At 64.2% G+C, this 54,525-nt stretch carries 60 protein-coding genes and 1 riboswitch (2 of these 61 running past the window's edge); of the genes, 47 read left to right on the top strand and 13 right to left on the bottom strand.

What is annotated here, in order from left to right; genetic code table 11:
• The 23 genes from rplP to dsbD all read left to right on the top strand — a co-directional run.
• On the top strand, window positions 1–7 hold the 3' portion of the coding sequence (rplP, locus tag BTH42_RS21925; protein WP_008923342.1) for a 50S ribosomal protein L16. 410 nt of this gene lie to the left of the window's left edge; the window shows 7 of its 417 coding nt (coding positions 411–417); its start codon lies off the left edge, out of view; its stop codon occupies window positions 5–7.
• A 10-nt stretch (window positions 8–17) separates the two neighbouring features.
• A complete protein-coding gene (gene rpmC / locus BTH42_RS21920; RefSeq protein WP_007180130.1) occupies window positions 18–212 on the top strand; it encodes a 50S ribosomal protein L29 in 195 nt (64 codons plus the stop codon).
• A complete protein-coding gene (gene rpsQ / locus BTH42_RS21915) occupies window positions 209–481 on the top strand; it encodes a 30S ribosomal protein S17 (protein ID WP_075303265.1) in 273 nt (90 codons plus the stop codon). Before rpmC ends, rpsQ begins: the two co-directional genes overlap by 4 nt.
• Before the next feature lie 290 nt (window positions 482–771).
• Window positions 772–1,140: a 50S ribosomal protein L14 gene (rplN, locus tag BTH42_RS21910; protein ID WP_006052212.1), complete on the top strand. Its 369-nt coding sequence runs from the start codon at window positions 772–774 to the stop codon at window positions 1,138–1,140.
• Between the two features lie 9 nt (window positions 1,141–1,149).
• Window positions 1,150–1,458 carry a 50S ribosomal protein L24 gene (gene rplX / locus BTH42_RS21905; protein WP_075303264.1) on the top strand — a complete coding sequence of 103 codons (309 nt, stop codon included), beginning with the start codon at window positions 1,150–1,152 and terminating at the stop codon, window positions 1,456–1,458.
• Between the two features lie 16 nt (window positions 1,459–1,474).
• Window positions 1,475–2,014: a 50S ribosomal protein L5 gene (gene rplE / locus BTH42_RS21900; RefSeq protein WP_008923339.1), complete on the top strand. Its 540-nt coding sequence runs from the start codon at window positions 1,475–1,477 to the stop codon at window positions 2,012–2,014.
• A 7-nt stretch (window positions 2,015–2,021) separates the two neighbouring features.
• Window positions 2,022–2,327: a 30S ribosomal protein S14 gene (gene rpsN / locus BTH42_RS21895; RefSeq protein WP_006052215.1), complete on the top strand. Its 306-nt coding sequence runs from the start codon at window positions 2,022–2,024 to the stop codon at window positions 2,325–2,327.
• 14 nt (window positions 2,328–2,341) lie between these two features.
• Window positions 2,342–2,737 carry a 30S ribosomal protein S8 gene (rpsH, locus tag BTH42_RS21890; RefSeq protein WP_006052216.1) on the top strand — a complete coding sequence of 132 codons (396 nt, stop codon included), beginning with the start codon at window positions 2,342–2,344 and terminating at the stop codon, window positions 2,735–2,737.
• Between the two features lie 18 nt (window positions 2,738–2,755).
• Window positions 2,756–3,286: a 50S ribosomal protein L6 gene (gene rplF, locus BTH42_RS21885; protein WP_075303263.1), complete on the top strand. Its 531-nt coding sequence runs from the start codon at window positions 2,756–2,758 to the stop codon at window positions 3,284–3,286.
• A 12-nt stretch (window positions 3,287–3,298) separates the two neighbouring features.
• Window positions 3,299–3,664: a 50S ribosomal protein L18 gene (rplR, locus tag BTH42_RS21880; protein ID WP_008923336.1), complete on the top strand. Its 366-nt coding sequence runs from the start codon at window positions 3,299–3,301 to the stop codon at window positions 3,662–3,664.
• Window positions 3,665–3,678: 14 nt separating this feature from the next.
• On the top strand, window positions 3,679–4,197 hold the full coding sequence (gene rpsE / locus BTH42_RS21875) for a 30S ribosomal protein S5 (RefSeq protein WP_075303262.1): 519 nt from the start codon (window positions 3,679–3,681) through the stop codon (window positions 4,195–4,197).
• An 11-nt stretch (window positions 4,198–4,208) separates the two neighbouring features.
• The gene (gene rpmD / locus BTH42_RS21870; protein ID WP_075303287.1) at window positions 4,209–4,391 is read left to right on the top strand and encodes a 50S ribosomal protein L30; all 183 of its coding nucleotides are present in this window, start codon (window positions 4,209–4,211) and stop codon (window positions 4,389–4,391) included.
• Between the two features lie 29 nt (window positions 4,392–4,420).
• Entirely contained in the window at window positions 4,421–4,855 is a 435-nt protein-coding gene (rplO, locus tag BTH42_RS21865) for a 50S ribosomal protein L15 (RefSeq protein ID WP_075303261.1), read from the top strand.
• Window positions 4,856–4,901: 46 nt separating this feature from the next.
• Window positions 4,902–6,248: a preprotein translocase subunit SecY gene (gene secY, locus BTH42_RS21860; protein ID WP_075303260.1), complete on the top strand. Its 1,347-nt coding sequence runs from the start codon at window positions 4,902–4,904 to the stop codon at window positions 6,246–6,248.
• Window positions 6,249–6,256: 8 nt separating this feature from the next.
• The gene (gene infA / locus BTH42_RS21855; protein ID WP_004521905.1) at window positions 6,257–6,475 is read left to right on the top strand and encodes a translation initiation factor IF-1; all 219 of its coding nucleotides are present in this window, start codon (window positions 6,257–6,259) and stop codon (window positions 6,473–6,475) included.
• A gap of 20 nt (window positions 6,476–6,495) precedes the next feature.
• The gene (gene rpmJ, locus BTH42_RS21850; RefSeq protein ID WP_004199844.1) at window positions 6,496–6,612 is read left to right on the top strand and encodes a 50S ribosomal protein L36; all 117 of its coding nucleotides are present in this window, start codon (window positions 6,496–6,498) and stop codon (window positions 6,610–6,612) included.
• A 41-nt stretch (window positions 6,613–6,653) separates the two neighbouring features.
• Window positions 6,654–7,019: a 30S ribosomal protein S13 gene (rpsM, locus tag BTH42_RS21845; protein WP_013589830.1), complete on the top strand. Its 366-nt coding sequence runs from the start codon at window positions 6,654–6,656 to the stop codon at window positions 7,017–7,019.
• A 28-nt stretch (window positions 7,020–7,047) separates the two neighbouring features.
• Window positions 7,048–7,452, top strand: coding sequence for a 30S ribosomal protein S11 (gene rpsK / locus BTH42_RS21840; RefSeq protein WP_006052224.1), 405 nt, complete (start codon window positions 7,048–7,050; stop codon window positions 7,450–7,452).
• A 149-nt stretch (window positions 7,453–7,601) separates the two neighbouring features.
• On the top strand, window positions 7,602–8,225 hold the full coding sequence (gene rpsD, locus BTH42_RS21835; RefSeq protein WP_075303259.1) for a 30S ribosomal protein S4: 624 nt from the start codon (window positions 7,602–7,604) through the stop codon (window positions 8,223–8,225).
• Window positions 8,226–8,348: 123 nt separating this feature from the next.
• Window positions 8,349–9,326 carry a DNA-directed RNA polymerase subunit alpha gene (gene rpoA, locus BTH42_RS21830; RefSeq protein WP_075303258.1) on the top strand — a complete coding sequence of 326 codons (978 nt, stop codon included), beginning with the start codon at window positions 8,349–8,351 and terminating at the stop codon, window positions 9,324–9,326.
• A gap of 170 nt (window positions 9,327–9,496) precedes the next feature.
• A complete protein-coding gene (rplQ, locus tag BTH42_RS21825; RefSeq protein ID WP_075303257.1) occupies window positions 9,497–9,889 on the top strand; it encodes a 50S ribosomal protein L17 in 393 nt (130 codons plus the stop codon).
• A 183-nt stretch (window positions 9,890–10,072) separates the two neighbouring features.
• Window positions 10,073–10,405 carry a divalent-cation tolerance protein CutA gene (cutA, locus tag BTH42_RS21820; protein ID WP_075303256.1) on the top strand — a complete coding sequence of 111 codons (333 nt, stop codon included), beginning with the start codon at window positions 10,073–10,075 and terminating at the stop codon, window positions 10,403–10,405.
• On the top strand, window positions 10,398–12,275 hold the full coding sequence (dsbD, locus tag BTH42_RS21815) for a protein-disulfide reductase DsbD (protein ID WP_075303255.1): 1,878 nt from the start codon (window positions 10,398–10,400) through the stop codon (window positions 12,273–12,275). The genes cutA and dsbD overlap by 8 nt, the downstream gene beginning before the upstream one ends.
• Before the next feature lie 139 nt (window positions 12,276–12,414).
• Here dsbD and hemB read toward each other — a convergent pair whose 3' ends face one another.
• Window positions 12,415–13,413 (bottom strand): porphobilinogen synthase, encoded by a 999-nt coding sequence (hemB, locus tag BTH42_RS21810; RefSeq protein ID WP_075303254.1) that lies wholly within the window; start codon window positions 13,411–13,413, stop codon window positions 12,415–12,417.
• Between the two features lie 304 nt (window positions 13,414–13,717).
• Complete coding sequence (gene yihA / locus BTH42_RS21805) at window positions 13,718–14,368, bottom strand: ribosome biogenesis GTP-binding protein YihA/YsxC (protein ID WP_075303253.1); 651 nt, start codon at window positions 14,366–14,368, stop codon at window positions 13,718–13,720.
• Between the two features lie 220 nt (window positions 14,369–14,588).
• Here yihA and BTH42_RS21800 point away from each other — a divergent pair, with 220 nt between their 5' ends.
• The 5 genes from BTH42_RS21800 (at window position 14,589) to msrQ (ending at window position 20,756) form a co-directional block, all read left to right on the top strand.
• On the top strand, window positions 14,589–15,242 hold the full coding sequence (locus BTH42_RS21800; protein WP_075303252.1) for a cytochrome c: 654 nt from the start codon (window positions 14,589–14,591) through the stop codon (window positions 15,240–15,242).
• Between the two features lie 144 nt (window positions 15,243–15,386).
• Complete coding sequence (locus tag BTH42_RS21795; protein ID WP_075303251.1) at window positions 15,387–17,579, top strand: cytochrome c biogenesis protein ResB; 2,193 nt, start codon at window positions 15,387–15,389, stop codon at window positions 17,577–17,579.
• A 4-nt stretch (window positions 17,580–17,583) separates the two neighbouring features.
• A complete protein-coding gene (gene ccsB, locus BTH42_RS21790) occupies window positions 17,584–18,792 on the top strand; it encodes a c-type cytochrome biogenesis protein CcsB (RefSeq protein WP_075303250.1) in 1,209 nt (402 codons plus the stop codon).
• A 214-nt stretch (window positions 18,793–19,006) separates the two neighbouring features.
• Entirely contained in the window at window positions 19,007–20,002 is a 996-nt protein-coding gene (gene msrP / locus BTH42_RS21785) for a protein-methionine-sulfoxide reductase catalytic subunit MsrP (protein ID WP_075303249.1), read from the top strand.
• Between the two features lie 10 nt (window positions 20,003–20,012).
• On the top strand, window positions 20,013–20,756 hold the full coding sequence (gene msrQ / locus BTH42_RS21780; protein ID WP_075303248.1) for a protein-methionine-sulfoxide reductase heme-binding subunit MsrQ: 744 nt from the start codon (window positions 20,013–20,015) through the stop codon (window positions 20,754–20,756).
• Between the two features lie 143 nt (window positions 20,757–20,899).
• Here the strand turns inward: msrQ and lysA are convergent, their stop codons facing one another.
• Both lysA and BTH42_RS21770 read right to left on the bottom strand, forming a co-directional pair.
• Entirely contained in the window at window positions 20,900–22,162 is a 1,263-nt protein-coding gene (lysA, locus tag BTH42_RS21775) for a diaminopimelate decarboxylase (protein WP_075303247.1), read from the bottom strand.
• A 9-nt stretch (window positions 22,163–22,171) separates the two neighbouring features.
• Window positions 22,172–22,495 (bottom strand): lipoprotein, encoded by a 324-nt coding sequence (locus tag BTH42_RS21770; protein WP_075303246.1) that lies wholly within the window; start codon window positions 22,493–22,495, stop codon window positions 22,172–22,174.
• A 35-nt stretch (window positions 22,496–22,530) separates the two neighbouring features.
• On the opposite strand from BTH42_RS21770, the gene cyaY reads away from it, so the two are divergent.
• Window positions 22,531–22,851 carry an iron donor protein CyaY gene (cyaY, locus tag BTH42_RS21765; RefSeq protein WP_075303245.1) on the top strand — a complete coding sequence of 107 codons (321 nt, stop codon included), beginning with the start codon at window positions 22,531–22,533 and terminating at the stop codon, window positions 22,849–22,851.
• A gap of 131 nt (window positions 22,852–22,982) precedes the next feature.
• Here cyaY and BTH42_RS21760 read toward each other — a convergent pair whose 3' ends face one another.
• Window positions 22,983–25,373, bottom strand: coding sequence for a penicillin-binding protein 1A (locus tag BTH42_RS21760; protein WP_075303244.1), 2,391 nt, complete (start codon window positions 25,371–25,373; stop codon window positions 22,983–22,985).
• A gap of 259 nt (window positions 25,374–25,632) precedes the next feature.
• On the opposite strand from BTH42_RS21760, the gene pilM reads away from it, so the two are divergent.
• The 7 genes from pilM (at window position 25,633) to BTH42_RS21725 (ending at window position 33,152) form a co-directional block, all read left to right on the top strand.
• Window positions 25,633–26,628, top strand: a complete 996-nt coding sequence (pilM, locus tag BTH42_RS21755; protein WP_075303243.1) for a type IV pilus biogenesis protein PilM — start codon at window positions 25,633–25,635, stop codon at window positions 26,626–26,628.
• A 41-nt stretch (window positions 26,629–26,669) separates the two neighbouring features.
• On the top strand, window positions 26,670–27,377 hold the full coding sequence (locus BTH42_RS21750; protein ID WP_178392214.1) for a fimbrial assembly protein: 708 nt from the start codon (window positions 26,670–26,672) through the stop codon (window positions 27,375–27,377).
• Window positions 27,374–28,312 carry a hypothetical protein gene (locus BTH42_RS21745; RefSeq protein WP_075303241.1) on the top strand — a complete coding sequence of 313 codons (939 nt, stop codon included), beginning with the start codon at window positions 27,374–27,376 and terminating at the stop codon, window positions 28,310–28,312. The genes BTH42_RS21750 and BTH42_RS21745 overlap by 4 nt, the downstream gene beginning before the upstream one ends.
• Window positions 28,309–30,057, top strand: a complete 1,749-nt coding sequence (locus tag BTH42_RS21740; RefSeq protein ID WP_143752151.1) for a type IV pilus secretin PilQ — start codon at window positions 28,309–28,311, stop codon at window positions 30,055–30,057. Before BTH42_RS21745 ends, BTH42_RS21740 begins: the two co-directional genes overlap by 4 nt.
• A 115-nt stretch (window positions 30,058–30,172) precedes the next feature.
• Window positions 30,173–30,724 (top strand): shikimate kinase, encoded by a 552-nt coding sequence (locus tag BTH42_RS21735; RefSeq protein ID WP_075303240.1) that lies wholly within the window; start codon window positions 30,173–30,175, stop codon window positions 30,722–30,724.
• The gene (gene aroB, locus BTH42_RS21730; RefSeq protein WP_075303239.1) at window positions 30,724–31,809 is read left to right on the top strand and encodes a 3-dehydroquinate synthase; all 1,086 of its coding nucleotides are present in this window, start codon (window positions 30,724–30,726) and stop codon (window positions 31,807–31,809) included. Before BTH42_RS21735 ends, aroB begins: the two co-directional genes overlap by 1 nt.
• A 74-nt stretch (window positions 31,810–31,883) precedes the next feature.
• Entirely contained in the window at window positions 31,884–33,152 is a 1,269-nt protein-coding gene (locus BTH42_RS21725; RefSeq protein ID WP_372237277.1) for a deoxyguanosinetriphosphate triphosphohydrolase, read from the top strand.
• Window positions 33,153–33,262: 110 nt separating this feature from the next.
• Here BTH42_RS21725 and BTH42_RS21720 read toward each other — a convergent pair whose 3' ends face one another.
• Both BTH42_RS21720 and BTH42_RS21715 read right to left on the bottom strand, forming a co-directional pair.
• Window positions 33,263–33,646 carry a YqjD family protein gene (locus BTH42_RS21720; RefSeq protein ID WP_075303284.1) on the bottom strand — a complete coding sequence of 128 codons (384 nt, stop codon included), beginning with the start codon at window positions 33,644–33,646 and terminating at the stop codon, window positions 33,263–33,265.
• A 356-nt stretch (window positions 33,647–34,002) separates the two neighbouring features.
• The gene (locus BTH42_RS21715) at window positions 34,003–34,728 is read right to left on the bottom strand and encodes an OmpW family protein (protein ID WP_075303238.1); all 726 of its coding nucleotides are present in this window, start codon (window positions 34,726–34,728) and stop codon (window positions 34,003–34,005) included.
• Between the two features lie 188 nt (window positions 34,729–34,916).
• Between BTH42_RS21715 and BTH42_RS21710 the strand changes: the two genes are divergently transcribed.
• The 4 genes from BTH42_RS21710 to BTH42_RS21695 all read left to right on the top strand — a co-directional run bounded on the left by BTH42_RS21710 (window position 34,917) and on the right by BTH42_RS21695 (window position 43,514).
• The gene (locus BTH42_RS21710) at window positions 34,917–35,624 is read left to right on the top strand and encodes a transposase (RefSeq protein ID WP_075303237.1); all 708 of its coding nucleotides are present in this window, start codon (window positions 34,917–34,919) and stop codon (window positions 35,622–35,624) included.
• 315 nt (window positions 35,625–35,939) lie between these two features.
• The gene (locus BTH42_RS21705) at window positions 35,940–40,643 is read left to right on the top strand and encodes a glutamate synthase-related protein (RefSeq protein WP_075303236.1); all 4,704 of its coding nucleotides are present in this window, start codon (window positions 35,940–35,942) and stop codon (window positions 40,641–40,643) included.
• 108 nt (window positions 40,644–40,751) lie between these two features.
• Window positions 40,752–42,221, top strand: coding sequence for a glutamate synthase subunit beta (locus BTH42_RS21700; RefSeq protein ID WP_075303235.1), 1,470 nt, complete (start codon window positions 40,752–40,754; stop codon window positions 42,219–42,221).
• Window positions 42,222–42,545: 324 nt separating this feature from the next.
• The gene (locus BTH42_RS21695) at window positions 42,546–43,514 is read left to right on the top strand and encodes a tyrosine-protein phosphatase (RefSeq protein ID WP_075303234.1); all 969 of its coding nucleotides are present in this window, start codon (window positions 42,546–42,548) and stop codon (window positions 43,512–43,514) included.
• Between the two features lie 254 nt (window positions 43,515–43,768).
• Here BTH42_RS21695 and BTH42_RS21690 read toward each other — a convergent pair whose 3' ends face one another.
• On the bottom strand, window positions 43,769–45,100 hold the full coding sequence (locus BTH42_RS21690; protein ID WP_075303233.1) for an ATP-binding protein: 1,332 nt from the start codon (window positions 45,098–45,100) through the stop codon (window positions 43,769–43,771).
• Entirely contained in the window at window positions 45,097–45,840 is a 744-nt protein-coding gene (locus BTH42_RS21685; RefSeq protein ID WP_075303232.1) for a response regulator, read from the bottom strand. The genes BTH42_RS21690 and BTH42_RS21685 overlap by 4 nt, the downstream gene beginning before the upstream one ends.
• A gap of 497 nt (window positions 45,841–46,337) precedes the next feature.
• Between BTH42_RS21685 and BTH42_RS21680 the strand changes: the two genes are divergently transcribed.
• The 4 genes from BTH42_RS21680 to BTH42_RS21665 all read left to right on the top strand — a co-directional run bounded on the left by BTH42_RS21680 (window position 46,338) and on the right by BTH42_RS21665 (window position 48,284).
• On the top strand, window positions 46,338–46,541 hold the full coding sequence (locus BTH42_RS21680; protein ID WP_075303231.1) for a hypothetical protein: 204 nt from the start codon (window positions 46,338–46,340) through the stop codon (window positions 46,539–46,541).
• A 15-nt stretch (window positions 46,542–46,556) separates the two neighbouring features.
• Window positions 46,557–46,754 carry a DUF6726 family protein gene (locus tag BTH42_RS21675; RefSeq protein ID WP_075303230.1) on the top strand — a complete coding sequence of 66 codons (198 nt, stop codon included), beginning with the start codon at window positions 46,557–46,559 and terminating at the stop codon, window positions 46,752–46,754.
• A 3-nt stretch (window positions 46,755–46,757) separates the two neighbouring features.
• Window positions 46,758–47,486, top strand: coding sequence for a hypothetical protein (locus BTH42_RS21670; protein ID WP_075303229.1), 729 nt, complete (start codon window positions 46,758–46,760; stop codon window positions 47,484–47,486).
• 114 nt (window positions 47,487–47,600) lie between these two features.
• Window positions 47,601–48,284: a flagellar basal body L-ring protein FlgH gene (locus tag BTH42_RS21665; RefSeq protein WP_075303228.1), complete on the top strand. Its 684-nt coding sequence runs from the start codon at window positions 47,601–47,603 to the stop codon at window positions 48,282–48,284.
• A gap of 3 nt (window positions 48,285–48,287) precedes the next feature.
• Here BTH42_RS21665 and BTH42_RS21660 read toward each other — a convergent pair whose 3' ends face one another.
• The 4 genes from BTH42_RS21660 to BTH42_RS21645 form a co-directional block, all read right to left on the bottom strand.
• Entirely contained in the window at window positions 48,288–49,031 is a 744-nt protein-coding gene (locus tag BTH42_RS21660; protein WP_075303227.1) for a response regulator, read from the bottom strand.
• Between the two features lie 97 nt (window positions 49,032–49,128).
• On the bottom strand, window positions 49,129–49,818 hold the full coding sequence (locus tag BTH42_RS21655; protein ID WP_075303283.1) for a hypothetical protein: 690 nt from the start codon (window positions 49,816–49,818) through the stop codon (window positions 49,129–49,131).
• Window positions 49,819–49,881: 63 nt separating this feature from the next.
• Complete coding sequence (locus BTH42_RS21650) at window positions 49,882–50,346, bottom strand: hypothetical protein (RefSeq protein WP_075303226.1); 465 nt, start codon at window positions 50,344–50,346, stop codon at window positions 49,882–49,884.
• Window positions 50,347–50,639: 293 nt separating this feature from the next.
• On the bottom strand, window positions 50,640–52,391 hold the full coding sequence (locus tag BTH42_RS21645; RefSeq protein WP_075303225.1) for an ABC transporter ATP-binding protein/permease: 1,752 nt from the start codon (window positions 52,389–52,391) through the stop codon (window positions 50,640–50,642).
• Between BTH42_RS21645 and BTH42_RS21640 the strand changes: the two genes are divergently transcribed.
• The 3 genes from BTH42_RS21640 to thiS form a co-directional block, all read left to right on the top strand.
• On the top strand, window positions 52,390–52,626 hold the full coding sequence (locus tag BTH42_RS21640; RefSeq protein WP_075303224.1) for a hypothetical protein: 237 nt from the start codon (window positions 52,390–52,392) through the stop codon (window positions 52,624–52,626). The two genes, BTH42_RS21645 and BTH42_RS21640, sit on opposite strands and share 2 nt — an antisense overlap.
• Window positions 52,627–52,925: 299 nt before the next feature.
• Window positions 52,926–53,048, top strand: a riboswitch (TPP riboswitch).
• Window positions 53,049–53,279: 231 nt separating this feature from the next.
• Window positions 53,280–54,410, top strand: a complete 1,131-nt coding sequence (locus BTH42_RS21635; RefSeq protein ID WP_075303223.1) for an FAD-dependent oxidoreductase — start codon at window positions 53,280–53,282, stop codon at window positions 54,408–54,410.
• Between the two features lie 49 nt (window positions 54,411–54,459).
• Window positions 54,460–54,525 carry the 5' portion of a sulfur carrier protein ThiS gene (thiS, locus tag BTH42_RS21630; RefSeq protein WP_075303282.1) on the top strand. The gene runs 132 nt beyond the window's last position, so the window shows 66 of its 198 coding nt (coding positions 1–66); its start codon is at window positions 54,460–54,462; its stop codon lies beyond the right edge, outside the window.

The following is a 54,525-nucleotide window of genomic DNA, read 5'->3' as shown; positions in this document are numbered from 1 at the left end:
CGCCTAAGGAGCAAATGATGAAGGCTTCCGAACTTCACCAGAAAGACCAGGCCGCGCTCAACAAGGAGCTGTCGGACCTGCTGAAGGCGCAATTCGGCCTGCGCATGCAACTCGCGACCCAGCAGCTCACGAACACGAGCCAGCTGAAGAAGGTCCGTCGCGACATCGCACGTGTGCGGACCGTCCTGACTGAGAAGGCGAACCAGAAATGAACGATAGCGTAAAAACCTCGCTCAAGCGGACGCTGGTCGGCAAGGTCGTCAGCAACAAGATGGACAAGACGGTTACCGTGCTGGTCGAGCACCGCGTCAAGCACCCGATCTACGGCAAGTACGTTGTGCGTTCGAAGAAGTACCACGCGCACGACGATGCGAACACGTACAACGAGGGCGACCTCGTTGAAATCCAGGAAACTCGTCCGATTTCGAAGACGAAAGCTTGGGTTGTGGCTCGCCTGATCGAGGCCGCTCGCGTCATCTAAGGTCGCGAAGTAGTAGAAGTAGTTGAAATCGCAGTAGATTTCGCTTGCAAGACCGAGATTATTTGTTATAATCTCGGTCTTCCCTCTTTATGGGAGCCCCGTCGCGGGCGAAGTTGGTGGGGGAAGCGGTTCGGGCGCCAGCCTGTACCGAAGGATTCACCGGATTGCGATGGCGGGTTTCGTTTGCCGTCGCTGCTGTTCTAACCCAAGCAGCCGATCGGCTGACGGGACCAAGACTGACCGGGAAGCACCATGGTGGTGTGACCGGATTAAGTTGGGAAAGATAAACCATGATCCAGACCGAAACTCGGCTTGAAGTAGCCGACAACACGGGTGCACGCGAAGTCATGTGCATCAAGGTGCTCGGCGGCTCGAAGCGTCGTTATGCCAGCATTGGCGACATCATCAAGGTGACTGTCAAAGAGGCAACGCCGCGCGGGCGCGTGAAGAAAGGCGAAATCTACAACGCCGTGGTGGTTCGCACTGCCAAGGGTGTGCGCCGTCAGGACGGCTCGCTGATCAAGTTCGACGGCAATGCAGCTGTGCTGCTCAATGCCAAGCTCGAACCGATCGGCACCCGTATTTTCGGGCCTGTCACGCGCGAGTTGCGTAGCGAACGATTCATGAAGATCGTTTCGCTGGCGCCAGAAGTGCTGTAAGGAGTCGCGATGAACAAGATTCGCAAGGGTGACGAAGTTGTCGTCATCACCGGCAAAGATAAGGGCAAGCGTGGTGTCGTGCTGGCCGTCCATGGCGAAACGGTGACTGTCGAGGGCATCAACCTCGTCAAGAAACACGTCAAGCCGAACCCGATGAAGGGTACGACGGGCGGCGTGGAAGCCAAGACGATGCCGCTGCAAATTTCGAACGTCGCATTGGTCGACGCGAATGGCAAGCCATCGCGTGTAGGCATCAAGGTCGAAGGAGACAAGAAAGTCCGTTTCCTTAAGACGACCGGTGCCGTGCTGAGCGCCTGACGCTGCGGAGTAAAAAATGGCTCGTTTGCAAGAGTTTTACAAAGAAAAGGTTGTACCCGGCCTCATCGAGAAGTTCGGTTACAAGTCCGTGATGGAAGTGCCGCGCATCACCAAGATCACCCTGAACATGGGTCTTGGCGAAGCGGTTGCTGACAAGAAGATCATCGAAAACGCCGTTGGCGATCTGACGAAGATCGCAGGTCAGAAGCCGGTGATCACGAAGGCACGCAAGGCAATTGCTGGCTTCAAGATCCGTCAAGGCTATCCGATCGGTGCAATGGTCACCCTGCGTGGCCAGGCTATGTACGAATTCCTCGACCGTTTCGTGACGGTTGCGCTCCCGCGGGTGCGTGACTTCCGTGGCGTTTCGGGCAAGGCGTTCGACGGTCGCGGCAACTACAACATCGGTGTGAAAGAGCAGATCATTTTCCCCGAAATCGATTACGACAAGATCGACGCACTGCGTGGGCTGAATATCAGCATCACGACGACTGCGAAGACCGACGACGAAGCAAAGGCTCTGCTCGCCAGCTTCAAGTTCCCGTTCAGAAACTGAGGTTACCGTGGCTAAACTGGCACTGATCGAACGTGAAAAGAAGCGTGCTCGCCTCGCTGCTAAGTACGCTCCCAAGCGTGCTGAACTGAAGGCGATCATTGGTGATATGAGCAAGTCGGACGAAGAGCACTACGCCGCACGTCTGGAACTGCAACAACTGCCGCGTAACTCCAATCCGACCCGTAAGCGCAACCGTTGCGCAATTACCGGTCGTCCGCGCGGTACGTTCCGTAAATTCGGGCTGGCGCGTAACAAGATTCGTGAAATCGCGTTCCGCGGCGAGATCCCTGGCCTGACCAAGGCGAGCTGGTAATAGGAGAAACATAAATGAGCATGAGTGATCCTATCGCCGATATGCTGACTCGCATCCGCAATGCGCAGATGGTTGAGAAAGTTTCGGTGACTATGCCCTCGTCGAAAGTCAAGGTTGCGATTGCGCAGGTCCTGAAGGACGAAGGTTATATCGACGATTTCGCAGTGAAGTCTGAAGGTGCGAAGTCGGAATTGAACATCGTGTTGAAGTATTACGCTGGCCGTCCGGTTATCGAGCGCATCGAACGCGTCTCGAAGCCTGGTCTGCGTGTGTACCGCGGCCGTAACGACATTCCCGTGGTCATGAATGGCCTCGGCGTGGCAATCGTGTCGACGCCGAAGGGCGTGATGACCGACCGCAAGGCACGTGCAACGGGCGTTGGCGGCGAAGTCATCTGCTACGTCGCTTAAGGCCGAAAGGAGAGAAACATGTCTCGAGTAGGTAAAAGCCCGATCGCGCTGCAGGGCGCGGAAGTGGCCCTGAGCGGCGACAGCATCACGGTCAAGGGCCCGCTGGGTACGATTTCGCAGGCTGCTAACAGCCTCGTGAAAGTGGTGAACGACAACGGCACGCTGAAGTTTGAGCCGGTCGACGAAAGCCGCGAAGCGAATGCGATGTCGGGCACGATGCGCGCACTGGTTGCGAACATGGTGCACGGCGTGACGAAGGGTTTCGAGCGCAAGCTGACGCTGGTTGGCGTCGGTTACCGCGCACAGGCGCAAGGCGACAAGTTGAACCTGTCGCTGGGTTTCTCGCACCCGGTGGTGCACCAGATGCCGGAAGGCGTTAAGGCTGAAACCCCGTCGCAAACCGAAATTCTGATCAAGGGGATCAACAAGCAACAAGTCGGCCAAGTCGCGGCAGAAGTGCGCGGCTACCGTCCGCCGGAGCCCTACAAGGGCAAGGGCGTGCGTTACGCTGATGAGGTTGTGATCCTCAAAGAAACGAAGAAGAAGTAAGGGTGCGCAATCATGGATAAGACTCAATCTCGCCTGCGCCGCGCTCGTCAGACGCGTATCAAGATCGCTGAATTGCAGGTCGCGCGTCTCGCCGTGCATCGCACGAACACGCACATCTATGCGCAAGTGTTCTCGCCGTGCGGCACCAAGGTGCTGGCCAGCGCGTCGACGCTCGAAGCCGAAGTGCGTGCTCAACTGGCTGATCAATCGGGCAAGGGCGGCAACGTCGCTGCTGCGACCCTGATCGGCAAGCGCATTGCAGAAAAGGCTAAGGCTGCCGGCATCGAATCCGTCGCCTTCGACCGTTCGGGTTTCCGTTACCACGGCCGCGTGAAAGCGCTGGCTGATGCGGCGCGCGAAGCCGGACTCAAGTTCTAAGGGAAGAATTCGTCATGGCAAAGATGCAAGCTAAAGTTCAGGCTGACGAACGCGACGACGGCCTTCGTGAAAAGATGATCGCGGTCAACCGCGTGACCAAGGTCGTGAAGGGTGGCCGTATTCTCGGCTTCGCTGCACTGACCGTGGTCGGCGACGGTGATGGCCGCGTCGGTATGGGCAAGGGCAAGGCGAAGGAAGTGCCGGTTGCTGTCCAGAAGGCAATGGAGCAGGCTCGCCGCAACATGTTCAAGGTGCCGCTGAAGAACGGTACCCTGCAACACGAAGTGCACGGTAAGCACGGCGCATCCACGGTCCTCCTCGCTCCGGCGAAGGACGGTACCGGCGTGATCGCTGGCGGCCCGATGCGCGCAGTGTTCGACGTGATGGGCGTGCAGAACGTCGTGGCCAAGAGCCACGGTTCGACGAACCCGTACAACCTCGTTCGTGCGACGCTCGACGGCCTGCGCAAGCAGTCCACGCCGGCCGACATCGCTGCGAAGCGCGGCAAGTCCGTCGAAGAAATTCTGGGCTAAAGGTGGACACCATGTCTGATAAAACTGTCAAGATCCAGCTCGTCAAGAGCCTGATCGGCACCCGTGAATCGCACCGTGCAACGGTGCGTGGCCTGGGCCTGCGCCGACTCAACTCGGTTAGCGAGTTGCAGGACACGCCGGCTGTGCGCGGCATGATCAACAAGGTTTCGTACCTCGTTAAGGTCATCGGCTAAGCGGCTGACCAGGACTCAAGGAGTTGATAATGGAATTGAATAACCTGAAGCCGGCTGAAGGCGCGAAGCACGCAAAGCGTCGCGTTGGTCGCGGCATCGGCTCCGGCCTCGGCAAGACCGCTGGCCGTGGTCACAAGGGTCAGAAGTCGCGTTCGGGCGGCTTTCACAAGGTTGGCTTCGAAGGCGGTCAAATGCCGCTGCAACGTCGCCTGCCGAAGCGCGGCTTCACCTCGCTGACGAAGGAATTCGTCGGTGAAGTGCGTCTGTCGGATCTCGAGAAGCTGCCGGTCGACGAAATCGATCTGCTGGCTCTCAAGCAAGCCGGCCTGGTCGGCGAGCTGATCCGTAGCGCCAAGATCATCGCGACGGGCGAGCTCAAGCGCAAGGTCGTTGTGAAGGGTCTGGGTGCGACGAAGGGTGCACGCGCTGCTATCGAAGCAGCCGGTGGCTCTTTTGCCGAGTAACGCGCAAGTTATTTGCCGTCACTAGCATTTGCATCGGAGAAGGTACTTGGCTAACAGCCCGAGTCTCGCAAAACCCGGTCGCGGCGCGGCGAAGTTTGGCGATCTGCGTCGGCGTGCAGTGTTCCTGCTGCTGGCGCTGGTCGTCTACCGCATCGGCGCGCATATTCCGGTGCCGGGCATCGACCCGGACCAACTGGCAAAGTTGTTCCAAAGCCAGTCGGGCGGCATCCTTGGCATGTTCAACATGTTCTCGGGTGGCGCACTTTCGCGGTTCACGATTTTCGCGCTGGGCATCATGCCCTACATTTCGGCGTCGATCATCATGCAGTTGCTGGCGATCGTCTCGCCGCAACTCGAGGCGCTGAAGAAGGAAGGGCAGGCAGGTCAGCGGAAGATTACGCAGTACACGCGGATCTTCACGGTCGTGCTGGCGACGTTCCAGGCGTTCGGCATTGCCGTCGCGCTTGAGAATCAGCCGGGCCTTGTGATCGATCCGGGGATGGTATTCCGTTTGACGACGGTCGTGACGCTGGTGACCGGCACGATGTTCCTGATGTGGCTGGGTGAGCAGATCACGGAGCGCGGGCTCGGTAACGGTATCTCGATCATCATTTTCGGTGGTATTGCGGCGGGTTTCCCGAACGCAATCGGTGGTCTCTTTGAACTGGTGCGAACTGGCTCGATGAGCATCATCTCGGCGATTATTGTCGTCGCGCTGATTGCTGCTGTGACGTATCTGGTGGTGTTCATCGAACGCGGCCAGCGCAAGATTCTTGTGAACTACGCAAAGCGGCAGGTGGGCAACAAGATTTACGGCGGCCAGTCTTCGCATTTGCCGCTGAAGCTGAACATGTCGGGCGTGATTCCGCCGATCTTCGCATCGTCGATCATTCTCTTCCCGGCAACCATCCTGAACTGGTTTAGTTCGGGGTCGCGTACCAGCTGGTTCGCAGACACGTTGCACAACGTGGCCGAAGCCCTGAAGCCCGGTCAACCCGTGTACGTGTTGCTGTACGCGTTGGCGATCGTCTTCTTCTGCTTTTTCTACACCGCACTGGTGTTCAACAGCAGGGAAACGGCCGACAACCTGAAAAAGAGCGGCGCTTTCGTCCCTGGCATCCGCCCGGGCGATCAGACGGCGCGATATATTGACCGCATTCTCACGCGTCTGACGCTGGCCGGTGCGATCTACATCGTGTTCGTTTGCCTGCTGCCCGAATTTCTGGTGCTGCGCTGGAACGTGCCGTTTTATTTTGGTGGAACGTCGCTGCTGATCATTGTCGTCGTCACAATGGATTTCATGGCGCAGGTGCAGTCGTACGTTATGTCGCAACAGTATGAATCGCTGCTGAAGAAAGCTAATTTCAAAGGCGGCGGCGTCCCGATGCGCTGAAAGGACTTATGGCCAAAGACGATGTGATCCAGATGCAGGGCGAAGTAATTGAGAACCTGCCAAATGCTACCTTCAGGGTGAAGCTGGAAAACGGCCATGTCGTATTGGGACACATATCCGGCAAGATGCGGATGCACTACATCCGGATCCTGCCGGGCGACAAGGTGACGGTTGAATTGACGCCTTACGATCTGTCGCGTGCGCGGATCGTGTTCCGGGCGAAGTGATTTGAAAAAAGGGTAATATCATGAAAGTGATGGCATCGGTTAAGCGCATTTGCCGCAATTGCAAGATCATCAAGCGCAAGGGCGTTGTGCGCGTGATTTGCAGCTCTGATCCGCGCCACAAACAGCGTCAAGGCTGAACGCCGCGCTTTTGCTTGCGCTTTTTGTTTGAGGAAAAACAATGGCTCGTATCGCAGGGGTTAACATCCCGAATCACCAGCATACCGAAATCGGCCTGACGGCTATTTACGGTGTCGGCCGCACGCGCTCGCGCGACATTTGCGTCGCTGCTGGTGTGGCATTTTCGAAGAAGGTCAAAGACCTGACCGACGCAGACCTCGAAAAGCTGCGTGAAGAAGTCGGCAAGTTCATCGTTGAAGGCGATCTGCGCCGTGAAACGACGATGAACATTAAGCGCCTGATGGATCTCGGCTGCTATCGCGGCGTGCGGCATCGTAAGGGTCTGCCCCTGCGCGGCCAGCGCACGCGTACGAATGCTCGTACGCGCAAGGGTCCGCGTCGTGCAGCGCAGTCGCTGAAGAAGTAAGCGGAACTGACAGTTACAGGAAAACGTAATGGCTAAGGCTTCGAACAACTCCGCGGCGCAACGCGTTCGCAAGAAGGTCAAGAAGAACGTCGCCGAGGGCGTGGTTCACGTTCACGCGTCGTTCAACAACACCATCATCACGATCACCGACCGTCAAGGCAACGCGCTTGCTTGGGCAACGTCGGGTGGCCAGGGCTTCAAGGGTTCGCGTAAATCGACCCCGTTTGCAGCTCAGGTCGCAGCCGAATCGGCTGGCCGCGTGGCGATGGAATACGGCGTGAAGAACCTCGAAGTGCGGATCAAGGGCCCCGGTCCTGGCCGCGAATCGGCGGTGCGCGCGCTGCATGGTCTTGGCATCAAGATCACCGCGATCTCCGACGTGACGCCGGTCCCGCATAACGGCTGCCGTCCGCCGAAGCGTCGTCGTATCTAAGACGCCGGGTTTTTGCGAGCGCCTGTTGCCGCTTTGCGCGGCGGCAGGCTTCGCTCGTTATTGAATTGACTAAGCCCACCGTTCGACCCAAAGGGTTCGGACTAGCGCGAGTGTATGCATTCGCGTGATCAATCACAGAAGGAATTAACGTGGCACGTTATATCGGCCCTAAGGCCAAGCTGTCCCGCCGTGAAGGCACCGACCTGTTCCTGAAGAGCGCACGCCGCTCGCTCGCTGACAAGTGCAAGCTCGACAGCAAGCCGGGTCAGCACGGTCGCACTTCGGGCGCTCGTACGTCGGACTACGGTACGCAGCTGCGCGAAAAGCAAAAAGTTAAGCGTATCTACGGCGTGCTCGAGCGTCAGTTCCGCCGCTACTTCGCTGAAGCAGACCGCCTGAAGGGCAACACGGGTGAAAACCTGCTGCAACTGCTCGAGTCGCGTCTGGACAACGTCGTGTATCGCATGGGCTTCGGCTCGACGCGCGCTGAAGCACGTCAGCTCGTGAGCCACAAGGCGATCATGGTGAACGGCGTCGTGTCGAACATCCCGTCGATGCAAGTGAAGGCTGGCGACATCGTTGCCGTGCGCGAACAGAAGCGCAAGCAGGCTCGTATCGTCGAAGCCCTGTCGCTCGCTGAACAAGGCGGCATGCCGAGCTGGGTCGCGGTCGACGCGAAGAAGTTCGAAGGTACCTTTAAGCAGAAGCCGGAACGCAGCGACATCGCTGGCGATATCAACGAAAGCCTGATCGTCGAATTGTATTCGCGGTAATCGGATTGACGGCCGGGGCACCCGTTTGCGTTGAGCAAGGGGGCGTCTCGGCTGTTTTCTTTCAGGTTGTTACCGGTCAGCCTTATCGGTGTAACGAGCCGAGGGTATTGAAAAGGAAAACCTATGCAAACCAGTTTGTTGAAGCCCAAGATCATTGCAGTTGAATCGCTTGGCGAGAGCCACGCGAAAGTGGTCATGGAACCGTTTGAACGCGGTTACGGCCACACCTTGGGTAACGCGCTTCGGCGCGTGCTGCTGTCGTCGATGGTTGGCTATGCGCCGACCGAAGTGACGATCGCAGGCGTCGTGCACGAGTATTCGACGCTCGACGGTGTGCAAGAGGATGTGGTCAACCTGCTGTTGAACCTGAAGGGTGTCGTCTTCAAGCTGCATAACCGTGACGAAGTGACGGTTACGCTGCGCAAGGACGGCGAAGGCGTGGTCACCGCCGGCGATATCGAACTCGCACATGATTGCGAAGTCATCAACCCGGATCACGTGATTGCGCATCTGTCGAAGGGCGGCAAGCTCGACGTGCAGATCAAGGTCGAAAAGGGCCGCGGCTATGTGCCGGGCAACGTGCGTCGTTATGGCGAAGAGTCGGCCAAGATCATCGGCCGTATCGTGCTGGACGCGTCGTTCTCGCCGGTTCGTCGCGTGAGCTACGCGGTCGAAAGCGCTCGTGTCGAGCAGCGTACCGACCTCGACAAGCTCGTGATGAACATCGAAACCAACGGTGTGATTTCGCCGGAAGAGGCGATCCGTCAATCGGCGCGTATTCTGGTCGATCAGCTGTCGGTTTTCGCAGCACTGGAAGGCACGGAAGCAGCGGCAGAAGCACCGTCGCGCGCACCGCAGATCGATCCGATCCTTCTGCGTCCGGTGGACGATCTCGAACTGACGGTCCGTTCCGCGAACTGCCTGAAGGCCGAGAACATCTACTACATCGGCGACCTGATCCAGCGCACGGAAAACGAGCTGCTGAAGACGCCGAATCTGGGCCGCAAGTCGCTGAACGAAATCAAGGAAGTTCTGGCGTCGCGTGGTCTGACGCTCGGCATGAAGCTCGAAAACTGGCCGCCGGCTGGTCTCGACAAGTAATTCGGGTGTAACGCACCGTCGTATCGGCGTACTGTGTACTGGCAAAGACGCGGATTTTCCTTTAAAATCCGCGTCTTGTCTTTTTTCACTACCGGCCCGTGCGCTCCCTGCCCGTCAGGAACGAGCGCGATAGAAGAGCTGGACCAAAACTTTGAACCGAAGGAATTAACATGCGTCACCGTCATGGTCTGCGGAAACTGAACCGCACGAGCAGCCACCGTCTGGCAATGCTCCGTAACATGTCCAACTCGCTGATCGAGCACGAAGTCATCAAGACCACGCTGCCGAAGGCGAAAGAACTCCGTAAAGTCGTCGAGCCGCTGATCACGCTCGGCAAGAAGCCGTCGCTGGCAAACCGTCGTCTGGCGTTCAACCGCCTGCGCGATCGTGACTCGGTCACGAAGCTGTTCGACGTGCTCGGCCCGCGCTTCGCAAACCGTCCGGGTGGCTACCTGCGCATCCTGAAGTTCGGTTTCCGCGTCGGCGACAACGCACCGATGGCACTGGTCGAACTGCTCGACCGTCCGGAAGTTGAAGAAACGGAAGTGCAAGAAGCTGAATAAGCTTTTTAGCTTCGAGAAAAAGCCAGGCGCATCGCCTGGCTTTTTTGTTTTTGGGGCCGGTAATCCGCTCGAGGAAAATTGCATGAGCCCCGGAGCCAGATGCGACGCGGTGGGGCGCTCTGCGGCCCGACAGGGGCAGGTGATACGATATCGGCATCTGAATCGTGCGGCGCCGGAGCTTGTGTGAGTGTGAATGTGACCTTGATGCTGACGACGGTGCCGGATGCGGCCGTCGCACAGAAGCTCGGCGCCGAAGCGCTGGCTGCCAGGCTCTGCGCGTGTGTCACGCAGTTGGGCAGCGTGCAGTCGAGCTATCACTGGCAGGGCTCGGTCGAAACGGCTCAGGAAATCCAGCTGCTGTTCAAGACCAGCACCGCTCGCGCGCTCGAACTCGAGCAGTTCATTCACGCGCACCATCCCTACGACACGCCGGAAATCCTCTCATGGCAAGCGACGGCGTCCGCCGCGTACGGCCAGTGGATCACAGCTGAAACCCAACGTCCCCTCCATGTTTAACGGTCTCGACCGGCGAGCGCGCGCTGCGCTGCGCACCGTATTCTTTCTGTTCGGCTGCGTGATCCTCGCGCAATTCGGCACGCTTGCGCGTGCCGCGGACGACTTCCTCGACCCGAGCGTCGCGTTCAAATTCAGCGCGTCCGAGAAGCCGGGCGAAGTCGTCGTCACGTACAAGATCGCCGACGGCTACTACATGTATCGCGAGCGCTTTGCGTTCGCGACCCGCAACGGCACGGCGACGCTCGGCGAGCCGCAGTTGCCGGCCGGTCACGTGAAATTCGACCAGACGTTCAACAAGAACGTCGAGACGTACCGCAACGAGCTGACGATCCGTGTGCCGGTCAAGCAGGCGGGCGCGCCGTTCGATCTCGCGGTGACGTCGCAGGGGTGTGCTGATGCGGGCATCTGCTACCCGCCGATGGAGCGCGTGTATCACGTGAGCGGCGCCGCGCTACAGGCGGCGGGCAACGCGGCGGCGGGCGCGGTCACCCAGCCATCCGCTGCCATTGACGACGAACCCTGGTACGAACGCGCAACCAGCGCCGACTACGCACAGTCGCTGCTCCAGCGCGGCGGCTTCTTCGCGATCGTTGGGTTGTATTTCGTCGCTGGCGCGATTCTCAGCCTGCTGCCGTGTTCGTATCCGATGATTCCGATTCTGTCGGCGATCATCATCGGCGAAGGGGCGACGGTCACGCGTGGGCGCGGTTTCGCGTTGTCGGTTGCGTATGTGATCGGGATGGCGCTCGTGTACACGGTACTCGGCGTCGCCGCCGCGCTGGTCGGCCAAAGTCTCGGCGCGTGGTTGCAGAACCCGTGGGTGCTCGGCGCGTTCGGCGTGCTGCTGACGATTTTTGCGCTGCTGCTGATCGCCGGCGTCGATATCGAGATGCCCGCGCGTTGGCGCGATCGCGTGTCGAGCGCATCGACGGGACGTTCCGGCGGCAAGTTCACAGCGGTCGCGGTGATGGGCGCACTGTCCGCACTCGTGGTCGGCGCCTGCATGACCGCGCCGCTGTTCGCGGTGCTCGCGTTCATCGCGCACACCGGCAATGCGGTGCTCGGCGGGGCGGCGCTGTTCTCGATGGGCATCGGGCTTGGCGTGCCGTTGCTGATCATCGGCCTCGGCGCGGGGACGCTGCTGCCGCGCGCGGGCAAGTGGATGGACGGCGTGAAGGTGTTCTTCGGCGTGGTACTGCTCGCGGCGGCGCTGTGGATCGTCTGGCCGGTGCTGGGCGCGGCCGCGACGATGCTGCTCAGTGCGCTGTGGCTGCTGATCGCCGCGGTGGCGCTCGGCCTCTTTTCCGCGGCGGTTGCCGGCGCTTCGATCTGGCGCCGCTTCAGCCGGGCGCTCGGCGTGGTCATGGCGGTGTGGGCGGCCGCGTTGCTGGTCGGCCTCGCCGCGGGATCGTCGGATCCGCTGCGACCGCTCGCCGTGCTCGCCGCACGCGGTGGTAACGGGGCATCGCTTGCTAATGCCACCGGCGCGGCCGGAGCGGCAGCGCAGAGCGATCTGACGTTCGCGCCGGTACGTTCGTCGGCCCAACTCGACCAGGCCGTCAAAACGGCTGCACAGCCCGCGATGCTCGATTTTTATGCGGACTGGTGCGTGAGCTGCAAGGAAATGGAGAAATTCACCTTCAGCGATCCGCGCGTGCAGGCGAAGCTGAAGCAGATGAATCTGCTGCGCGCCGACGTGACAGCGAACAATCCCGACGATCAGGCCCTGCTCAAGCGCTTCAATCTGTTCGGGCCGCCGGGCATTATTTTCTTCGATCACGGCGGCAGGGAAGTGCTGCGGGTGGTCGGCTACGAATCCGTGGATAAATTCCTGCGCACGCTGGATCGTGCGAGCGCCTCAGGGGTGTAGTCTAGCCGCGCCGAGCGGCGACGCAGCGCGCTCGGCGGCCACGTGGCCAAAAGAAGGGCGCAATAAAAAACGGAGGCAGACCAATAGGTCCACCTCCGTTTTTGTTTCGACAGCCACGCGCGATGATCCGCGCCCCGTCTTACTTCTGGTCGCGCAGAATCCGCGCCGCATCGAGCGCGAAATAGGTCAGCACGCCGTCGGCGCCGGCACGCTTGAACGCGAGCAGCGATTCCATCATCACCTTGTCGTGATCGAGCCAGCCGTTCTGTGCGGCAGCCTTCAGCATCGCGTATTCACCGCTCACCTGGTACACGTAGGTCGGGAACTGGAACTCGTCCTTCACGCGCCGCACGATGTCCAGATACGGCATGCCCGGCTTGACCATCACCATGTCCGCGCCTTCGTTGATGTCCGCTTCCACTTCGCGCAGCGCTTCGTTCGAATTGGCCGGGTCCATCTGATAGGTCATCTTGTTGCTCTTGCCGAGGTTCGTCGCGGAACCGACGGCATCGCGGAACGGGCCGTAGAACGCCGAAGCGAACTTCGCCGCGTAAGCCATGATGCGCGTATGGATGTGGTTCTCGCTTTCGAGCATCCCGCGAATCGAGCCGATGCGGCCGTCCATCATGTCCGACGGCGCGACGATGTCGACGCCCGCTTCAGCCTGCGCGCGCGCCTGGGCGACGAGGATCTCGACGGTTTCGTCGTTCATCACGTAACCGGCTTCGTCGAGCACGCCGTCCTGGCCGTGGCTCGTGTACGGATCGAGCGCGACGTCGGTGAGCACGCCGAGATCGGGGAAGTGCTTCTTCAGTTCGCGCACCGCGCGCGGGATCAGGCCGGCGGGGTTGGTCGCCTCGCGGCCATCGGGCGTTTTCAGCGACGGCTCGATCGCGGGGAACAGCGACAGCACCGGCACGCCCAATTCGACGCACTGCTCGGCGACGCCCATCAGCAGATCGACCGACACGCGCTCGACGCCCGGCATCGACGGCACGGCTTGCCGCACATTCGCGCCTTCGACGATGAACACGGGGTAAATCAGGTCGTTGGTGGTGAGGAGGTTTTCGCGCATCAGACGACGCGAGAAGTCGTCACGGCGCATACGGCGCGGACGGTAGTGCGGGTAGAAGCTCATATCGAATCGAAGATCGTGGATGTGAGGAGTGGACAAATAACGCCTGGCTCCGCTCCCGGAAACTTTTCGAGACAATGGTATATCATACCGATCGAGCAAGGCGCCTGGCGCTGACCTCCCCGCTTCTCCTCCCTGAGCGGGTGCCTGTCGTTTTTTCGATTAGGCTGTTTGACCCGCCGTTCAAGCGGCGGGTTTTTTTATGGGCGGCCGAAACAGCGCGCTTTCACGCGGGTTTCGCGCGCGCTTCCACGCTTTCAAGCGAATCGAATAATTCCGGCGTGGAGGAAATTCCGCCGGCAGCGCACTAGCTCTGGTCTGCCGCGCCCGCCGCTTCGGGAATCAGCCAGCTTTCGATCAGCGCATGCGCTTCGTCGAGTCCGACGCGCTTGAGCGCCGAGAACAGCTGCGCGGTCAGTTCGCCGCGATAGCCGGCGGCCCGGTATTCGGCGAGACCCTTCTGCGCGGCGCGCAGCGAGTTCACGCTTTCCTGCCGCGTCAACTTGTCGCACTTCGTGAGCAGCGTGTGGATCGGCTTGCCGGTCGGCGCGAACCACTCGATCATGCGCCGGTCCAGCTCGGTCAACGGACGGCGCGAGTCCATCATCAGGATCATGCCGCGCAATTGCGAGCGCGATTGCAGATAGGTGGAGAGCAACGCTTCCCAGTGCGCCTTCGCCGCACCCGGCACTTCCGCGTAGCCGTAGCCGGGCAGGTCGACCAGATAGGCGGTCGGATCGTCCGCCTTGCCGACCGAAAAATAATTGATGTGCTGGGTGCGCCCCGGCGTCTTACTCGCGAACGCAAGCCGCTTCTGATTGCAGAGCAGATTGATCGCGGTCGACTTGCCGGCGTTCGAGCGCCCTGCGAAGGCGATCTCGGGCTGCGCGGTGGCGGGCAGGTCGCGCAGATGGTTGACGGTGGTGAAGAAACGGGATTCGTGGAGCAGGAAGGGCATGATGGAGGCCAGATTGGAGACGCCGCAAAGTCCGGAACGGCAACGGGGTCAAGCCCGACTGGCGTCTTAGCGATTAGCGAGTTATTGTACAATACGATGGTTTACTGAAAACCTGAGGAGCCCGCCCCACGTGCCTTGGCGGCTCCTGGCGGTCACTTGGTCGCCGTCGTCGTATTTTGCAAAACCTCTAAAATCCCACAAGACGAGACAGGGTGTGCGAATGAATCGACTGAGCAAGACTCTGATGGTGCTTCATGTAGCGGCAGGTCTTTCAGGTTTGGCAATTCAGGCACGAGCAGCAGAACCGGCAAAGCCGGACATCAATCGGGGACAGGCAATCGCGGTTCAGGTATGCGCGTCATGCCACGGCGCGGACGGCAACAGTGCCGGGGGCGCCTATCCGAAGCTGGCGGGCCAACACCCCGAGTATCTCGTCAAGCAGCTCCGAGATTTCAAGACGCAGCCGGGGGCCAAGCAGCCCGCGCGCAACAACGCGATCATGGCGGGCATGGCCGCCGCGCTCTCCGACCAGGACATGATCAACGTCGCGGCCTATTTCTCGACGCAAACGCCGAAGCCGGGCTATGCGCATAACAAGGCCACCGTCGCAGTCGGTCAGCAGATTTATCGCGGCGGCATTGCGGATCGCGGCGTGCCGGCCTGCGCGAGCTGCCACGGGCCCACGGGCCAAGGCATTCCGATCCAGTATCCGCGCCTGTCGGGACAGTGGGCCGAATATTCGGTCGCGCAGCTGGCCGCGTTCACCCAGGGTCCGGGCGCGCGTAATAACAACGACGCGATGCATGCGATAGCATCACGTCTGTCGGACAACGAGATCAAGGCGGTTGCGGATTACATCGCGGGTCTGCGTTAAGTGGACTGCCCTGAGCGGGCTGCGGTAAGCGGTCCGCGCGCGCAATTCAACCGGCCTCGCAAGGCCGGGAAAAACAAGAAAAGGGTGAGGGCGTCGTGCCTACGACAGCCCTTCACCCTTTTTTGCTGTTCAGTCGGAGTTTGAATGAGCGTCACCACGTCGGGTCTGCAGTCGAAGTCGGGCAATCGCGTCATGCGCAGCATCATCGAGCTCCTGAGCTCGATGCGTTTCGCGATCGCGCTGCTCGTGATTCTGTCGATCGCCAGCATTATCGGCACCGTCCTCACGCAGGACGATCCCTATCCCAACTACGTCAACCAGTTCGGTCCGTTCTGGGCGGACATCTTCCGCGCGCTGAGCCTGTACACGGTGTACAGCTCGTGGTGGTTCATGCTGATCCTCGGCTTCCTGATGGTGTCGGTGTCGCTGTGCGTGATCCGCAATGCGCCGAAGATGCTCGCCGACGCGAAAAGCTGGAAGGACAAGGTCCGCGAAGGCAGCCTGCGCGCGTTTCATCACAAGGGCGAGTTCGCGGTGCACGGCACCCGCGCGCAGAGCGCGGCGGTGCTCGGCAAGCTGTCGGCGAAGCTCGGCTACAAGTTCGTCACGCGCGAGTCGGAAGGCGCGACGCTGATCGCCGCGAAGCGCGGCGCGCTGACCAGGTTCGGCTATATCTCCGCGCACCTCGCGATCGTCGTGATCTGTCTGGGCGGTCTGCTCGACAGCAATCTGCCGATCAAGCTGCAGATGTGGCTGTTCGACAAGTCGCCGATCAACGCGAACACGATGATCAGCGAGATTCCGCCCGAACACCGGCTGTCGGAATCGAACCCGACGTTCCGCGGCTACGCGTGGGTGCCGGAAGGCCAGCACGTGTCGACTGCGATCCTGAACCAGCCGAACGGCTCGCTGATCCAGGACCTGCCGTTTTCGATCGAGCTGAACAAGTTCATCGTCGATTACTACTCGACCGGGATGCCGAAGCTGTTCGCCAGCGACATCGTCGTGATCGATCACAAGACCGGCGCGCGCGTGCCGGCGCGCATCGAGGTCAACAAGCCGTTCGAATACGAAGGCGTGTCGATCTATCAGTCGAGCTTCCAGGACGGCGGCTCGCAGATGCAGATGACCGCGTACCCGATGACCGGCGCGAGTGCGAAGACCGCGCCGTTCGGCGGCACGATCGGCGGCAATGCGCCGTTGAACACGGCCACGCCGCTCGGCGACGGCCAGACCGTCGAATTCACCGACTTCCGCGCGATCAACGTCGAAAACATCTCGAACGCCAACGGCCAGAACGATGCGCGCGGAGTCGCCGCGCACCGCTCGCTGAAGGAAGCGTTCGACGAGCGTCTGGGCTCCGGCGCGAAGACCTCGAAGCCGCTCGATCTGCACAACGTCGGCCCGTCGGTGCAGTACAAGATTCGCGGCAAGGACGGCCAGGCGCGCGAGTACAACAACTACATGCTGCCGGTCGACGTGAACGGCGAGAAGATGTTCCTCGCCGGCATGCGCGCGAATCCGAACGACCCGTTCCGCTATCTGCGCATCCCCGCCGACAGCGGCGGCACGCTGAACGAATGGATGCACCTGCGCGCAACGCTCGAAGACCCGGCGATGCGCGCCACCGCCGCGCGCCAGTTCGCGCAGCGCTCGGTGCCCGGCTCGAACCCGGAACTGCAGCAGCATCTGGAAGAAAGCGCATCGCGCGTACTGACCCTGTTCTCGGGCGCCGACGCCAGCATGAAGATGCCGAACGGCGAGACGCTCGGCGGCTTCCAGGCGATCGCCGGCTTTATCGACCGGTCGGTGCCCAAGGGCGAGCAGGAGAAGGCCGCCGGCTTGCTGCTGCGCATGCTGGAAGGTGTGACCTGGGATCTGTGGCAACTGTCGCGCCAGCAGCTCGGCGAGCCCGCCGCGGCGGCCAACGCGGAATCGAGCCGCTTTATCCAGAGTTCGCTGAATGCGATATCCGACAGCTTTCTGTATGGATCGCCGGTCTATTTGCAGCTTGACTCCTTCAGGCAGGTGCAAGCTTCGGTATTTCAGTTGACGCGCGCGCCGGGCAAAAAAGTCGTGTATCTTGGCAGCCTGCTTCTCGTATTGGGCATCTTCTCGATGTTCTACGTGCGCGAACGCCGGCTGTGGTTCTGGCTCAAGGACACGGACCACGGCACCAGCGTTGTGATGGCGATGTCGAGCGCACGCAAGACGCTCGACTTCGAAAAAGAGTTCGTCCAGACGCGCGACGCCGTGGGCACCGCGCTCGGCGCGAAACTCATCGAAGCAGCCGACGCCGCCGCGCCGCACGCAAGCTCACAGGATTCGACCCGGTAAGATCATGGACTTGACTCAGGTTTCCTCATCCTCTTCCGCCAAGCGCGCCGACAAGGCGTTCGCGGGCGCTCTGCCCGAACTCGCGCAATACGACGACCGGCCGTTTCTGAAACGGCTCGGCATCTTCGACTGGCTGTTTGCGCTGCTGCTCGTCGCGGGCGCCGGGTTTGCGCTGTCGCGCTATCACCCGTTCATGAATTACTACGACAAGCTGGTGCTGGTGTGCTCGGTGCCGGTGTTCGTCGTGCTCGGCTGGCGCTGGAAGCCGGTGCGGCCGCTGATGATCGGGATCGCCGCGCTGTCGCTGCTGGCCATTCAGATCTACCAGGGCGACCTGAGCCGCGCGGATACCGCGTTCTTCCTCAAATACTTCCTGTCGAGCCAGTCCGCGATCCTGTGGATGAGCGCGCTCTTCGTGTTCGCGACCGTGTTCTACTGGATCGGGTTGTTGTCGCGCTCGCCGACCGGCGCCGCGATCGGCTCGAAGATGACGTGGGTCGCGGTGCTGATGGGCTTCGTCGGGCTGATGGTGCGCTGGTACGAGTCGTACCTGATCGGCGCGGACGTCGGCCATATTCCAATCTCGAATCTGTATGAAGTATTCGTGCTGTTCAGCCTGATCACCGCGCTGTTCTATCTGTATTACGAACAGCACTACAACACGCGCGCGCTCGGCGCGTTCGTGCTGCTGGTGATCAGCGCGGCGGTCGGCTTCCTGATGTGGTACTCGGTGGCGCGCGACGCGCAGCAGATCCAGCCGCTCGTGCCGGCGCTGCAAAGCTGGTGGATGAAGATCCACGTGCCGGCGAACTTCATCGGTTATGGCAGCTTCGCGCTGTCGGCGATGGTCGCGGTCGCGTATCTGGCGAAGGAGCGTGGCGTGCTCGGCGATCGACTGCCGGCGCTCGAAGTGCTGGACGACGTGATGTACAAATCGATCGCGGTCGGCTTCGCGTTTTTCACGATCGCGACGATTCTCGGCGCGCTGTGGGCCGCGGAAGCATGGGGCGGCTACTGGAGCTGGGACCCGAAGGAAACGTGGGCGCTGATCGTGTGGCTGAACTACGCCGCGTGGCTGCATATGCGTCTGATGAAGGGCCTGCGCGGCGCGGTCGCCGCATGGTGGGCGCTGACCGGCCTGCTGGTCACGACCTTCGCGTTCCTCGGCGTGAACATGTTCCTGTCGGGCCTGCATAGCTACGGCAAGCTGTAAGCGCTGCCGCGTCGTATCGGCAAAAGTCGACCAAGAACCGCCGCGTGCTTTGCACCGGCGGTTTTTTTACGGCCAAAGGAATATTCGTTGCGTGCCCGTGTTCACCAGTCGAGCACCCACGTATTGATCCGTGGACGACAGATGTCTGCGAACGGACGATCATCAGACAGGCCCGCGAGCCGCAGCGAGCGGCGGGCCGGCAAGGAGCAGCACGATGTGGATCAAGCGAAGCGACAGAATTCAACTGACCGGCGATGACATCGCGCGCAGCGAAATCACGCCGCAACACGTATTCGAGAACCGCCGGCGCATTCTCCAGGCAGCTGGCGCGATGGCGCTCGGCAGTCTGATCGGCGTGAGCGGCGAGGCGCTCGCCGCGTACTCGTCGCCGGACCCGAAGGCGCAGAAGCTGGCGGCGAAGACCAACGCGAAGTTCGTCGCGCTCGACAAGGTGACGCCGTTCAAGGACATCACGACGTACAACAACTTCTACGAGTTCGGCACCGACAAATCCGACCCCGCGCAAAACGCCGGCTCGTTGCGCCCAAGGCCGTGGAAGGTCAGCGTCGAGGGCGCGATCAAGAATCCGAAGGTGTACGACCTCGACGAGTTGCTGAAGCTCGCGCCGCTCGAGGAGCGGGTGTACCGGCTGCGTTGCGTCGAAGGATGGTCGATGGTGATTCCGTGGGTCGGCGTGCCGCTCGCGGAGCTGATCAAGCGCGTGGAGCCGACCGGCAACGCGAAGTACGTGCAGTTCATCACGCTGGCCGATCAGTCGCAGATGCCCGGACTGTCGACGCCGGTGCTCGACTGGCCTTACTCGGAAGGTCTGCGGATGGACGAGGCGATGAACCCGCTGACGCTGCTGACAATGGGCGTCTACGGCCAGGTGCTGCCGAACCAGAACGGCGCGCCGGTGCGCATCGTGGTGCCGTGGAAGTACGGCTTCAAGAGCGCGAAGTCGCTGGTGAAGATCCGCTTCGTCGAAAAGCAGCCGCCGACCAGCTGGAACACCTATGCTGCGAACGAGTACGGCTTCTATTCGAATGTGAATCCTAACGTCGATCATCCGCGCTGGAGCCAGGCGACCGAGCGGCGCATCGGTGAAGACGGCTTTTTCACGCCGAAGCGCAAGACGCTGATGTTCAACGGCTATGGCGATCAGGTCGCATCGCTGTATCAGGGCATGGACCTGAAGAAGAACTTCTGAGGCTCAGATGATGGCTTCCGACACCCAACCCGTGACCCCACCTGCCACCCGCGGCGAACCGCTGGCGAACCGCGGCGCGGCGCGTGCGCGCGGTGCGTCCACAGCGTCCGCGGAGTCCGCAGGGACCGCGCAACGGGCCGGCGGCGCGCGCTGGGTCGTGCCGGCGAAAGTCGTGGTGTTTGTCGTGGCGCTGTATCCGCTCGCGCGTCTCGTGCTGTTCGGCGTGACCGACCGGCTCGGCGTAAATCCGATCGAGTTCATCACGCGCTCGACCGGCCTGTGGACGCTGGTGTTTCTGTGCATCACGCTGGCGGTCACGCCGTTGCGGCGGCTGACCGGCGTCGCCGCGTTCGTGCGGTTCCGGCGCATGCTCGGGCTCTACGCGTTCTTCTACGCGACGCTGCACTTCACCACGTATCTGTGGTTCGACAAGTGGTTCGATCTCGCGGCGATCCTGAAGGACATCGGCAAGCGGCCGTTCATCACCGTCGGTTTCGCCGCGTTCGTGCTACTGATCGCGCTCGCCGTGACCTCGCCGCGCGCGATGGTGCGCAAGCTCGGGCGACGCTGGCAGACGCTGCATCGCGCGATCTATCCGATCGGCGCGCTCGCGATCCTGCATTTCTGGTGGATGAAGGCCGGCAAGCACGATCTGCTGCTGCCGAAGATTTACGGCGCGATCATGATCGCGCTGCTCGGCTGGCGTTTGGTGGTGTGGTTGCGCGGGCGAGCGGCGAGGGCGCAGCGGAGGTGAGCGTGACGGTGGTGCTAATCACGCTTTAAAGGGCCTCAAAACAGCAGGCCCCAAAAGCAAAAGGCGATGTCGCAATGACATCGCCTTTTTTCATCGCAAGCGGTGTGAGGCGCTCGGCCGCGACGCTCTCACCGATACGACGTTTACGCCGGCAAAATCGTTTCGCCCGCAAACAACTGCTGGATCTCCTCACGCGCACGAACTACATGCGCCTGTGTACCATCCACCATCACTTCGGCCGCACGTCCGCGAGTGTTGTAGTTCGAGCTCATCACGAAGCCGTACGCGCCGGCCGAGCGGATCGCCAGCAGGTCGCCCGGTTCGACCGCGAGCAGCCGTTCGCGGCCGAGCCAGTCGCCGCTTTCGCAGACCGGGCCGACCACGTCGTACACGTGCGCGGGTACGTCGCGCTTCACGACCGGCTCGATCGCGTGATACGCGTCGTACATTGCGGGGCGCGCGAGATCGGTCATGGCCGCGTCGACGATCGCGAAGTTCTTTTCCGCGCCTGGCTTCAGGAATTCGACCTGCGTGAGCAGCACGCCGGCATTGCCGACCAGCGAGCGGCCCGGCTCGAAATACACCTCACGATGACCGTGACCGCGTGCTTCGATGCGATCGAGCACGGTGCGCACGAATGCGCCGATTTCCGGCGGCGTTTCGTCGTCGTAAGTGATGCCGAGGCCGCCGCCGACGTCGATATGGCGAATCGAGATGCCGTCCTGCTCGATCTGCTCGACGAGTTCGAGCACCTTGTCGATCGCGTCGAGATACGGCGCGACTTCGGTGATCTGCGAGCCGATATGGCAGTCGATCCCGACCACTTCGAGATGCGCCATCGCCGCGGCCGCCTGGTAGGTCGCGCGCGCGTCTTCGAACGCGACGCCGAACTTGTTCGACTTAAGCCCGGTGGAGATGTACGGATGCGTTTTCGCGTCGACGTCCGGATTCACGCGCAGCGACACCGGCGCCTTCTTGCCCATTTCGCCGGCGACCGCATTCAGGCGGTCGAGCTCGGGAATCGATTCGACGTTGAAGCATTTGACGCCGGCTGCGAGCGCGTCGCGCATTTCGCCCGCCTGCTTGCCGACCCCGGAAAACACGGTGTTTTCCGCTTTGCCGCCGGCCGCGAGCACGCGCGCGAGCTCACCGCCCGAGACGATGTCGAAGCCCGCGCCGAGACGCGCGAACACGTTCAGCACCGCGAGGTTGCTGTTGGCCTTCACGGCCACGTGCACGCTCGCGCGACGGCCCGCGCAGGCGCCCGCGTAGGCGTTCCATGCGGCGGTCAGCGCGGCGCGCGAATAGACGTACAGCGGCGTGCCGAACTGCTCGGCGAGGGAAACGGCGGACACGCCTTCGGCGTGCAATACGCCGTCGACGTAGTCAAATGCGGATCGAGTCATGCGGAAGTCTTATTGAACAGAAGGGGCAGCAGAGGCGGGCAGCGGTGCCGACGGGCCGGAAGCGGGCGGCGTGGCGAGTTGTTCGTCGGGCGCGAGCGATAGCGGCGTGCCGGAGGTGTCCGGGATCGAGCTGGTGTCGTCGGCCGGTTGGGTCTGCTCCGGCGGCGGAGTTTGCGTGCGATGCGCCGGCGGAGCGGGCATCGGCGGTACTGTCGGCAGATAAAGCGAACCGCGTTGGCCGCAGCCGGTGAGCGCGCAACCTGCGAAAATGGCTAGAACCGCTACAATCGCGCGGCCGGGCGCCGCCGCTCGCATCCGAGTTACGACTCGCATGACTGTCCCTGAATGAATAATCGATGGAGTTTAGCATGTCCGATAGTGATTACCTGACCCGTGCGGAAGCCGTGCTGGCCGCCATCGAGAGCGCGGTCGACGACATCGACGCCGACATCGAACTCGAGCGCAGCGGCAACGTTCTGACGCTCGAATTCGAGAACCGCACGAAGATCATCGTCAATCTGCAGCCGCCGATGAAAGAGATCTGGATCGCCGCGAAAGCCGGCGGTTTTCACTACCGTTTCAACGACGGCGAATGGCGCGACACGCGCAGCGGCAACGAGTTTTTCACCGCGCTGACGCAATATGCGACCGAGCAGGCGGGCGAGCCGGTGCGCTTCGAGGCGCCGTGAGCGAGCCAACGGTGCTCGCGTAATTCAATTCGCCGCACTCCAGAATAAAAAAACCGCCGCGGGTTTTAATCGCGGCGGTTTTTTCTTTTCCGCGCATCTGCGCAGAGCTCTGCTGAAACGCTAACGCGGCCTCAATGCCCGCGGAACAGATTCATGATGTCCTGCTTCTCCTGCTCGCCGACTTGCGCGGGTGCGGCCGATGCGGCTTCGGCATCCAGCGCCGCCTGACTGACGCCGACCGTCGAAACGAAACCGTGCCCCGGCGTGAAACCGTCGAGATACAGTTCGGAGCCGAGCTCGACCACGCCGTCCGGTCTCTGCATCTTGTACTCGGGCACGTTCTTCAGCGCGCGTCCCATGTACTCGATCCACACCGGCAGCGAGAGTCCGCCGCCGGTTTCCTTGTCGCCGAGGCTGCGCGGATTGTCGTAGCCGATCCACGCGATCGCCGTGAGCGTGTGCTGGTAGCCGGCGAACCATGCGTCGCGCGAATCGTTGGTGGTGCCGGTCTTGCCGGCGAGGTCGGTGCGCTTGAGCGAATTCGACTTCGCGCCGGTGCCGTGCTGCGCGACGCTCTGCAGCAGGCTGTTCATCACGTACGCGTTGCGCGGGTCGATCGCGAGCGGCGCGTTTTGCCCGGCCACCAGCGGCTGCACCCGTGACACGACGATGCCGCGCTGATCGGTGACCTCGGCGATCAGATACGGATTGATCCGGTAGCCGCCGTTCGCGAACACCGAGAACGCGCCCGCCATCTGCAACGGCGTGACGAGACCGGCGCCGAGGGCCATCGGCAGATAGGCGGGGTGGCGCTCCGCGTCGAAGCCGAAGCGGGTGATGTACTGCTGCGCGTACCTGGTGCCGATCTGGTTGAGGATGCGGATCGACACGAGGTTCTTCGACTTCTGCAGCGCGGTGCGCATCGTCATCGGACCGTCGAAGCCGCCGCCGTAGTTCTTCGGTTCCCACGCCTGGCCGCCGGTTTCTGCGGCGCTGAAAAAGAGCGGCGCGTCGTTGATCACGGTCGCCGGTCCGAGGCCCTTGTCGAGCGACGCCGAATAGATGAACGGCTTGAAGCTCGAACCCGGCTGACGCCATGCCTGGGTCACGTGATTGAACTTGTTCTTGTTGAAGTCGAAGCCGCCGACCAGCGCGCGGATCGCGCCGTCCTGCGGGACCACCGAAATGAACGCGCCTTCCACCTGCGGCAATTGCGTGATCGACCAGTCGCCGTTGTCGTTCTTTACGAGCCGCACGATCGCGCCGGGCCGGATGCGCTGATTCGGCTGCGCGCGCGTGCCGAGCGCGAACTGCGCATAGCGCAGGCCGTCGCCCTGGATCGTCGCGACGTTGCCGTCGATGAACATCGCCTGCACCTGCTTCGGGCTCGCCTCGGTGACGACGGCCGCGATGATCTCGCCGTTGTCCGGGTGCTCGAGCAGCGCGTCGTCGATTGCCTGCTCGCGCTCGTCGGCGTCGGCCGGCAGATTGATGAACGCCTCCGGCCCGCGATAGCCGTGGCGCCGCTCGTAATCCATCAGGCCGCGGCGCAGCGCGCGATAGGCGACGTCCTGGTCGGCCGAATCGATCGTGGTCACGACGTTCAGACCGAGCGTGTAGGCCTCTTCGTGATACTGCGCGTACATCATCTGCCGCACCATTTCCGCGACGTACTCCGCGTGCACGCTGTATTCCTTGCCGAGGCCCTTGACGACGAGCGGCTGGCGGCGCGCATCGTCGTATTGCTCGGCGCTGATGTAGTGCAGCTCGTACATGCGTTGCAGGATGTACTCCTGACGCACCTTCGCGCGCTTCGGATTGACGACCGGGTTGTACGCGGACGGCGCCTTCGGCAGACCAGCGAGCATCGCCGATTCGGCCAGCGTCAGATCCTTCAGATCCTTGCCGAAGTACACCCGCGCTGCGCTCGCGAAGCCGTACGCGCGCTGCCCCAGATAGATCTGGTTCATGTACACCTCGAGGATCTGATCCTTGCTCAGCTTCGACTCGATCTTGTACGCGAGCAGCATCTCGTAAATCTTGCGGGTGTAGGTCTTCTCGCTGGACAGGAAGAAGTTGCGCGCGACCTGCATCGTGATCGTGCTCGCACCTTGCGTGGCGTGGCCGTTGGCCAGCGCGACGAAGCCGGCGCGCGCGATGCCGGTCAGATCGACGCCGCCGTGATCGTAGAAGCGCGCGTCCTCGATCGCGAGAATCGCCTTCTTCAGGCTGCCGGGCACGTCCTGGATGTGCACGATGTCGCGCCGCTCTTCGCCGAATTCGCCGATCAGCACGTGGTCGGCCGTGTAGATGCGCAGCGGCACCTTGGGGCGGTAGTCGGTCAGCGCGTCGAGCGACGGCAGGTTCGGCGTGGCGACCACCAGCGCGTAGCCGAGCAGCAGCGCCACGCACACGATGCCCGCCACGATCAGCCCGAGCAGACCAATGAGGAGCTTCTGCCACAACGGGCGTTTGCGCTTTTTCGGCGCGGGCGGCGGGGACGTAGGAGACGTAGCTTGCATAAGAACACCGGAAAAACAGTCCCGCGATTATAGCCGCCCCGTTTGCAAGCTTTCGTCGTGCTTACGAATCGCGCGTGGCGGGCGGCGCGGCAGCGGCTTTGTTGTAGACCTCACTGTAGTCCGTTTGCTGTCGCGCGGGGGCGGCTCGACAGCCGTGCTGGCCATTCGGCCGAATGTCGCCCGCAGGCGGGTCTGGCCACAATGATCGCTCGTCACTCGCGTTCGAATGGTTCGTCGCGCGAGTTGAAGGGAGGGTGTGATGACCTATACGAATTCGTGGCTTCAGACAGTGCGGGCGGGCTGGCAGCGCTTCGCCGCCGGTATCGATATTGGTTCGCACAGCGTGCGTCTGGTGGTGTTGAGCCAGCGCTCGCGTGCGCGGGGCGCGCTGCGTCTCGAATACATGAGCACGGTGCCGCTGGCGCCCGGCGCGATGGCCGGGAGCGAGATCACCGACCGGCCGGCGGTCGCGCGCGCGTTGCGCGATGCGTTCGCCGGCCTGCCGCAGGTGTGCGCGGCGCAAGCGCTGCGCTGTGCGATGGCGATGCCCGCGACGGCGACGCTGACGACCCGCGTGCCGCTTGCGCGCCTCGTCGCGCAGAGTCACTGCGAAGACGCGGATGGCGGTCCCGCGCTCGCCGGCCTCGCGCCGGCGGTGATGAGCGAGGCGGAGCGTCTGATCGGGCTCGAGCGGCATGCGCTGGCGGTCGACTGGTTCGTCGACGACAGCGCGTCGCCGGCGGGATCGGTGACGATTGCCGCGACCGCGCGTCAGCATCTCGAAGCGCGGATCGAATGCGCGGCGAGCGCGGGGATTTCGCTTTCGACGATCGACGGCGAGCCGCAAGCGGCGCTGCGGGCGCTGCGTTTCGCGGCGACGCGCGAGCTCGATTCGCAGGAGCCGTATGCGGCGTTGTGGATCGGCCCGGACGGCGTGTACGGCTGGCGCATGCAGGACGACGGGATCGTCGCCGAGACGCGCTATCCGGCGCCCGAACACAGCGATCTCGCCGACGCGTTGCGCGATCTCGTGCACGGGCCCGAGTTCGACTGCGCGCTGGTCGGCGGCGAAGTCGAGCTGCTAGATGGTGTGGGCTTTTCGCTCGCCGATATCGGCGACGTGCTCGGCTGCTCGGCGTTGCCGTTCGAAGCCGCGCTGCTGGGCACCCGTGCGCGACCGTTCGACGACAGCCTGTTGCACGAACCGGCCAGCGCGGTTGCGTTCGGGCTTGCGTTGCGCGGGGTGTTCGAATGAGGCACGGACTGTCGTTTCCGTTCGGGCCGGCTGGCGCCGCGATGAAGAGTGACCGGCGCCCGGTCCTGCTCCGGGTAGGCGGCTTCAATCTGCTGCCTTACCGGCAACGCAATGCGCGGCTCGCGCGGCGTCGCTGTCTGCGCGATTGGGGCGGGGCGGTAGGCGTGGGTGCGGCGGCCGTGCTGGCGCTGGCCGGCTGGCAGACCGTGGAGAAAGCGCAGCTCGAAGCCCGGCGCGAGTCGGTCGAACAGGCGCTGACACGGCTTGCTACGCCGCTCGCGGAGCACACGCGCTTGCAGCGCGCGCGGGACGAGCAGCGCGATAACGCGGTGCGGACCGCTGTCGTTGGCGTGCCGCTCGTGCAACTGCGCGGTCTGCTCGATGCGCTGAGTTACGAGCCCGGCGATGGCGTCGTGTTGCGGCAATTCCGGCAGCGCGAGCACGAGACCGAGTTGCTCGCGAGTTCGGGCAGTCATCTCGCGTCGGCCGAGTGGCTTAAGCGGCTGGCGGCGATTCGCGGCGTAGAGGGCGCGCAGATGCGCGAGCTGCGGCGGCCGGTGGTGCGCGGCGGCGCGGCGACGGCGCAGGCGCCCGGGGCTTTGGTGGAGTTCGATGCGCGACTGCGTTGGCGCGAGCCGCCGTCGCAAGCCGCTCGGCGGGTTGCGACCGCTGGGGCAACCGGGGCCGCTGGGGCTACTGGAGCCGCCCCGCGTGGGGCGCGCTCCGCACAGCCGGGAGGTGCGCGATGAGTACGAGCTTTCTGGACGCGGGCAATGCCGCGCATCCGTCCGCTGGTTTTTCGCGCTGGATCAAACAGGCCCGTTTGCCGCTCGAAGCGTGGAGTCTGCGGCGTCGCGTACTGGTGGCGGCGCTGCTCACGGCACTCGTGTTCGGTTTGGGTGCGTACGCTTGGTGCACTGCCGATCTGTCGGGTCTCGACGCCAGCCGCGCGGCGCTCGCGAGCAGCACCGCGCGTCTCGCCGACGCGCAGCATGCGGTGGCGCAACTGCCGTCGCTGCGCCGCGAAGCCGGGGCCTTGACCGCCACGGCTTCGGCCGCCGTGACATCGGGTTCGGCCGACGACGTGCGCATCGTCTCCGAACTCGCCACCCAAAATGGCGTCGCGTTGCTCGGTCTGGAGCCGGGCACCGCGAGCGGTGAGGGCGCCGAACGGATGCGTCCGCTGCGGCTCACCGCGCGTACCGACTTCGTTCACCTGATGGCGTTCTTTCACGGCCTCGCGCAGTTGCCGGTGCTGATCGTGCCCGTCGACGTGACCGTCAAACAGGACGGCAATGCGCTGGCGATGAGCGCGACGCTGCACGTATTCGACGCGTTGCCGTCCGCACGCAGGGCCGGTCTGTCGGATACCGCCAGCGCGAGCCTGCACGTCGACGACGCGAATGACGAAGACGAGGAGGTCGTGTTCTTCGATCCGTTCGCGTGGCCGCAGATGTCGGCTGCTGGTTCGCCGATTGATGCCGCGCAGTTGCGGCTGGTTGGGATGCTGCGCGATCGCACGCGAGCTCTCGCGCTACTCGACACGCCGGACGGCGCGACGACGGTTGTGACCGGGCACCAGTTGGGCGTCGAACGGGTGATGCGGCTCGACGCTGACGGCATCACGCTCGCGAACGGCAGCGCGACGCGCACGCTGACGCTGATGTCGACGGAGGCCTCATGATGACGGGCGCGATCACACATTCGGGGCTGTCGGGACTCTGCATCCAACGCGGTGTCGGTTTCTGTCTGCGGCTGTATGTCGTCAGTGCGACGGTGCTGGGCGTGGGTGTCGCTCAGGCCTCGACGCCGCCGCCGTTACCACCGTTACCCGTCCACATGGCGCTCGACGATCAGGCCGCTGCGGGGAGCGAGTATGGAGCGGCACTGCTGCCGCGCGCTGGCATCGGTGAAGTGGCGAATCCGTTCGGCGACGGTGCGATCCCGGTTGCGTTGCCGGTTACGGGGCAAGACGCCGACGGGAGCCAAACTGCCGCGTTCCCAGGCACCGGACAAGATGTGTCGGCTGACTCGATCCTCGACGGCCCGGTCCTGTCCGCGCCAGGCCAGCCCGCCCAACCCACCGCTCTGGCTCGCGACGCCACCGCGGACACGCCCACGCTCGAAGGCCCGCCGGTGCCGCTGCCGCCGCCCAAGCGCCTGCGCGACGCGACGCATCACACGCAGCGGGACGCAGACGCGGACGCAAACCTGCCGCCCGGCAACAAACCGATCTCGCTAAATTTCCTGCACGCCGAGCTGGGCGCGGTGCTAAAAGCCTTCGCGGAATTCACCGGCCTGAACATCGTGTCGAGCGACAAAGTGCGCGGCGCGGTGTCGTTGCGGCTCGACAAGGTGCCATGGCGCACCGCGTTCGATACCCTGCTCGACGTCAACAATCTGGCGATGGAGCGCCACGGCAACGTGATCTGGGTCGCGCCGGCCGCCGAACTCGCCGCCCGCGAGCGGCAGCGCTTCGAAGCGCATGCGCGCGCCGCGGACCTCGAACCGCTCGCGAGCCGTACGTTCGAATTGCACTACGCGCACGCCGAGGACGTGCGGCGCCTGCTGACCGGCTCCGGCACCCAGCGCGTGCTCTCAAAACGCGGCGCCGTGACCGCCGATCCGCGCACCAACCTGCTGTTCGTGACCGATCTCGCCGGACGGCTAGAACAGATCGCGGCGCTGATCGCCGCGGTCGACCGGCCGACCCGCCAGGTGTTGATCGAGGCGCGGATCGTCGAAGGCGAGTACGGCTTTTCGCGCAATCTCGGGGTGCGGCTCGCGCTCGCGGGCACCAGCGCGGACGGCACCGCGCGCGGGCTGACCGGCGGGTCGGACGGCACCGTCTACGATCTGGCGGCCCGGCCGATCTCCGGCTTTGATGCCGCGACCGCCGGCCTGACGCTGTTCGCCGCCCACGCAACCCGGCTGCTGAACCTCGAACTGTCGGCGCTGGAGGCCGAGGGGCAGGGGAAAATCGTCTCGAGTCCGCGGGTCGTGACAGCCGACCGGCGTAAGGCGGTCGTCGAGCAGGGCACCGAGCTGCCGTACCAGGCCAAGGTCGGGCAGGGCGTATCGGGCGTGCAGTTCCGCCGCGCGACGCTCAAACTGGAAGTCGAGCCGCAGATCATGCCGGACGGCCGCGTGGTGCTGGACCTCGACGTCGCCAAAGACAGCGTCGGCGAGCAGACCGACGCCGGGCCCGCGATCAACACCAAGCACGTGCAAACCCGCGTCGAGATCGACGATGGTGGTACGGTGTCGATCGGCGGCATCTACGCGACCGACGACCGCGACGACGAGGACCGGGTACCGATCCTCGGCAAAATCCCAGTGTTGGGCGCGTTGTTCCGCCATCGGACCCATCGCGACCAGCGCACCGAACTGGCGATTTTCATCACGCCGCGGGTGATCCGCGAAAATTAGGGCACGTTAGGGCAAACGCGCGCCGGCGGCCACCGGCGGCGCGCAGGCTCGACAAGGCAGCCGCTTTGCCAGTAAGCTGCGGCACGAACTACACCGGAATATCCAGAGGACACCGTTGTTACCGCGGGACGCACACGCCAATGTTTTTTTCGTAGGGCTCATGGGGGCAGGGAAAACCACTGTGGGTCGGGCGGTTGCGCGCCGTCTCGAGCGCCCGTTCTTCGATTCCGACCATGAAATCGAGGAGCGCACGGGCGCGAAGATTCCGGTGATCTTCGAGCTGGAGGGCGAAGCCGGCTTTCGCGACCGCGAGGCCAGCGTGATCTCCGAGCTCACCGGGCGCGACAATATCGTGCTCGCGACCGGCGGCGGCGCGGTGCTGCGGCCGGAAAACCGCGAAGCGCTGAACAGCCGCGGCCTCGTCATCTACCTGCGCGCCAATCCGCACGACCTGTGGCTGCGCACCCGGCGCGACAAGAATCGCCCGCTGTTGCAGACCGAAGACCCGAAAGCGCGTCTCGAACAGCTCTACGAAGTGCGCGACCCGCTGTATCGCGAGTGCGCGCATTTCGTGATCGAAACCGGCCGGCCGTCGGTCAACGGACTCGTCAACATGGTTCTGATGCAGCTCGAGATGGCCGGCGTCGCCAAACATCCTGCGTCATAATGGACCGTATGATTACCGTCAACGTCGAACTGGGCGAGCGCGCCTACCCCATCCATATCGGTGCCGACCTGATCGGCCAGACCGCGCTGTTCGCGCCGCACATCGCCGGCAATTCGGTCACGATCGTCACCAATTCCACCGTCGATCCGCTGTACGGCGACACGCTGCGGCAGGCGCTTGCGCCGCTGAACAAGCAGGTGTCCACCGTCGTGCTGCCGGACGGCGAGGCGCACAAGAATCTCCAGACGCTCAACCTGATCTTCGACGCGCTGCTCGGCTCGCGCGCGGATCGCAAGACCACGCTGATCGCGCTCGGCGGCGGTGTGATCGGCGACATGACCGGGTTCGCGGCGGCCTGCTACATGCGCGGCGTGCCGTTCATTCAGGTGCCGACCACGCTGCTGTCGCAGGTGGATTCGTCGGTGGGCGGCAAGACCGGCATCAACCATCCGCTCGGCAAGAACATGATCGGCGCGTTCTACCAGCCGCAGGCGGTGATCGCCGACATCGGCGCACTGCGCACGTTGCCTGAACGGGAACTCGCGGCCGGCGTCGCCGAGGTCATCAAGACCGGCGCGATCGCCGACGCCGGTTTCTTCGACTGGATCGAAGCCAATATCGAGGCGCTGAATCGCTGCGAACCGGCCGCGCTCACCGAGGCGGTCAAGCGTTCGTGCGAGATCAAGGCGTCGGTGGTCGCGCAGGACGAGCGCGAAGGCGGCCTGCGCGCCATTCTCAATTTCGGCCACACGTTCGGCCATGCGATCGAGGCCGGCCTCGGCTACGGCGAGTGGCTGCACGGCGAGGCGGTCGGCTGCGGGATGGTGATGGCGGCGGACCTGTCGGTGCGCCTCGGCCATCTCGACGAAGCGTCGCGCAAGCGGCTCGTCGACGTGGTGCTCGCCGCGCATCTGCCGGCCCGCGCGCCCGCGCTCGGCGCCGACCGCTATGTCGAGCTGATGCAGGTCGACAAGAAGGCGGAAGGCGGCGCGATCAAGTTCATTCTGTTGAAGCGTTTCGGTGAGACGCTGATCACCCGGGCGCCCGACGCCGAGGTGCAGGCGACGCTGGCAGCCGCGCTCTGACCGCGCGGCGGCATTCGCGTCACACGCATCGCGCCTCTGCGTCACGAGGCGCCGCCCATGTTTCGGAGAACCCGGTGACTGACAGGCGCAGCGACGACTTCACGCTTGACCCGGTGGCGCGTAGAACGGACGCCGCCGGCGCTCACAGCGCTCCCCCTATCTCCAACGCAGTTGACGGCGTCGCGTCAGCGGCCGTCGCCGCGCCGACCCAGCAGGCGCTCGAAGCGCATCTCGCGCCGTACGCCGCGCATTCCAGCCAGTCGCGCGGGCGCCGCTATCCGGAAGCCGCGCCGAGCGCGCGCACCGAGTTTCAGCGCGACCGCGACCGCATCGTCCACTCGACCGCGTTCCGCCGGCTCGAATACAAGACCCAGGTGTTCGTCAATCACGAGGGCGACCTGTTCCGCACGCGTCTTACGCACAGCCTCGAAGTCGCGCAGATCGCCCGCTCGGTCGCGCGCAACCTGCGCGTGAACGAAGACCTCGTCGAAGCAATTTCTCTCGCGCACGATCTCGGCCACACGCCGTTCGGCCATGCCGGTCAGGACGCGCTGAACGAATGCATGCGCGAGCACGGCGGCTTCGAGCACAACCTGCAGAGCCTCGCGGTCGTCGACGAACTGGAGGAGCACTACGGCGCATTCAACGGCCTGAACCTGTGCTTCGAAACGCGCGAAGGGATTCTCAAGCATTGCTCGCGCGACAACGCGCGGCGCCTCGGCGCGCTCGGCGAGCGTTTCCTGGAGGGACGGCAGCCGTCGCTCGAAGCGCAGATCGCCAACGTCGCCGACGAAATCGCGTACAACAATCACGACGTCGACGACGGTTTGCGCTCGGGGCTGCTATCGCTCGAGCAGCTCGCTGAAGTCGAGTTGTGGCAAAGCCACTACGAGGCGGCGCGCGGCGACTATCCGCAGATCGAAGGGCGCCGGCTGATTCACGAGACGGTGCGGCGGGTGATCAATACGCTGATCGTCGATCTGATCGAAACCACGCGGCTCAATCTGGAGCGCTACGCGCCGGCCTCGCTCGACGACGTGCGCGCCGCGCCCCCGCTGGTCGCGCACAGCGACGCGATCGCCGTGCAGGCAGCGGCACTCAAACGGTTCCTGTTCAAGAATCTGTATCGCCACTATCGCGTGATGCGGATGGCCAACAAGGCGCGCCGCGTGGTGGTCGGGCTGTTCGACGCGTTCACCGACGACCCGCGGCTGTTGCCGCCGGCCTATCAGGCGGCGGACGCGGCGCAGCAGCCGCGTCTGATCGCGCATTACATCGCGGGGATGACGGACCGCTACGCGGTGAAGGAATATCAGCGGCTGTTCGTGATCGACGACAACTAGGCGGCCGGGCCGGGCCGGGCCGCCCCTCGGCGCGTATTTTCAGATCAGCTCATTCATCGCGCCGCTCGCGCGGCGCTCACGAGGCATCGGCGCGTCGGCGTGTCAGCGCATCAACGCGAACGCGACGACGCGAACAGCGCCCCCGCGATCAACGCGAGTCCGCCGACGATCGCAATCGTCTGCCACGGATTTTCATGCACGTAGTCGTCGGCGCCGGAGATCGCCACGCCCGCGCGTTCGCGCACCGCATCGCGGGTGTCGTTAAGGCGCGCTCGCGCCGAGTCGAGTTGAGTGCGCAGCTTGCCGCGCAATTCGACGGCGTCCGCGTGGGTGCCGTCGGCGAGTGTCGATTCGAGTTCCCCCAGCAGCGTGCGCAATTCGGCCGCGATATCTTCGGCCGCGTGGCGGCTATGGCGCGCAATGCGTCGCGCCCGGCGGCTCGCGCTGGTCCAGGATTCGCCGAGGGCGTCTCTCGTATTCGGAAGTGCTGTCATGGTCGCTCCGTCGATGAGTTGAAAAAGCCCCGCGCATCGTCGCGCGGACGCGGTACCGGCTGACGCCAGTATCGCGTCGCGGCGCGCGAAATGCCAAGGAAACGCCATCAGAACGCAACTTCGATGCCACACCCGCCGACGCCCGCGTAGTATGCTCGCGCGGCCGTGCACGGCGCACCGAGGGTCAGCAGATATTGCACGCAGGCAGGCCGGATCCGAGTCAAAGTTACAAATCCGCGCGACGGGCCGGCCACGCGTGCGCGCACAAAAGAAAACGCCGCCATCGACTCGATGACGGCGTTGCAGCCCGCGAAAATTCGACTACCCTAATTCAAGCCACCCGCACTCGCGAAGCGTTAGAAACGGTAACCGATGTTGACGTAGGTCACGATCGGGTTCAGTTTGATCTTGGTCTGCGATTGCACGTTCAGTGTGCCGACCGGCGTGGTCGCCGCCGAGTTCAGTTTGGCGGTCGTGCTGAGCGGCAGATAGGAGATCGAAACACCGGCGAACCAGTGCTGATTGAACGCGTAAGTGAAGCCTGCGTTAAACACGGGTTCCCACGAACTATCCGTCGTGACCGTGGTCGGACCATGCAGAACGTTGGCCTGGAATGAGCTGTTGGTGATGTGTTCGTCGGTGAACCAGATGCGGCTCACGCCGACACCGAGGTACGGACGGAACGAAGCGGTCGGCGCGTTGAAGTAGTACTTGAACAGCAGCGTCGGGCTCCACTGTTTGGCCTGGCCGATCTTGCCGAACTGTTCGAGGCTGCCAGTGCCGTAGAGGTCGAACGAGGGCGGATAGCCCAGCACGAACTCGGTAGCGATGTGGTCGGTAATGAAATAGCCGGCGGTGAAGCCGATGGTGTCGGCGGAACTCAGTGATGCACCGGTATTTGCTTCGGTGATGTTGGTCGGGCTACCGCCAATACTCGTCACGGTCAGCGGGTCGCTGCTCGATTGCGGCGCGAGGTGGAACCAGCCCGTCGTGACGTAGAAACTGCCGGCCGATTGCGCGTGTGCTGCCGTGCTCATGCAGGCTAGTACCGCCATCCCCGTTACGGCCTGTTTTAATTTCATATGTGCTCCTCCAAAAAAGGCCCGCCCATTATGACTACAACGTTTGAAACAAACCATACGCGGCGGTTAGAGTTTTCTCCCTAAGCTCCGCAAGGTTTCTGGCTTGGCCGCATGGCGCCGAACCTTGCGCCCACGCGGTTCTACGGACCTTCGGGTATATCCCAACGCGACTATTTGGACACTCCAGCATGGCACGGCTTGCACGTCTTTATGTCCCCGACCAGCCGCAGCACGTCATCCTTCGCGGGCTCGACCAGCAGCCCGCTTTCGTCGACGACCAGGACTACGAGCTTTTCATCGACTGTCTGAAGGCGGCTTCGCGGGACCATCATCTGTCGATTCACGCTTACGCCCTGATGCCGGGCGCCGTGCAACTGCTCGTCACGCCCACCGAGGAATCGAGCCTGCCCAAGGCGATGCAGGCGGTCGGGCGGCGCTACGTCGCCCACTTCAACCGGCGCTATGCGCGTCGCGGCACCTTGTGGGAAGGTCGCTATCGCGCCACGGTGATCGAAGGCGAGCGCTACTTTCTGCTCGCCAGCCGGGTCGTCGAAATGTGCCCGGTGCGCGCGCAGCTGGTGAGCTCGCCGGAGGACTATCGCTGGTCCAGTTACCGGCATCACATCGGTCTCACGCTCGACAGCCTGATCACCGACCATCCGCTGTACTGGTCGCTCGGCAATACGCCGTTCGAGCGGCAGCGCGCGTACCGCGAACTGTGCGAGCAGCCGCTCGACGAGCGCGAAGCCAGTCAGCTCCAGCAGGCCACGCTGAAAGGCTGGGTGCTCGGCAGCGACACCTACCGGGAATGGGCGGCGCGCGCCGCAAACCGGCGAGTTTCGCCGCTGCCGCGCGGCCGGCCGCGCAAGGTGCGGGAGACGCCGCACACCCAGTAACGCGCCGCGAAATGCGAAATTAGCGTTTCGTATCAATGGGCTGCATGGAAACGGCATTGCGAGTGCCGTTTTCTTTTGCCCCATTTTGATGTGGCACTAATAAAAATGAGCCGCAATGCACCAATTTTGTAAATGGGGTTCGATCACTATGTTTTATTTGCTATTCCATTGATTCCTCGCGTATATTCCGATTTCCGACGCTTTTTGATCTGCGCAGTCCCGCTGCGCGTCGAGCGCCGTCGCGGTTGCGATTGCACTGCGGCAATAGAAAAACGGTTTTAACGGCCTGTCCGGCCCCTCACAGACGGTGTCCCCATGAACGACCACCAGCACCCGATTCACCCGGTTCCCGCCGCCCAGGGTCTGTACGATCCGCAGAACGAGCATGACGCATGCGGCGTCGGCTTCGTCGCCCATATCAAGGGCCAGAAGAGCCACGAGATCATCCAGCAGGGCCTGAAGATTCTCGAGAACCTCGACCACCGGGGCGCCGTCGGCGCCGATCCGCTGATGGGCGACGGCGCGGGCATCCTGATCCAGATCCCGGACGGCTTCTACCGCGAAGAGATGGCCAAGCAGGGCGTGACGTTGCCGCCGGCTGGCGAATACGGCGTCGGCATGGTCTTCCTGCCGAAGGAACACGCATCGCGTATCGCCTGTGAGCAGGAGCTCGAGCGTACGGTCAAGGCCGAAGGCCAGGTCGTGCTCGGCTGGCGCGACGTGCCGGTCGACCACACGATGCCCATTTCGCCGACCGTCAAGGCGAGCGAGCCGCTGATCCGCCAGATCTTCATCGGCCGCGGCAAGGACATCATGGTGACCGACGCGCTCGAGCGGAAGCTGTACATCATCCGCAAGACCGCGAGCCACCGCATCCAGGCGCTCAAGCTCAAGCACGGCAAGGAATACTTCGTGACGTCGTGCTCGGCGCGCACCGTCGTCTACAAGGGTCTGCTGCTGGCGGGCCAGGTCGGCGTGTACTACCGCGACCTGCAGGACGAGCGCGTCGTGTCGGCACTGGCGCTCGTGCACCAGCGCTTCTCGACCAACACGTTCCCGGCATGGGAACTGGCTCACCCGTACCGGATGATCGCCCACAACGGCGAAATCAACACGGTCAAGGGCAACGTCAACTGGCTGAACGCGCGTACCGGCGCGATCGCCTCGCACGTGCTCGGCGACGACCTGCCGAAGCTGTGGCCGCTGATCTATCCGGGCCAATCGGATACGGCCTCGTTCGACAACTGTCTCGAACTGCTGGTGATGGCCGGCTACCCGCTCGTCCACGCAATGATGATGATGATCCCGGAAGCGTGGGAACAGCACACGCTGATGGACGAGAACCGCCGCGCGTTCTACGAATATCACGCCGCGATGATGGAGCCGTGGGACGGCCCCGCCGCGATCGCGTTCACCGACGGCCGTCAGATCGGCGCGACGCTCGACCGTAACGGTCTGCGTCCGGCGCGCTACATCGTCACGGACGACGACCTCGTCATCATGGCGTCGGAAGCCGGCACGCTGCCGATCCCCGAGTCGAAGATCGTCAAGAAGTGGCGTCTGCAGCCGGGCAAGATGTTCCTGATCGACATGGAACACGGCCGCATCATCGACGACAAGGAACTGAAGGACAACCTCGCGAACGCGAAGCCGTACAAGAGCTGGATCGACGCGGTCCGGATCAAGCTCGACGAGATCGAGCCGAACGCCGAAGACGTCGCGACCGAACGCCGTGAAGCCGCCGCGCTGCTGGATCGTCAGCAGGCATTCGGCTACACGCAGGAAGACCTCAAGTTCCTGATGGCGCCGATGGCGCAAGCCGGCGAAGAAGCGGTCGGCTCGATGGGCAACGACTCGCCGCTGGCGGTCATGTCCAACAAGAACAAGACGCTGTACCACTACTTCAAGCAGCTGTTCGCGCAGGTCACGAACCCGCCGATCGACCCGATCCGTGAAAACATGGTGATGTCGCTCGTGTCGTTCATCGGCCCGAAGCCGAACCTGCTCGACACCAACAACATCAACCCGCCGATGCGTCTCGAAGTGTCGCAGCCGGTGCTCGACTTCAAGGACATCGCGAAGATCCGCGCGATCGATCAGTACACCGGCGGCAAGTTCAGCTCGTACGAACTGAACATCTGCTATCCGGTCGCCTGGGGCAAGGAAGGCATCGAAGCGCGCCTCGCATCGCTGTGCGCGGAAGCCGTCGATGCGGTCAAGTCCGGCTACAACATGCTGATCGTGTCGGACCGCAAGACCGACCGCGACAACGTCGCGATCCCGGCGCTGCTGGCCACCGCCGCGATCCACACGCACCTCGTGCAACAGGGTCTGCGCACCAGCACGGGTCTGGTCGTCGAAACCGGCTCGGCGCGTGAAACGCACCACTTCGCGCTGCTCGCGGGCTACGGCGCGGAAGCCGTGCACCCGTACCTCGCGATGGAAACGCTCGGCCAGCTCGCGGCCGGCATGAAGGGCGACCTGTCGGCGGAGAAGGCGGTCTACAACTTCACGAAGGCAGTCGGCAAGGGCCTGCAGAAGGTCATGTCGAAGATGGGCATTTCGACCTACATGTCGTACACCGGCGCGCAGATCTTCGAAGCGGTCGGCCTCGCGTCGGACCTCGTGTCGAAGTACTTCTACGGCACCTCGTCGAAGGTTGGCGGCATCGGTCTGTTCGACGTCGCGGAAGAAGCGATCCGTATGCACCGCGACGCGTTCGGCGACAACCCGGTGCTCGCGAACATGCTCGACGCGGGCGGCGAATACGCATACCGCGTGCGCGGCGAAGAACACATGTGGACGCCGGATGCGATCGCCAAGCTGCAACACTCGGCACGCAGCAACTCGTACCAGACGTACAAGGAATACGCGCATCTGATCAACGATCAGACCAGGCGCCACATGACGTTCCGCGGCCTGTTCGAATTCAAGTTCGACCCGACCAAGGCGATCCCGCTCGACGAAGTCGAATCGGCGAAGGACATCGTCAAGCGTTTCGCGACCGGCGCGATGTCGATGGGCTCGATCAGCACCGAAGCGCACGCCACGCTGGCGGTCGCGATGAACCGCATCGGCGGCAAGTCGAACACCGGTGAAGGCGGCGAAGACGCGAACCGTTATCGCAACGAACTGCGCGGCATTCCGATCAAGAACGGCGACACGATGAAGTCGGTGATCGGCGACGAAGTGATCGTCGACATTCCGCTGAAGGAAGGCGATTCGCTGCGCTCGCGCATCAAGCAGGTCGCGTCGGGCCGTTTCGGCGTGACCGCCGAATACCTCGCGTCGGCCGATCAGATCCAGATCAAGATGGCGCAGGGCGCGAAGCCGGGCGAAGGCGGTCAGCTGCCGGGCCACAAGGTGTCGGAATACATCGGCAAGCTGCGTTACTCGGTGCCGGGCGTCGGCCTGATTTCGCCGCCGCCGCACCACGACATCTACTCGATCGAAGATCTGGCGCAGCTGATCCACGACCTGAAGAACGTCAACGCATCGTCGAGCATCTCGGTGAAGCTGGTGTCGGAATCGGGCGTCGGTACGGTGGCTGCCGGTGTCGCGAAGGCGAAGGCCGACCACGTGGTGATCGCCGGTCATGACGGCGGCACCGGCGCGTCGCCGCTGTCGTCGGTCAAGCATGCGGGCACGCCGTGGGAACTGGGTCTCGCGGAAACGCAGCAGACCCTGGTGCTGAACCAGCTGCGCGGCCGTATCCGCGTGCAGGCCGACGGTCAGATGAAGACCGGCCGCGACGTCGTGATCGGCGCGCTGCTCGGCGCGGACGAATTCGGCTTCGCGACGGCGCCGCTCGTCGTCGAAGGCTGCATCATGATGCGCAAGTGCCATCTGAACACCTGCCCGGTCGGCGTCGCGACGCAAGATCCGGTGCTGCGTGCGAAGTTCCAGGGCCAGCCGGAACATGTCGTGAACTTCTTCTTCTTCGTCGCTGAAGAAGCGCGCGAAATCATGGCGCAGCTCGGTATCCGCAAGTTCGACGATCTGATTGGCCGCGCGGAACTGCTCGACACGAAGAAGGGCATCGAACACTGGAAGGCGAAGGGTCTCGACTTCTCGCGCGTGTTCTATCAGCCGACGGTGCCGGCCGAAACCGCACGCAAGCACGTCGACGTGCAGGACCACGGTCTCGACCGTGCGCTCGATCACACGCTGATCGAGAAGGCGAAGGCCGCAATCGAGAAGGGTGAGCACGTGTCGTTCATCCAGCCGGTGCGCAACGTGAACCGTACGGTCGGCGCGATGCTGTCCGGCACGATCGCGAAGAAGTACGGCCACGACGGTCTGCCCGACGACTCGGTGCATATCCAGCTGAAGGGCACCGCGGGTCAGAGCTTCGGCGCGTTCCTCGCGAAGGGCGTGACGCTGGATCTGGTCGGCGACGGCAACGACTACGTCGGCAAGGGCCTGTCGGGCGGCCGCATCATCATCCGTCCGACCAACGATTTCCGCGGCAAGTCGGAAGAGAACATCATCTGCGGCAACACGGTGATGTACGGCGCGATCGAAGGCGAGGCTTTCTTCCGCGGCGTCGCGGGCGAGCGTTTCTGCGTGCGTAACTCGGGCGCGACGGCGGTTGTCGAAGGTACCGGCGACCACGGTTGCGAATACATGACCGGCGGCACGGTGGTCGTGCTCGGCGAAACCGGCCGTAACTTCGCGGCCGGCATGTCGGGCGGCATCGCCTACGTGTTCGATCCGGACGGCAGCTTCTCGGGCAAGTGCAACAAGTCGATGGTGTCGCTCGACCCGGTGCTGCAACAGGCCGAACAGGAGCGCACAGTCGACCAGGGCGTGTGGCATCGCGGCACGACCGACGAAGCGCTGCTCAAGGGCTTGATCGAGCGTCACTTCCAGTTCACCGGTTCGCCGCGCGCGAAGGCGCTGCTCGAAAACTGGGACGCGGCGCGCCGTCAGTTCGTGAAGGTGTTCCCGACCGAATACAAGCGCGCGCTCGGCGAACTCGCCGCGAAGAAGGCGAACAAGGAAGTGCTCGCCGCCTGACCGATCGTCGCAGACATATATAGCCGCACCCGCCGCGGCCCGACCGGATAGAGTCCGGCCGGCGGCGGGTCCAGATTACCCCTAGATACAGATAGAGAAGAGAACCACATGGGCAAGGCAACCGGTTTTCTCGAGTTCGAACGTCGCCACGAGACGTACGAAGCTCCGCTCACGCGTGTGAAGCACTACAAGGAATTCGTCGCCGCACTGAGCGACGACGAAGCGAAGATTCAAGGCGCACGTTGCATGGACTGCGGCATCCCGTTCTGCAACAACGGCTGCCCGGTCAACAACATCATCCCGGACTTCAACGACCTGGTGTTCCGTCAGGACTGGAAGAGCGCGATCGACGTCCTGCACTCGACCAACAACTTCCCCGAGTTCACGGGCCGCATCTGCCCGGCACCGTGCGAAGCGGCCTGCACGCTCGGCATCAACAACGACCCGGTCGGCATCAAGTCGATCGAGCACGCGATCATCGACAAGGCCTGGGCCGAAGGCTGGGTCGAGCCGCAGACGCCGAAGCACAAGACCGGCAAGAAGGTCGCCGTGGTCGGCTCCGGCCCCGCGGGTATGGCTGCCGCGCAGCAGCTCGCGCGCGCCGGTCATGACGTGACCGTGTTCGAGAAGAACGACCGCATCGGCGGCCTGCTGCGTTACGGCATCCCCGACTTCAAGCTGGAGAAGTGGCAGATCGACCGCCGCATGCGCCAGATGGAAGCGGAAGGCGTGACGTTCCGCAACAACGTGTTCATCGGCAAGGCGGACTCGCTGCCGGCGTACATCGCCAACACCGCGACGGAAACCATCACGCCGGCCGAGCTGAACGAACAGTTCGACGCGGTCGTGATCGCCGGCGGTTCGGAAACTCCGCGTGATCTGCCGGTGCCGGGCCGCGAGCTCGAAGGCGTGTACTACGCGATGGAATTCCTGCCGCAGCAGAACAAGGTCAACGCCGGCGACAAGCTGACGAACCAGCTGCTCGCGAAGGGCAAGCACGTCGTCGTGATCGGCGGCGGCGATACCGGCTCGGACTGCGTCGGCACGTCGAACCGTCACGGCGCGAAGAGCGTCACCCAGTTCGAACTGCTGCCGCAGCCGCCGGAAGAAGAGAACAAGCCGCTGGTGTGGCCGTACTGGCCGATCAAGCTGCGCACGTCGTCGTCGCACGAAGAAGGCTGCGAGCGCGATTGGGCGGTCGCGACCAAGCGCCTCGAAGGCAAGAACGGCAAGGTCGAGAAGCTGATCGCCGCGCGCGTCGAGTGGAAGGACGGCAAGATGGTCGAAGTGCCGAACTCGGAATTCGAAATGAAGGCCGATCTGGTGCTGCTCGCGATGGGCTTCACGCAACCGGTCTCGCCGGTGCTCGAAGCGTTCGGCGTCGACAAGGATGCGCGCGGCAACGTGCGTGCGGCGACCGAAGGCGACAAGGCGTACTACACGTCGGTCGATAAGGTCTTCACCGCGGGCGACATGCGCCGTGGCCAGTCGCTGGTCGTGTGGGCAATCCGCGAAGGCCGTCAGTGCGCGCGTTCGGTCGACGCGTTCCTGATGGGGCATTCGGAACTGCCGCGTTAAGCGTCTTCAGGCCGGCGACTTGCGCCCCGGCCACACGTTTTTTGCAGGAAGGCGTGGAGACGACAAGGTGCCCAATGTAGGCACCGATAGCGGTAGAGCGAAGCAGTAGAAAAAGGAAACCGGGCTGGCCTGAGATGGGCAGCCCGGTTTTTTTATGTCCGCTCGCGCCGGCTACCGCCCTGTTTTTCCCTTACCAATTACCACGATGTAACGCAGAACATATTGGCGAACGTTAAACTGCGCGTGCAGCGCCGGCTGCCTTGAATTTGCCCCTTATTCGCCTGTTATTGGCCCATTAATCCCCGGTTTCCACCGCCGTTCCCGATGCCCTCAACCGCGAAATCCCGTTCGCCTTTGCGCATTGCCGCGAGCACGACCGTGCCCGCGGGCGCCGGCGTTGCGGTGACAACCGCGGCGGCAGTCTCGACGGCGCGGCGGCGCTTCCTGAAAGGCACGGCCGGCTCGGCCGGCGCGCTGCTGGCCGCCGGCTTCGGCGGTTCGCTGCTGTCCGCTTGCGGCGGCAGTCTCGAGGCCGATCAGCCTGAGACGCCGCGTCTCGTGTCGGTCAGCAATTTCCGCGATCTCGGCGGCGCGGGTGCCGGCTATCTGACCGTCGACGGCAAGCAGATGCGCCGCGGCGTGTTCTATCGCGCGAACGCGCTGACGTTGAGCGGCACCGACGCGGCCACGCTCGACAAGCTCGGCATCGTCGCGGTCTACGATCTGCGCACGCCCGCCGAAATCGCCCGCAGCGCCGACGTATTGCCGCTCGGCGCGACCTCGTCCACGCTGAATGTGCTCGGCACCCCTGACTTCATGACGCCGCCGCTCGACACGGCCGGGGCCGCGGCCGGCTTCATGCAGGCGCAGGCGCGCGCCTATGTGATGGGCGGCGCGCAGCGCGAGGCATTCGGCGCGCTGCTCAGCGCGCTCGCCGACGGCACCGGCGCGCAACTGTTCCATTCGAGCGCCGGCAAGGATCGCGCGGGCTGGGTCGCGGCGCTGCTGCTGAGCATCGCCAACGTGCCGCTCGACGTGATCATGCAGGACTATCTGCTGAGCAACGTCTACCTTGCGCCATCGATCGCCGCGCGCACCGCCACGCTGCGCGCGCAGCAGGGCGACGCCATCGCGATGGCGGAGACGCCGTTGCTGACCGTCGATGAAAATTATCTGCAGGCGGGCTTCGATCAGGTGCAGGCGAGCTACGGCACGATGGCGAACTATCTGACCTTGGGCCTCGGTCTGTCGCAGACGCAGATCGATACGTTGCGTAATCGGCTGGTGCGTTGACGAACGCTTGCCGTTCTTTCCGCTGACCCGGCGCGCGGCATGCGGCATGTCGCGCGAAGTGCCCGAAAAAAAGTCCGCCCCGAGGGAGCGGGCGGACGGAGAAGGGCGGCATCGAGGTTGCCGGGAGCGACTATAAAACCGCCACGCGCGCGGCAGTCGCTACGGTAAGGGCGGGTAAGCGCGCCGTTGCCCGGAGCGGCGCGCCAATGCTTACGCGGCTGCCTTTCCGTTCGCGCCGGTTTCCCCTTCTTTTCTCAAATCCCCACTGTCGCCAGCGGCAATTCGATCTGCACGTCGAGCCCGCCGCTCGCGTGATTGCGCACGTGGCAGCGGCCGCCGCGATCGTGCGCGAGCCGCGCGACGATCGCCAGACCGAGTCCGCAATGGCCTTCGCCGCCGCGCGCGGCGTCGAGCCGCACGAACGGCTTCATCGCGGCGGCGATGCGGTCGTCCGGAATGCCGGCGCCGTGGTCGCGCACGCTGATGGTCCAGTGACGGTCGGTGCGCGCGGTCGCGATTTCGACCGGCGGCATCCCGTGTTCGAGCGCGTTGTCGACGAGGTTCGTCACCAGCCGGTCGAGCAGCGTGCGCGGCAGCTTGAACGATGCTCCGGCACGCAGATCGAGCGCGAACAGCGGTGCTTCGGGGGTGTCGGCGGTATCGGCGCCGTCGGCGGCTGTGGCCTCGGCGGTTTCGGTAATGCCGACGTGATCGCCCGAGGAAAACTGCTCGCGCAGGAACTCGTCGACTTCGACCGGCGGCCCGGCATCGGCCGACTGGCCCGCGAATTCGAGGAACTGCTGGACGATGTTGGTCAGCGAATCGACGTCGCGGATCAGGCCCGCGCGCTCGCTTTCGTCGGCCAGTACGCTTGCGCGCAGCTTCAGGCGCGTGAGCGGCGCCTTCAGATCGTGGGCGACGCCGGCGAGCATCACCGCCTGGTCGTCGCCGGCTTCGTTCAGGCGCCGCATCATGTCGTTGAACGAACCAATCAGGTCGCGCAACTCGCGCGGACCTTGCACCGGCACCGGTTCGGGCCGGCTACCGGCGCCGAACGCGCGCGACGCGTCAGCCACGCGCGACAGCGGCCGCTGCATCTGCCACACAGCGAACAGCGACAGGATCAGCGCGGCGAACAGCATCGAGATCGCTTCGATCCGGAAGCGCGGCGGCGGCGGCACGTCGACGGGCACGACGACCCAGTTCGACTTGCCGGGGAACAGCACCCACAGTTGCGGCGGGCGCATATCGTCGACGGCGATCTGCGTGCCGGGCGGCAGGTTTTCGCGCAGATGCCGGCTCAGCTCGCCGAGCATGTGTGCTTTCGGCTCGTGCAGATTCACGCTGGCCGGCATGTTCCAGGTGGGCACCAGATGCACGCGCATCGCGGGCGCGAGCGCGGCGCCCTTCAGCGGTTCGCCGTTGATGGCCTGCAGCACCAGCAGAATGCCGCGCGCGAAGCCGTCCATTTCATGGCGCGGCGGTTGCATCGACACCAGCACGAACCAGCTCGCCTGAATCGCGAACAGCACCACCGCGGACAGCAACGCCATTCTGCCGAACAGCGTGTTCAGCGGATTTTTCATGCGCCGGGCGCGACCTCGTCGTCGAAGGGCGTACCGCCGTTCGCATCGGGGACGAACACGTAACCTTTGCCGCGCACCGTTTGCACGTAGCACGGGTTGGACGGGTCGTCCTCGATCACGCGGCGCAGGCGCCAGATCGGCACGTCGAGACTACGGTCGCGGAATGCAAGGTTGTCGCGATGCACGAGATCGTGGATCAGCACGCGCGAGAGCACCTTGTACGGGTTGTTGACGAAGATTTTCAGCAGTGCGAACTCGCTGTCGCGCAGCGGCAGCTTGGTGTCGTCGCGAGTCAGCGAGCGGGTCGCGAAGTCGAGTTCGAACGGCCCGAAGCGGTAGCGCTTGCGCGCTTCCGGCGCGCTCGTGGTGGGCGGTCCGCGCCGGCGCAACACGGTCTGGATGCGCGCGAGCAATTCGCGCGGATCGAACGGCTTGGTCAGATAGTCGTCCGCGCCGAGCGACAGCCCGACAATGCGGTCGGCCACCGTGCCGCGCGCGGTCACGAAGATTACCGGGATGTCGTCGCCGGCGGCGCGCAGCGCGGTCAGCGTACGCAGGCCGTCGGTGTTCGGCATCATGATGTCGAGTACGACGACCGACGGCCGTTCACGCTCGAGACGGCGCTGCAGATGGGTGCCGTCGTGCAGCACGGACGCATCGAAGCCGTTCGATTGCAAAAACTTGCAGAGAAGGTCGCGTACGACCGGATCGTCGTCGACGATAAGGACCTGTGGATTCATGACCAAATTCTAGACTGGGGGGCCCGGCGCACGATCGGGGGTTTCCTTACCAATGCTTACTGTGTATCGCGTGTGTTGCGGTATATCGGCGGGGCGCTGCCGCTAGGGGCTGGTGATTACTCTAGCACTGCGGGTGGAGGCTGCGATTCGTCGCCGTTTTCGGGCAGGGGCTGACTGGTTGCGGCATCCGGGCACGCAAAGGTTTGAATCGGAAAAAAGCCGCCATTTCCGCAAACGGGACTGGCGGCTTTTCTACATCCGCGCCGACAAACCGGGGCGTCTGGAAACGGCTCGTAATCGTTCGCAAGCGGCTGGAGCGACTCGTAACAACCGGGCGAAAGCGCGGCTTGCTTCGCGCATCGTCGCAACGCGCGCGGCGGGATCATTCGTTCGCAGCACAGCGCGTCGCGTGCCGAGCCTCAGTCCGTTGCATGAGGCTAGCGCGCGCGGCGTTCCACCGACACTGGCGCGCAGCGCGCGTCCCGCGAGGCCCTTTCATGACGATTCAGAACACGCTCAGTTCCACACCCTTTTCCCCGTTGGCGACCACGCCCGCGACCGAACGGCCCGCCAATGCCGCCAGTTCCAGCCGTACCGAAACCGCTTCGACAGCGCCAGAAAACACCGCACAGCCGCAAGCCGGGCAGCCGCACGCCGGCGGCGTCGGGCTGGTCGGCCATCTGATCAACACCACCGCGTGAGCTGGCGAGGTCCACGTGTCGTTAGCAAGAACTCCTGAGCAGTGGCTGCGGGTCGTCGCGTGGTTCGTGTGCGGCGCGGCCGTGGTGTCGCTCGGCGGCTGCGGGGCCGCCGCGTTGCCGTGCCGGCTCACCGCGGCGACGCTGAAAATCGTGCCGGTGGTCGGCCACGCGGCGGCGACGCCGTTCGACATGTGCGCATCGGCGATCGATTGAATCATGACGCTCATCCGGATCGCTTGTGCATGCGCGTTATTCGGCGCCGTTTCGTTGGGCGCGTATGCGCAACCGGCCGCGCGTGACGCGAAGGCGGCGAATGCCGCCAACCCGCCCAACGCCGCGCCGAGTAGCGTGACGCCGGACGCGCGGCGGCGTTCGCCGGACACGCCATTCGCGTTTCGCGGCGTCGCGCTCGGCATCACGCTCGACGAGTTCCGCGCGAGTTCGACCGTGCGCGCGACCCCGCTCGGCAGCGTGCCGATCTGCGAGACCGACGTGCAGGCCGGCGCGCTCGGCATGCGGCTGAAGTCGCGCGATAGTCTGAGCGTCGCGTGCCGTTGGGGGCATCGCGACGACGAGCGCTGGGCGCTGTCGCAGGCGGTCGTCGATGGCGCGCCGGCGCTCGAACACGTGCTGCGTTTCGCGCGTATCGACGGGCAGGGCGCGTTGCGGCTGTACGAGATGTCGTTCGTGATCGACGAGCTGACCGCCGAGGATTTGCGCGACGCGCTCGAAGATCGCTACGGGCCGCCGCGTCTGGCGACGCCTAACGCGGCATCGCCCGGCGCAATGCCGATGTACGTGTGGGAAAACGCGGCCAGCTCGATCACGCTGTGCTTTCTGCCGGGTAGCCGCAACGGCACGCTCACCTATCTGCTGAAGGGCTCGGATGCGTGGCTGAAGGCGGTCGTGCGGCAGTGGCAGACGGGCGGTATCGATGCGGGCTGACGTTTTACCTGGCAGCCCTGATGGTCGGCCGCGGCGCGCCGGATCACGGCAATGCGATCGGCCACCGCTCGGCCGCGCGTCCATTTCATTTCACCTCTTTGCCACGGAGCCAGCATGATCGCGCTACGTCACACTCTCGCGCTTTGCGCCGCGGGCTCTCTCGCGGTCTGGCTGAGCGCCTGTTCGAGCATCCAGGGCGATTCGATCGTCGATACGCCGATGGCGCCGCCGCTCGCGTCCGCGCCGCTGAACATCAACACCCAGGGCGCGATCTATCAGGCCGGTGCGCCGCTGCTGCTGTACGAAACGCCGCGCGCGCAGCATATCGGCGATGTCCTGACGATTCGCCTGGCGGAATCGTATAGCGGCAACAACAGCGCGAGCGCGTCGGCGAGCCGCGCGAGCAGCATCACCGCGACCGCCGCGGACCAATCGACGAGTGCCGCCGCGCGGCTCGCGCGACTGTTCAACATCGGCTCGGCCAGCACCGAATACAAGGGGCAGGGCAGTCTCAGCGACATCAGCGGGATGACCGGCACGCTCGCGGTGACCGTGATCGGCACGGTGTCGGGCGGCAATCTGGTGGTGTCCGGCGAGAAGGTGATCTCGATGAGCGGCAACCGCGATCGTCTGCGGCTGTCGGGCATCGTCAATCCTAAGGATATCGAATCAGGCAACTACGTCGCGTCGAGCAAGGTCGCGAATGCGCGCATCGAGCAGGCGGGCGTCGGCATGGTCAGCGACGCGACGACGATGGGCTGGCTGCAACGAATGTTTCTGAGCGTGCTGACATTCTGAGTGCTAACTGAGCGGCGGCGCGAGCCCGCGTTCGGCCGCGCCGATCTCGCCGTCCGGTACGAACACATAACCGCGTCCCCATACCGTCTGCACGTAGCGCGGCTCGGACGGATCCACTTCGATCAGCCGCCGCAGGCGCCAGATCGATACGTCGAGGCTGCGATTGCGATGCGCTTCGCTATTGCCGTGCAGTTTTTCCAGCAGCTGCGCGCGCGTGAGCACGGTCATCGCGTGCGTGACGAATACCTTCAGCATTGCGAATTCGCTCGAACGCAGCGTGATGCGCTCGCCGTCGCGGCGCAGTTCGCGCGCCGGGAAATTCACTTCGAAGCGGCCGAAATGATATGGCGCGCGTTGCTCGGGCGCACCCGGTGCGATCGAGCCGCGACGCCGCAGCACGGTGCGGATGCGCGCGACCAGTTCGCTCGGCTCGAACGGTTTGCCGAGATAGTCGTCGGCGCCGAGTTCGAGGCCGATCACGCGATCGATCGGATCGGCGCGCGCGGTCAGCAGGATCACGGGAATGTCGTCGCCGGCGACGCGCAATGCGCGCAGCGCGCTGATGCCGTCGAGCTCCGGCATCATGATGTCGAGCACGATCAGCGCGGGACGTTCGGTCTGCAATCTGCGTTGCAGCGCGACGCCGTTTTCGAGCGTGGCGACCTTGAAGCCGCGACCCTGCAGATAGTCGCAGACGAGATTGCGCACGACGGGATCGTCGTCGACGATCAGAATGGTTTGGTTCATTCAGGTCATCTTAGTGATGCGCGCGAGCCGCGCAAAGCGCACGGTGCTTTCGAATCCTTTCCGGAGTAAGACTGAGCAAGTTGCGCGCGCGAGGCGCTCAGTTGCTCGGCGGATAGGCCTGCGAAGTTTGCAGCGTCTGCGGCGGCTGGCGCGCGAAGTCGGTCCGGTCGATGACCATCCTCTCGATCAGGCCGCTGAGTTTCACCGATGCCGACGAAAAGCGGTCGGTGTTGAGCCCGCCGGTCTGATAGCGCGCGGTGACCAGAATCCGGCCGTTCTGGATCAGCGTCAGATCGATGATCGACAGGTACTGGATCGACGCGTCGCTGAACGAGCGGCGGCCGTATTCGATCGCGGCGTTGTAGACGAGCCGCGCTTCGCAGCCGGCGGGCGCGGTGCCCGGATTGTAGACATCCGAACGAATTCCGCGCCGGTCGAGCACCAGCTGCAATGCCGGCACGAAGTCGCCGACCGACACCGTCGGATTCACCTCGATGCACACATGCTGCACGTCGGCCGGGCGACCGTTGACGAAGGTCGGCGACGAGTAGTTCGACGCGATCGCGTAACCGGCCTGGATCACCGAGCCGGTCGCGTCGGCGGCCGAGATCAGCGTCCACGCGCAGCCGTTCAGGCTGAGTGTGAGCGCGGCGGCCAGCGTGACGAACGCGGCGCGCGCGCCTCGGCGCCGCGGTTCGAGCCATGCGGTGCGCGAAGCGTCGCCAGCCCGGCAAGCCCGAAGCGCCCGCAACACAGCGGACGCGCGCAAGGTCGGCAACGGAGTCATGAAGGAGCGCCCGATCGCGGTCGGCAAATGCAGCGAGTCATAAGGAGCGACGACGGCTCGCGCTCAGCGCGTAACGCGCAGCCGCAATTCGTTCTGTCCTTGCACGCTCGCGGTGACGTTCACGCGACGCGCGGCGTCGGTGGTCACGATGAAATGCTGACGCACCGGCGTGTTGACGTCGTGCACGACGCTCGGGAAACACGCGGCAATGTCGGCGCCGAGTTCTTCGAGCGGATCGTTGATCACGCCGTCGGCCTGCCAGTGCGCGCGCCAGTGGCACTCGTACGAGTGCGGGCTCGCGCGGCAGTCGTCGGTATTCGATACGCCCGGCAATTGCGCGCTGCTCTCGTTCGACAGTTGGCGGAAATCCGTCGCGGCGACGATGTGCGTGAGCGGCGCGCAGACATCGGCGGGCTGGTTCTGTGGAGTGGGGGTGGCGGCGTCGGCGCCGCTCGCGAACAGCAAAGCCGCGCCGCAGGCGAGCGCGACGCGCGAAAGCAGGGAGGAGGGACGGCGAGCGAATGACATGGCGAGGAATCCGAAAAGCGGTTGCGATGAATGACCTGAGGGCCGGCACGAGGCGCAGCCCACACGACTATCGTCGCTTCCATCGGCCATTTTCAAAGCGCGGAACAGCTTGCCCGCTTCGCAAATGCTTTCGAAGTCTTCACGGTTCTTTCGCGGTGTTGCCGCGGATTGCCCGCGGCTTACCCGCGGATTGCCCGCGGATTGCCCGCGGCGCGAGTTCGGCGGCGGCTCACTCACCGCGCCACTCGCCGGCCCGCTCATTGCAGCGCTTATCGCCCCGCTTATCGCACTGCTCAGGCCGCGACCGGCTCGCCCGAGCGCTCGACGTCGAGCGTCTCGTCGTGGAACGCGGCGAGCGTCTCGCGATGCGCGACGCTGACGATCGCCGCCTTCGGCAGCCGCTCGGTGAACAGTCGATACAGACGCGCTTCGTTGTCCGCGTCGAGCGCGCTGGTCGCTTCGTCGAGGAACAGGTAGTCGGGCTTGTGCAGCAGCACGCGCGCGGCGGCGAAGCGCTGCTGCTCGCCCGGCGACAGCACGCGGGTCCAGTGCGCCGTTTCCTGCAGACGGTCCGCGTATTCCGACAGATGGCAGGTGACGAGCGCTTCGCGGCACTCCGCGTCGGTATAGGTATCGGCCGCCGACGGATACGCGAGCGCCGCCTTCAGCGTGCCGATCGGCATGTAGCTGACCTGCGGGATGAACATCATCCGGGCGTTGACCGGCGCGTCGATCGAGCCGTCGCCGAACGGCCACAGCCCGGCGAGCGCGCGCATCAGCGTGCTCTTGCCGGCGCCGGACGGGCCGCGTACGAGCCAGCGCGAACCCGGCCGGATCTCGATGTCGCGGATGCTCGACAGCGGGTTGCCGTTCGGCAGCGCGAGCTTCAGGCTTTCGGTGGACAGCTGGTTGGCATCGACGAAATGCAGGTTGATGCCGCCATGCTCGGTCGCCGGCGACACCGATTCCTTCAGACGCGGCGCGTGCACGACGCGCTTGAATTCGCGCAACCGGTTCACGGTCGCGCGCCATTCGACGAGGCTCGTATAACTGTTGATGAACCACGAGAACGAATCGCTGACAGTGCCGAACGCGCTCGAGATCTGCATCAGCACGCCGAACGTGAAGGCGCCCGCGAAGTAGCGCGGCGCGGCGACCACGATCGGGAAAATGATCGCGATCTGGCCGTAGAAACTCAGCACGAAGGTCAGGCGCTTGGTGTACTTCATCACCTGCCACCAGTTATCGCGGATCCGGCCGAACAGCGTGTGCGCGTTGGTCTTCTCGGTCTCCATGCCGTTGTAGAACGCGATCTGCTCGGCGTTCTCGCGCAGCCGGATCAGGCCGAAACGGAAATCCGCCTCGACTTTTTGCGCCTGATAGTTGATCGGCACCAGCGGATGGCCGACCTTCTGCGTGACCAGCGAGCCGACCACCGCGTACAGCGCCGCGGCCCACACCATATAGCCGGGGATGTGCAGCGGCATGCCGCCGAGCGAGATGCTCAACGCGCCGGCCAGCGACCACAGGATCGTGATGAACGACACCAGCGTGACGACGGTGGACAGCAGATCGAGCGTCAGCGACAGCGTGGTGGTCGCGAACGATTGCAGGTCGTCGCTGATCCGCTGGTCGGGGTTGTCGGCGAGGCGGTCGCGCTCGATCCGGTAGAACGCGCTGTCGTTGAGCCACTCGTCCAGATAGCGGGTGGTCAACCACTGGCGCCAGCGGAAGCCGAGCATCTGGCGCAGATAACCGCGGTACACCGCGAGGATGATGAACGCGAACGCGAGCCCGGAGAAGACCATCAGCAGATGCGGGAAGTCGTGGACGTTCTTCGCCTGCAGCGCGTTGTAGAAATCCGCGCTCCAGCGGTTCAGCCGCACGTTGATCCCGACGATGGTCAGGTTCATCGCGACGATCGCAATGAGCAGCCCCCATGCAACGAAGCGTTCCTCGGAGACCCAGTAGGGCTTGATCAGGCTCCAGGCGGAGACCTTTTCGTCGGGCGGCAGCGCGGGGCTGGCGGAAGTATGTGATGTCATGAGCGTCCTGATGATGTGCTGGCCCAAAGTGCCGATCCGGTGCGCCGGTTCGCGCAGGCTGAAGCGGTGGGGACGGCGCGCGGAACTGTCGCTTACCTGTCACCGTCTCGCCGTTGCCGTGGCGCTGCGCGTTCGCGCCGACAAGACCGCCGGGCGGCCGTCCAGCCGTTCGGGCGAGCGCCGATTCTGGCGGCGCGCCCTTAAGCGGGAATTAATTTTCGCCGCGCTCGCGTAGGCCCAGGGATAGTCCCGGGGCGGTCGCGAGTTTGCGTCGAAATTGCCTGGCGTCGCCCCCGCAAGCGCCGTCGCGGTGAGGCGTGAAACATGCCCCGCGCGTCGTCGCGCACCGTGCCGCGTGGCACCCATCGTACCCGCGCGGCAGCCGGTCACGGCATTGTGCCAGAGCGGCGCGCGCGTCCGCAGCGGCGCCGCGAAAGAAGGTGCGGATCGGCACGGCGGCCGCCCGCGCGAGCCCGCAACGGGCGTACGGGCGCTGGTTTGCGGGCGTCGCGGCTTTTATGGTCTAATGGCCTTTCGACGAAACAGGGGTGCTTCGCACACTGCCGGCGTGATTCCGATCCGCGGCGGCGAGGCTGAGAGAGACCCTTTGCACCCGATCCGGGTAATACCGGCGCGGGAAGTTTCCGGAAGCAACCGTCTTCCATTCCCCGCCGGGCGGCGACCGCACATGACGTGCGCACGTGGTGCCCGGCCGGCTTCACCCGCCGGTTTCGTCCTGGGTACGTGCGTTTTCAAGCCGTACGGAAAGGACTCGATGACCGCCTATTCTTCAGCTATGTATTGTTCTCCCCGTCACGCCGCCGCTGGCGCGCCGTGCCGCATCGCTTTTGTCTGCCGCTCCGGTCGTTCCACCACGGAGCACGCGCGATGAACCGTTCCTCCCGACCCGATTTCGCCGTGCTCGGCGGCGGCCTGTGCGGCCGGCTGGTCGCGTGGCGGCTTGCCGGCGCCGGGCATCGCGTGGCGCTTTACGAGCGCGGCGATGCCGCCGGTTCGCAGGCCGCCGCGTGGGTCGCCGCGGCGATGCTCGCGCCGCTCGCCGAAGCCGCGAGCGCCGAGTTGCTGATTACCCGGCTCGGCGCGAGTTCGCTCGAGAGCTGGCCGAAGCTGCTGGCCGAATTGCCGGAGCCGGTGTTTTTCCAACGCAACGGCACGCTGGTCGTCTGGCATCACGCGGACCGGACCGAGGCGCCGCTGTTCGAACGGCGGGTGCGCGCGAATGCGCCGGCCGAGTTGCTCGACGGCGGCTTCGTCGCGCTGGCGGGCGCGCAGTTGGGCGCCGCCGAACCCGCGCTTGCCGGCCGCTTCAACCAGGGCTGGCTGCTGCCGCGCGAAGGTCAGCTCGACAACCGCCAGGTGCTCGCCGCATTGGCCGCGGGACTGGCCGAGCGCGGCGTCGAAACCCACTGGAACACGCCGGTCGATTCGTCGACGCTGCCCGATGCGGGCATCACGATCGACTGCCGCGGTCTCGGCGCGAAGCCGGTGCTGCCCACGCTGCGCGGCATTCGCGGCGAAGTCGCGCGGGTGCATGCGCCGGGCCTGCAACTGACGCGGCCGGTGCGCTTGCTGCATCCGCGCTATCCGCTGTATATCGCGCCGAAGCAGAACGGCCTGTATGTAATCGGCGCGACCGAAGTGGAAGGCGAGGATATGTCGCCGGTCAGCGTGCGCTCGGCGCTGGAATTGCTGAGCGCGGCGTTCTCGGTGCATCCGGGCTTCGGCGAGGCGCGCATCCTCGAACTGAATTCGCAGTGCCGGCCGACCTTGCCCGATCATCGGCCGGCGCTGTTGTGGGACGGCGCGCGCACGCTGCGCGTGAACGGCCTGTACCGGCACGGCTATATGATCGCGCCCGAAGTCGCCGACGAAGCGGTGCGCTTTGCCGGCGCATTGCTCGACGGCCGCGTCAGCGATGCCGACGGCTTCGCCGACTGGCGCCGCGACGCGCGCTGGAGCGAGCTGTTCCAGCAGGATGTCGCGCGCGAGCCGGCCTGAGCGGCGCGCGTCGCCGCTTTCACCTCCGATTGAACCGTATTCGAACACCATGGACATTCATATCAATCAGAAGCCGTTGTCGCTGCCCGAGGGCGCGACTGTCGCCGATGCGCTC

Source organism: Burkholderia sp. SRS-W-2-2016, from assembly GCF_001931485.1.
In the GTDB taxonomy this organism is placed as follows: domain Bacteria; phylum Pseudomonadota; class Gammaproteobacteria; order Burkholderiales; family Burkholderiaceae; genus Paraburkholderia.
This window is presented reverse-complemented; position numbering and strand designations above follow the sequence as displayed.

Excerpts from the sequence above, each read along its gene's own strand:
- rpmC (WP_007180130.1), top strand. The coding sequence starts at position 18 with ATGAAGGCTTCCGAACTTCACCAGAAAGACCAGGCCGCGCTCAACAAG.
- rpsQ (WP_075303265.1), top strand. The coding sequence starts at position 209 with ATGAACGATAGCGTAAAAACCTCGCTCAAGCGGACGCTGGTCGGCAAG.
- rplN (WP_006052212.1), top strand. The coding sequence starts at position 772 with ATGATCCAGACCGAAACTCGGCTTGAAGTAGCCGACAACACGGGTGCA.
- rplX (WP_075303264.1), top strand. The coding sequence starts at position 1,150 with ATGAACAAGATTCGCAAGGGTGACGAAGTTGTCGTCATCACCGGCAAA.
- rplE (WP_008923339.1), top strand. The coding sequence starts at position 1,475 with ATGGCTCGTTTGCAAGAGTTTTACAAAGAAAAGGTTGTACCCGGCCTC.
- rpsH (WP_006052216.1), top strand. The coding sequence starts at position 2,342 with ATGAGCATGAGTGATCCTATCGCCGATATGCTGACTCGCATCCGCAAT.
- rplF (WP_075303263.1), top strand. The coding sequence starts at position 2,756 with ATGTCTCGAGTAGGTAAAAGCCCGATCGCGCTGCAGGGCGCGGAAGTG.
- rplR (WP_008923336.1), top strand. The coding sequence starts at position 3,299 with ATGGATAAGACTCAATCTCGCCTGCGCCGCGCTCGTCAGACGCGTATC.
- rpsE (WP_075303262.1), top strand. The coding sequence starts at position 3,679 with ATGGCAAAGATGCAAGCTAAAGTTCAGGCTGACGAACGCGACGACGGC.
- rpmD (WP_075303287.1), top strand. The coding sequence starts at position 4,209 with ATGTCTGATAAAACTGTCAAGATCCAGCTCGTCAAGAGCCTGATCGGC.
- rplO (WP_075303261.1), top strand. The coding sequence starts at position 4,421 with ATGGAATTGAATAACCTGAAGCCGGCTGAAGGCGCGAAGCACGCAAAG.
- infA (WP_004521905.1), top strand. The coding sequence starts at position 6,257 with ATGGCCAAAGACGATGTGATCCAGATGCAGGGCGAAGTAATTGAGAAC.
- rpmJ (WP_004199844.1), top strand. The coding sequence starts at position 6,496 with ATGAAAGTGATGGCATCGGTTAAGCGCATTTGCCGCAATTGCAAGATC.
- rpsM (WP_013589830.1), top strand. The coding sequence starts at position 6,654 with ATGGCTCGTATCGCAGGGGTTAACATCCCGAATCACCAGCATACCGAA.
- rpsK (WP_006052224.1), top strand. The coding sequence starts at position 7,048 with ATGGCTAAGGCTTCGAACAACTCCGCGGCGCAACGCGTTCGCAAGAAG.
- rpoA (WP_075303258.1), top strand. The coding sequence starts at position 8,349 with ATGCAAACCAGTTTGTTGAAGCCCAAGATCATTGCAGTTGAATCGCTT.
- rplQ (WP_075303257.1), top strand. The coding sequence starts at position 9,497 with ATGCGTCACCGTCATGGTCTGCGGAAACTGAACCGCACGAGCAGCCAC.
- dsbD (WP_075303255.1), top strand. The coding sequence starts at position 10,398 with ATGTTTAACGGTCTCGACCGGCGAGCGCGCGCTGCGCTGCGCACCGTA.
- hemB (WP_075303254.1), bottom strand. The coding sequence starts at position 13,413 with ATGAGCTTCTACCCGCACTACCGTCCGCGCCGTATGCGCCGTGACGAC.
- yihA (WP_075303253.1), bottom strand. The coding sequence starts at position 14,368 with ATGCCCTTCCTGCTCCACGAATCCCGTTTCTTCACCACCGTCAACCAT.
- BTH42_RS21800 (WP_075303252.1), top strand. The coding sequence starts at position 14,589 with ATGAATCGACTGAGCAAGACTCTGATGGTGCTTCATGTAGCGGCAGGT.
- BTH42_RS21795 (WP_075303251.1), top strand. The coding sequence starts at position 15,387 with ATGAGCGTCACCACGTCGGGTCTGCAGTCGAAGTCGGGCAATCGCGTC.
- ccsB (WP_075303250.1), top strand. The coding sequence starts at position 17,584 with ATGGACTTGACTCAGGTTTCCTCATCCTCTTCCGCCAAGCGCGCCGAC.
- msrP (WP_075303249.1), top strand. The coding sequence starts at position 19,007 with ATGTGGATCAAGCGAAGCGACAGAATTCAACTGACCGGCGATGACATC.
- msrQ (WP_075303248.1), top strand. The coding sequence starts at position 20,013 with ATGGCTTCCGACACCCAACCCGTGACCCCACCTGCCACCCGCGGCGAA.
- lysA (WP_075303247.1), bottom strand. The coding sequence starts at position 22,162 with ATGACTCGATCCGCATTTGACTACGTCGACGGCGTATTGCACGCCGAA.
- BTH42_RS21770 (WP_075303246.1), bottom strand. The coding sequence starts at position 22,495 with ATGCGAGTCGTAACTCGGATGCGAGCGGCGGCGCCCGGCCGCGCGATT.
- cyaY (WP_075303245.1), top strand. The coding sequence starts at position 22,531 with ATGTCCGATAGTGATTACCTGACCCGTGCGGAAGCCGTGCTGGCCGCC.
- BTH42_RS21760 (WP_075303244.1), bottom strand. The coding sequence starts at position 25,373 with ATGCAAGCTACGTCTCCTACGTCCCCGCCGCCCGCGCCGAAAAAGCGC.
- pilM (WP_075303243.1), top strand. The coding sequence starts at position 25,633 with ATGACCTATACGAATTCGTGGCTTCAGACAGTGCGGGCGGGCTGGCAG.
- BTH42_RS21750 (WP_178392214.1), top strand. The coding sequence starts at position 26,670 with ATGAAGAGTGACCGGCGCCCGGTCCTGCTCCGGGTAGGCGGCTTCAAT.
- BTH42_RS21745 (WP_075303241.1), top strand. The coding sequence starts at position 27,374 with ATGAGTACGAGCTTTCTGGACGCGGGCAATGCCGCGCATCCGTCCGCT.
- BTH42_RS21740 (WP_143752151.1), top strand. The coding sequence starts at position 28,309 with ATGATGACGGGCGCGATCACACATTCGGGGCTGTCGGGACTCTGCATC.
- aroB (WP_075303239.1), top strand. The coding sequence starts at position 30,724 with ATGGACCGTATGATTACCGTCAACGTCGAACTGGGCGAGCGCGCCTAC.
- BTH42_RS21720 (WP_075303284.1), bottom strand. The coding sequence starts at position 33,646 with ATGACAGCACTTCCGAATACGAGAGACGCCCTCGGCGAATCCTGGACC.
- BTH42_RS21715 (WP_075303238.1), bottom strand. The coding sequence starts at position 34,728 with ATGAAATTAAAACAGGCCGTAACGGGGATGGCGGTACTAGCCTGCATG.
- BTH42_RS21710 (WP_075303237.1), top strand. The coding sequence starts at position 34,917 with ATGGCACGGCTTGCACGTCTTTATGTCCCCGACCAGCCGCAGCACGTC.
- BTH42_RS21705 (WP_075303236.1), top strand. The coding sequence starts at position 35,940 with ATGAACGACCACCAGCACCCGATTCACCCGGTTCCCGCCGCCCAGGGT.
- BTH42_RS21700 (WP_075303235.1), top strand. The coding sequence starts at position 40,752 with ATGGGCAAGGCAACCGGTTTTCTCGAGTTCGAACGTCGCCACGAGACG.
- BTH42_RS21695 (WP_075303234.1), top strand. The coding sequence starts at position 42,546 with ATGCCCTCAACCGCGAAATCCCGTTCGCCTTTGCGCATTGCCGCGAGC.
- BTH42_RS21690 (WP_075303233.1), bottom strand. The coding sequence starts at position 45,100 with ATGAAAAATCCGCTGAACACGCTGTTCGGCAGAATGGCGTTGCTGTCC.
- BTH42_RS21685 (WP_075303232.1), bottom strand. The coding sequence starts at position 45,840 with ATGAATCCACAGGTCCTTATCGTCGACGACGATCCGGTCGTACGCGAC.
- BTH42_RS21680 (WP_075303231.1), top strand. The coding sequence starts at position 46,338 with ATGACGATTCAGAACACGCTCAGTTCCACACCCTTTTCCCCGTTGGCG.
- BTH42_RS21670 (WP_075303229.1), top strand. The coding sequence starts at position 46,758 with ATGACGCTCATCCGGATCGCTTGTGCATGCGCGTTATTCGGCGCCGTT.
- BTH42_RS21665 (WP_075303228.1), top strand. The coding sequence starts at position 47,601 with ATGATCGCGCTACGTCACACTCTCGCGCTTTGCGCCGCGGGCTCTCTC.
- BTH42_RS21660 (WP_075303227.1), bottom strand. The coding sequence starts at position 49,031 with ATGAACCAAACCATTCTGATCGTCGACGACGATCCCGTCGTGCGCAAT.
- BTH42_RS21655 (WP_075303283.1), bottom strand. The coding sequence starts at position 49,818 with ATGACTCCGTTGCCGACCTTGCGCGCGTCCGCTGTGTTGCGGGCGCTT.
- BTH42_RS21650 (WP_075303226.1), bottom strand. The coding sequence starts at position 50,346 with ATGTCATTCGCTCGCCGTCCCTCCTCCCTGCTTTCGCGCGTCGCGCTC.
- BTH42_RS21640 (WP_075303224.1), top strand. The coding sequence starts at position 52,390 with ATGAGCGTCCTGATGATGTGCTGGCCCAAAGTGCCGATCCGGTGCGCC.
- BTH42_RS21645 (WP_075303225.1), bottom strand. The coding sequence starts at position 52,391 with ATGACATCACATACTTCCGCCAGCCCCGCGCTGCCGCCCGACGAAAAG.
- BTH42_RS21635 (WP_075303223.1), top strand. The coding sequence starts at position 53,280 with ATGAACCGTTCCTCCCGACCCGATTTCGCCGTGCTCGGCGGCGGCCTG.